This window comes from Candidatus Zixiibacteriota bacterium, from assembly GCA_036397555.1.
GTDB lineage: Bacteria > Zixibacteria > MSB-5A5 > WJJR01 > WJJR01 > DATKYL01.
Genome location: DASWIS010000031.1, coordinates 115,344 through 173,014, shown reverse-complemented (window position 1 = coordinate 173,014; position 57,671 = coordinate 115,344). Strand labels below are relative to the sequence as shown.

General features: G+C 60.7%; 50 protein-coding genes, 6 tRNA genes and 1 other RNA gene (2 of these 57 cut by a window edge). 25 read left to right on the top strand and 32 right to left on the bottom strand.

The features are described 5' to 3' along the window. Positions 1–325: the 5' end (the start) of a sensor domain-containing diguanylate cyclase gene (locus tag VGB22_10180; protein ID HEX9751631.1), read on the bottom strand. The gene continues 1,295 nt to the left of window position 1, outside the view; only the first 325 of its 1,620 coding nucleotides appear in the window; its start codon is at positions 323–325; its stop codon lies off the left edge, out of view. A gap of 260 nt (positions 326–585) precedes the next feature. On the opposite strand from VGB22_10180, the gene VGB22_10175 reads away from it, so the two are divergent. Both VGB22_10175 and VGB22_10170 read left to right on the top strand, forming a co-directional pair. Continuing rightward, entirely contained in the window at positions 586–1,743 is a 1,158-nt protein-coding gene (locus VGB22_10175) for a hypothetical protein (GenBank protein ID HEX9751630.1), read from the top strand. A 234-nt stretch (positions 1,744–1,977) separates the two neighbouring features. Then, positions 1,978–2,475, top strand: coding sequence for a hypothetical protein (locus VGB22_10170; protein HEX9751629.1), 498 nt, complete (start codon positions 1,978–1,980; stop codon positions 2,473–2,475). Positions 2,476–2,706: 231 nt separating this feature from the next. Here the strand turns inward: VGB22_10170 and VGB22_10165 are convergent, their stop codons facing one another. The 8 genes from VGB22_10165 to ffs form a co-directional block, all read right to left on the bottom strand. Then, the gene (locus tag VGB22_10165) at positions 2,707–4,125 is read right to left on the bottom strand and encodes a pitrilysin family protein (protein ID HEX9751628.1); all 1,419 of its coding nucleotides are present in this window, start codon (positions 4,123–4,125) and stop codon (positions 2,707–2,709) included. A 33-nt stretch (positions 4,126–4,158) separates the two neighbouring features. Further along, the gene (locus VGB22_10160) at positions 4,159–5,712 is read right to left on the bottom strand and encodes a pitrilysin family protein (GenBank protein HEX9751627.1); all 1,554 of its coding nucleotides are present in this window, start codon (positions 5,710–5,712) and stop codon (positions 4,159–4,161) included. An 11-nt stretch (positions 5,713–5,723) separates the two neighbouring features. Further along, positions 5,724–8,690: a preprotein translocase subunit SecA gene (gene secA, locus VGB22_10155; GenBank protein ID HEX9751626.1), complete on the bottom strand. Its 2,967-nt coding sequence runs from the start codon at positions 8,688–8,690 to the stop codon at positions 5,724–5,726. 11 nt (positions 8,691–8,701) lie between these two features. Then, positions 8,702–9,232, bottom strand: a complete 531-nt coding sequence (locus VGB22_10150) for a transposase (protein HEX9751625.1) — start codon at positions 9,230–9,232, stop codon at positions 8,702–8,704. A 109-nt stretch (positions 9,233–9,341) separates the two neighbouring features. Further along, entirely contained in the window at positions 9,342–9,941 is a 600-nt protein-coding gene (gene recR, locus VGB22_10145; GenBank protein ID HEX9751624.1) for a recombination mediator RecR, read from the bottom strand. A gap of 34 nt (positions 9,942–9,975) precedes the next feature. Beyond that, the gene (locus VGB22_10140; GenBank protein HEX9751623.1) at positions 9,976–10,287 is read right to left on the bottom strand and encodes a YbaB/EbfC family nucleoid-associated protein; all 312 of its coding nucleotides are present in this window, start codon (positions 10,285–10,287) and stop codon (positions 9,976–9,978) included. 33 nt (positions 10,288–10,320) lie between these two features. After that, entirely contained in the window at positions 10,321–12,015 is a 1,695-nt protein-coding gene (dnaX, locus tag VGB22_10135; protein ID HEX9751622.1) for a DNA polymerase III subunit gamma/tau, read from the bottom strand. 25 nt (positions 12,016–12,040) lie between these two features. Then, positions 12,041–12,307: signal recognition particle sRNA large type (gene ffs / locus VGB22_10130), an RNA gene on the bottom strand. A 129-nt stretch (positions 12,308–12,436) separates the two neighbouring features. Here ffs and VGB22_10125 point away from each other — a divergent pair. Continuing rightward, positions 12,437–12,994, top strand: coding sequence for a hypothetical protein (locus VGB22_10125; protein HEX9751621.1), 558 nt, complete (start codon positions 12,437–12,439; stop codon positions 12,992–12,994). Between the two features lie 98 nt (positions 12,995–13,092). Next, positions 13,093–13,446 carry a hypothetical protein gene (locus VGB22_10120; protein ID HEX9751620.1) on the top strand — a complete coding sequence of 118 codons (354 nt, stop codon included), beginning with the start codon at positions 13,093–13,095 and terminating at the stop codon, positions 13,444–13,446. A 154-nt stretch (positions 13,447–13,600) separates the two neighbouring features. Here the strand turns inward: VGB22_10120 and VGB22_10115 are convergent. The 12 genes from VGB22_10115 to VGB22_10060 all read right to left on the bottom strand — a co-directional run bounded on the left by VGB22_10115 (position 13,601) and on the right by VGB22_10060 (position 25,938). Next, a tRNA-Ala gene (locus tag VGB22_10115) sits at positions 13,601–13,673 on the bottom strand. 103 nt (positions 13,674–13,776) lie between these two features. Continuing rightward, positions 13,777–14,280: a peroxiredoxin gene (locus VGB22_10110; protein ID HEX9751619.1), complete on the bottom strand. Its 504-nt coding sequence runs from the start codon at positions 14,278–14,280 to the stop codon at positions 13,777–13,779. A 134-nt stretch (positions 14,281–14,414) separates the two neighbouring features. Then, complete coding sequence (locus VGB22_10105) at positions 14,415–15,803, bottom strand: NAD(P)(+) transhydrogenase (Re/Si-specific) subunit beta (protein HEX9751618.1); 1,389 nt, start codon at positions 15,801–15,803, stop codon at positions 14,415–14,417. A 3-nt stretch (positions 15,804–15,806) separates the two neighbouring features. Beyond that, positions 15,807–16,088, bottom strand: coding sequence for an NAD(P) transhydrogenase subunit alpha (locus VGB22_10100; protein HEX9751617.1), 282 nt, complete (start codon positions 16,086–16,088; stop codon positions 15,807–15,809). Beyond that, positions 16,088–17,290: a Re/Si-specific NAD(P)(+) transhydrogenase subunit alpha gene (locus tag VGB22_10095; protein ID HEX9751616.1), complete on the bottom strand. Its 1,203-nt coding sequence runs from the start codon at positions 17,288–17,290 to the stop codon at positions 16,088–16,090. The genes VGB22_10100 and VGB22_10095 overlap by 1 nt, the downstream gene beginning before the upstream one ends. A gap of 196 nt (positions 17,291–17,486) precedes the next feature. Beyond that, positions 17,487–18,365 carry a 4-hydroxy-3-methylbut-2-enyl diphosphate reductase gene (locus tag VGB22_10090; GenBank protein HEX9751615.1) on the bottom strand — a complete coding sequence of 293 codons (879 nt, stop codon included), beginning with the start codon at positions 18,363–18,365 and terminating at the stop codon, positions 17,487–17,489. A 39-nt stretch (positions 18,366–18,404) separates the two neighbouring features. After that, the gene (dxs, locus tag VGB22_10085) at positions 18,405–20,381 is read right to left on the bottom strand and encodes a 1-deoxy-D-xylulose-5-phosphate synthase (GenBank protein ID HEX9751614.1); all 1,977 of its coding nucleotides are present in this window, start codon (positions 20,379–20,381) and stop codon (positions 18,405–18,407) included. Positions 20,382–20,417: 36 nt separating this feature from the next. Beyond that, entirely contained in the window at positions 20,418–21,365 is a 948-nt protein-coding gene (locus tag VGB22_10080) for a fructose-bisphosphate aldolase (GenBank protein HEX9751613.1), read from the bottom strand. A 98-nt stretch (positions 21,366–21,463) separates the two neighbouring features. Then, complete coding sequence (gene queG, locus VGB22_10075) at positions 21,464–22,519, bottom strand: tRNA epoxyqueuosine(34) reductase QueG (protein ID HEX9751612.1); 1,056 nt, start codon at positions 22,517–22,519, stop codon at positions 21,464–21,466. After that, positions 22,516–23,541: an EamA family transporter RarD gene (rarD, locus tag VGB22_10070; protein ID HEX9751611.1), complete on the bottom strand. Its 1,026-nt coding sequence runs from the start codon at positions 23,539–23,541 to the stop codon at positions 22,516–22,518. Before rarD ends, queG begins: the two co-directional genes overlap by 4 nt. Before the next feature lie 77 nt (positions 23,542–23,618). After that, the gene (locus VGB22_10065; GenBank protein HEX9751610.1) at positions 23,619–24,719 is read right to left on the bottom strand and encodes a hypothetical protein; all 1,101 of its coding nucleotides are present in this window, start codon (positions 24,717–24,719) and stop codon (positions 23,619–23,621) included. A gap of 52 nt (positions 24,720–24,771) precedes the next feature. Then, positions 24,772–25,938 carry a hypothetical protein gene (locus VGB22_10060; protein ID HEX9751609.1) on the bottom strand — a complete coding sequence of 389 codons (1,167 nt, stop codon included), beginning with the start codon at positions 25,936–25,938 and terminating at the stop codon, positions 24,772–24,774. A 461-nt stretch (positions 25,939–26,399) separates the two neighbouring features. On the opposite strand from VGB22_10060, the gene VGB22_10055 reads away from it, so the two are divergent. From VGB22_10055 to VGB22_10035, 5 genes are all read left to right on the top strand, one after another. Further along, a complete protein-coding gene (locus VGB22_10055; GenBank protein HEX9751608.1) occupies positions 26,400–27,737 on the top strand; it encodes an ATP-binding protein in 1,338 nt (445 codons plus the stop codon). Beyond that, a complete protein-coding gene (locus tag VGB22_10050) occupies positions 27,712–29,049 on the top strand; it encodes a sigma-54 dependent transcriptional regulator (GenBank protein HEX9751607.1) in 1,338 nt (445 codons plus the stop codon). Before VGB22_10055 ends, VGB22_10050 begins: the two co-directional genes overlap by 26 nt. Beyond that, positions 29,050–29,937 (top strand): hypothetical protein, encoded by an 888-nt coding sequence (locus VGB22_10045; GenBank protein ID HEX9751606.1) that lies wholly within the window; start codon positions 29,050–29,052, stop codon positions 29,935–29,937. A 274-nt stretch (positions 29,938–30,211) separates the two neighbouring features. Then, positions 30,212–31,336, top strand: a complete 1,125-nt coding sequence (locus VGB22_10040) for a hypothetical protein (GenBank protein HEX9751605.1) — start codon at positions 30,212–30,214, stop codon at positions 31,334–31,336. 162 nt (positions 31,337–31,498) lie between these two features. Further along, on the top strand, positions 31,499–31,789 hold the full coding sequence (locus tag VGB22_10035) for a hypothetical protein (GenBank protein HEX9751604.1): 291 nt from the start codon (positions 31,499–31,501) through the stop codon (positions 31,787–31,789). Between the two features lie 28 nt (positions 31,790–31,817). Here the strand turns inward: VGB22_10035 and VGB22_10030 are convergent, their stop codons facing one another. Beyond that, positions 31,818–33,245, bottom strand: a complete 1,428-nt coding sequence (locus tag VGB22_10030) for a GWxTD domain-containing protein (GenBank protein HEX9751603.1) — start codon at positions 33,243–33,245, stop codon at positions 31,818–31,820. Positions 33,246–33,479: 234 nt separating this feature from the next. Between VGB22_10030 and VGB22_10025 the strand changes: the two genes are divergently transcribed. Further along, a complete protein-coding gene (locus VGB22_10025; GenBank protein ID HEX9751602.1) occupies positions 33,480–33,890 on the top strand; it encodes a DUF1761 domain-containing protein in 411 nt (136 codons plus the stop codon). Between the two features lie 81 nt (positions 33,891–33,971). Here VGB22_10025 and VGB22_10020 read toward each other — a convergent pair whose 3' ends face one another. Continuing rightward, complete coding sequence (locus VGB22_10020; protein HEX9751601.1) at positions 33,972–34,787, bottom strand: head GIN domain-containing protein; 816 nt, start codon at positions 34,785–34,787, stop codon at positions 33,972–33,974. Between the two features lie 157 nt (positions 34,788–34,944). Then, positions 34,945–35,031: transfer RNA gene (locus tag VGB22_10015), tRNA-Leu, on the bottom strand. A 140-nt stretch (positions 35,032–35,171) separates the two neighbouring features. Here VGB22_10015 and smpB point away from each other — a divergent pair. The 8 genes from smpB to VGB22_09975 all read left to right on the top strand — a co-directional run bounded on the left by smpB (position 35,172) and on the right by VGB22_09975 (position 39,798). Then, on the top strand, positions 35,172–35,642 hold the full coding sequence (gene smpB, locus VGB22_10010) for an SsrA-binding protein SmpB (GenBank protein HEX9751600.1): 471 nt from the start codon (positions 35,172–35,174) through the stop codon (positions 35,640–35,642). 69 nt (positions 35,643–35,711) lie between these two features. Then, positions 35,712–37,157 (top strand): N-acetylmuramoyl-L-alanine amidase, encoded by a 1,446-nt coding sequence (locus tag VGB22_10005; GenBank protein ID HEX9751599.1) that lies wholly within the window; start codon positions 35,712–35,714, stop codon positions 37,155–37,157. After that, on the top strand, positions 37,157–38,002 hold the full coding sequence (murI, locus tag VGB22_10000) for a glutamate racemase (protein ID HEX9751598.1): 846 nt from the start codon (positions 37,157–37,159) through the stop codon (positions 38,000–38,002). Before VGB22_10005 ends, murI begins: the two co-directional genes overlap by 1 nt. Before the next feature lie 29 nt (positions 38,003–38,031). Continuing rightward, complete coding sequence (gene rdgB, locus VGB22_09995) at positions 38,032–38,649, top strand: RdgB/HAM1 family non-canonical purine NTP pyrophosphatase (GenBank protein ID HEX9751597.1); 618 nt, start codon at positions 38,032–38,034, stop codon at positions 38,647–38,649. Positions 38,650–38,726: 77 nt separating this feature from the next. Then, a tRNA-Pro gene (locus tag VGB22_09990) sits at positions 38,727–38,800 on the top strand. A 36-nt stretch (positions 38,801–38,836) separates the two neighbouring features. Continuing rightward, positions 38,837–38,909 (top strand) — tRNA-Arg (locus VGB22_09985). Between the two features lie 166 nt (positions 38,910–39,075). After that, positions 39,076–39,570: a carboxymuconolactone decarboxylase family protein gene (locus tag VGB22_09980; protein HEX9751596.1), complete on the top strand. Its 495-nt coding sequence runs from the start codon at positions 39,076–39,078 to the stop codon at positions 39,568–39,570. A gap of 151 nt (positions 39,571–39,721) precedes the next feature. Next, positions 39,722–39,798, top strand: a tRNA-His gene (locus tag VGB22_09975). A 43-nt stretch (positions 39,799–39,841) separates the two neighbouring features. Here the strand turns inward: VGB22_09975 and VGB22_09970 are convergent. Beyond that, positions 39,842–40,474, bottom strand: a complete 633-nt coding sequence (locus VGB22_09970; GenBank protein HEX9751595.1) for a DUF1579 domain-containing protein — start codon at positions 40,472–40,474, stop codon at positions 39,842–39,844. A 528-nt stretch (positions 40,475–41,002) separates the two neighbouring features. Here VGB22_09970 and VGB22_09965 point away from each other — a divergent pair. Together VGB22_09965 and VGB22_09960 are read left to right on the top strand one after the other, a co-directional pair. Continuing rightward, positions 41,003–41,578: a hypothetical protein gene (locus VGB22_09965; protein ID HEX9751594.1), complete on the top strand. Its 576-nt coding sequence runs from the start codon at positions 41,003–41,005 to the stop codon at positions 41,576–41,578. Between the two features lie 189 nt (positions 41,579–41,767). Then, positions 41,768–42,184 carry a hypothetical protein gene (locus VGB22_09960; protein HEX9751593.1) on the top strand — a complete coding sequence of 139 codons (417 nt, stop codon included), beginning with the start codon at positions 41,768–41,770 and terminating at the stop codon, positions 42,182–42,184. A gap of 151 nt (positions 42,185–42,335) precedes the next feature. On the opposite strand, the gene VGB22_09955 is transcribed toward VGB22_09960, so the two are convergent. The 6 genes from VGB22_09955 to def form a co-directional block, all read right to left on the bottom strand. Continuing rightward, positions 42,336–44,477 carry a DUF4388 domain-containing protein gene (locus tag VGB22_09955; GenBank protein ID HEX9751592.1) on the bottom strand — a complete coding sequence of 714 codons (2,142 nt, stop codon included), beginning with the start codon at positions 44,475–44,477 and terminating at the stop codon, positions 42,336–42,338. Then, the gene (locus VGB22_09950) at positions 44,478–45,563 is read right to left on the bottom strand and encodes a type IV pilus twitching motility protein PilT (protein ID HEX9751591.1); all 1,086 of its coding nucleotides are present in this window, start codon (positions 45,561–45,563) and stop codon (positions 44,478–44,480) included. A 135-nt stretch (positions 45,564–45,698) separates the two neighbouring features. Then, positions 45,699–47,084 (bottom strand): tRNA (N6-isopentenyl adenosine(37)-C2)-methylthiotransferase MiaB, encoded by a 1,386-nt coding sequence (gene miaB, locus VGB22_09945; protein HEX9751590.1) that lies wholly within the window; start codon positions 47,082–47,084, stop codon positions 45,699–45,701. A 17-nt stretch (positions 47,085–47,101) separates the two neighbouring features. Beyond that, on the bottom strand, positions 47,102–48,421 hold the full coding sequence (mtaB, locus tag VGB22_09940; GenBank protein HEX9751589.1) for a tRNA (N(6)-L-threonylcarbamoyladenosine(37)-C(2))-methylthiotransferase MtaB: 1,320 nt from the start codon (positions 48,419–48,421) through the stop codon (positions 47,102–47,104). Beyond that, complete coding sequence (locus tag VGB22_09935) at positions 48,418–51,240, bottom strand: TIGR03960 family B12-binding radical SAM protein (protein ID HEX9751588.1); 2,823 nt, start codon at positions 51,238–51,240, stop codon at positions 48,418–48,420. Before VGB22_09935 ends, mtaB begins: the two co-directional genes overlap by 4 nt. 17 nt (positions 51,241–51,257) lie before the next feature. Continuing rightward, positions 51,258–51,797 carry a peptide deformylase gene (gene def, locus VGB22_09930; protein ID HEX9751587.1) on the bottom strand — a complete coding sequence of 180 codons (540 nt, stop codon included), beginning with the start codon at positions 51,795–51,797 and terminating at the stop codon, positions 51,258–51,260. Positions 51,798–52,020: 223 nt separating this feature from the next. Here def and VGB22_09925 point away from each other — a divergent pair. Then, positions 52,021–52,095 (top strand) — tRNA-Glu (locus VGB22_09925). 46 nt (positions 52,096–52,141) lie between these two features. On the opposite strand, the gene VGB22_09920 is transcribed toward VGB22_09925, so the two are convergent. Further along, positions 52,142–55,060 (bottom strand): FlgO family outer membrane protein, encoded by a 2,919-nt coding sequence (locus VGB22_09920; protein HEX9751586.1) that lies wholly within the window; start codon positions 55,058–55,060, stop codon positions 52,142–52,144. A 217-nt stretch (positions 55,061–55,277) separates the two neighbouring features. Here VGB22_09920 and VGB22_09915 point away from each other — a divergent pair, with 217 nt between their 5' ends. The 4 genes from VGB22_09915 to VGB22_09900 form a co-directional block, all read left to right on the top strand. Then, a complete protein-coding gene (locus tag VGB22_09915) occupies positions 55,278–55,934 on the top strand; it encodes an ABC transporter ATP-binding protein (GenBank protein HEX9751585.1) in 657 nt (218 codons plus the stop codon). Next, entirely contained in the window at positions 55,927–56,586 is a 660-nt protein-coding gene (locus VGB22_09910; GenBank protein HEX9751584.1) for a heme exporter protein CcmB, read from the top strand. Before VGB22_09915 ends, VGB22_09910 begins: the two co-directional genes overlap by 8 nt. 102 nt (positions 56,587–56,688) lie before the next feature. Further along, on the top strand, positions 56,689–57,366 hold the full coding sequence (gene ccsA / locus VGB22_09905; protein HEX9751583.1) for a cytochrome c biogenesis protein CcsA: 678 nt from the start codon (positions 56,689–56,691) through the stop codon (positions 57,364–57,366). 99 nt (positions 57,367–57,465) lie between these two features. Continuing rightward, a protein-coding gene (locus VGB22_09900) for a cytochrome c maturation protein CcmE (protein HEX9751582.1) crosses the window boundary here: on the top strand, positions 57,466–57,671 show its start. The gene runs 211 nt beyond the window's last position; only the first 206 of its 417 coding nucleotides appear in the window; it begins with the start codon at positions 57,466–57,468; its stop codon lies off the right edge, out of view.

The window sequence follows — 57,671 nt, the reverse complement described above, 5'->3', positions numbered from 1 at the left end:
CCAATACGTAATAGAGAACGAATAAATCGTGCGTCCCCGACCCGGCGAAGTGGGACACCGCACTGATCACGGTCACGTCGAATGCGAGCACCGGCCAGAAAATTGCCGCGAAACCGACCGACGGAATCCTCTGGAGTAACGGAGGCAACACCAGAGACAACGCGTATCCGGACGGTATCGCCCACCGATACCACGGTACCGCCAGAGTATCGCTCAGGGGATTGATGTTGAGCGCGACGCCCGCAAAGACAAGGACTCGCAGGAACCAATACAACCGCTCGACGCGCGCGTACGATTCCCAATATGGGATGCTGGCAATGCGCATGGCACAACGCCACGATCCGGATGCACTGATCGCGACCGGACGTGGTGCTCTAAGTCCTTGTATCGGCAGAAGATCGCTTGTGTCGAGTGGGTAAATGTCCCCAGATCGAGTCTGACTGATCGAAACTCGACCACCGTCGGACCACGAACAAAAAGCTTGCGGCAACCCGTAGAGGGCCTTACATGAGCCCGAAACACCGGATGTGAAATCACGTACAAAGACCAGTCGGTAACTCAGGAAACCTGATGAAGGAGAAAAGGTTGAGCCGTTTCTCAAATGCCGTGTCAACCGCGGTGGGGCTGGGAGCCCTGCTGATCCTCTGTCCGGCGAATCTTTTGGCGACCCAGTTCCGCTCGGCCGACGTGGTCGAGATATCCGGCGGCGAGATTCTCGACGACATCTTCACTGCCGGCGGCGACATCCATCTCGATGCCGTGGTCATCGGCGACTTCTTTGCGGCGGGGCGAACGATTACGGTCAGCGACAGCGCCGACATCGACAACTCGGTCATGGCAGTCGGACAGCGCGTGGACATCAACGGTCGCGTGCGCAATTCGGTGCGAGTCGCCGCGCAGACAACCACGGTGCGCGGTCACATCGAACGCAACCTGCTGGCATTTTCTGAAAACATCACCCTCGATTCGCGCGGCTGGGTCGAGAAGGACGCGACGCTGTTCGGAAACGAAATTGTGATTCGCGGACGGGTCGGCGGATTGCTGCATGCGGGCGGAAACACTGTGACGATCGCCGGGCAGATCGACGGCGACGCCAAGATAGAAGGGCACAAAGTTGTGATTCTTCCCACGGCGATCATCGGCGGACGGCTGACAATCGAATCCGAAAACGAACCGACGATCGATGAAGGCGCATCGATTCTCGGCGGCGTGACCGTCGGCAAGCCCGAGGGGAAGGATACCGGTTATTCGACCGGGGATTTTGTGTGGGATGCATGGTGGTTCCTGGCGCGCTTCGTCACCGGCCTGCTGCTGCTTGTGTTGTTCCGCCCCTTCATGCGTGAGTCGATCCATTGCCTAAGCGCCGCATCACTTCGCAGTCTGGGACTGGGCGCATTGTTCCTGATTTGCCTTCCCATTGCCGCAGTCATTCTCGGTTTGACCGTTCTCGGCATCCCGGTGGCGATACTGGTCATGCTGGGGTGGATCGTGCTGATTTATCTGGCGCCGGTATTTGTGGGGTTGGCCATCGGCGATATGATCCTCGGACGTACACGCATGTCGCGCGGGCTGGGGCTGATCGCCGGAATGTTCCTCGGCGTACTGATCGTCGCGCTGGTGACCGGGATTCCCTATGTCGGCTGGCTGGCCGAGCTGATCGTGCTGTGCTCCGGGCTGGGCGGATTTCTGCTGACGGCATATCGTTACCACACGGGGACCTGCGCCGGGGAGACCGCCGTATAGCATGTCCCCGGCCCGGGGTGACCAGATTAGCGGCCATTCCGCAGACAGTTCGATCTGATGCCTCTGTGCACCGATTCTGTGCGCTGCCATCCTCGCATTTTTTGTACCTCATTGACAAGATGTTGTAACCCATGCCGATATGTCGGTCGGTACGCAGGTTGCTTACTTAAGAAGACGTGTCCGTTTAAGCAGACCCTATAGAGTCCGCTTCAAGCTCAGATCCGAGAGGTACTCATGAAGTCAACCCACGTAGCAACTGCATCGCTGGTGGCATCGCTGATTGTAGTTCTCGCTGCGTGCAGCCGCGTCACAGGATCGGAGGGCGACAGTGACCACGTGGTGCAGATCGTCAACACGCCGCCGGCAGAATTGCTGCTCGACGAGTTTACGCTCCACACGGCCGCCGTGATCGGCGATTCACTGGAACTGTTCATCCAGTACGGCGGTGGCTGCAAGGAGCACCACTTCGGGATGTTCATGGCGCCGGACCTGTTCATCCCGACAGATCTGCCGCAGGTGATGTTGTTTCTGCGGCACGACGGCAATGAGGACTACTGCACCGCAAACGTTCCCGCGACATTGCGGTTCGACCTGTCTCCGGTCGCGGAGCGTTACCGGCAGATGTACGGCGAAGACGCTGGGGCGGAAGTATTGCTGCTGCACGTTTTCGACGATGAACTGCGGGAAGTGATTTCGGTGGAGTACGAATTGACGGAATCGCGTTCGGACTGACTAACGCCGCATGTTTCCGACCGGGTTAGCGGCGGTCGGGTCGCAATACACGAGCACCCTCACCCTTCCCTCTCACTCAAAAGGGAGAGGGTTAGTTGCGCGCTCGGACTTCAGGTGAGTGGAAATCTGCGCCAGGCGAGGACGCCTGGCGCACACGTATGGAGGTTTCCGTTTCGGTCGTAACGATGGTCAGCCCAGGGTCTGACCCGCCCAGGATTGCTCTGTTGACGGCTATTCCAGCTCAATCGTGTTCACTTCGCCCGCGCTGCCGAGCGGCGCATCGAATTCGTCGATGGGGCCGACGACCAGCACGACATAGTTGTCGGGATGCAAATACTTGCGGGCGGCGGCTTCGACGTCCGCCCTGGTCACGGCGGCGATGGCTTCGACGTCCTTCTTCATCTGGTCCATCGGGAAGCCGTAATACTCCATCCATGCGTAGCGTTCGACGATCTCGCGCGGGGTCTCGTACTGGAAGACATCGGAGTTGAGGATCGCGTCCTTGGCGACATCGAGTTCGTCCTGTGAGATGCCGCGGTCGATGATGTCGTCGACGATCCAGCGCATCAGTTTGAGTGTCTTCATCGTGGTCTCGGCCTTGGTCTGGCACGACGCGTAGAAGACGCCGGGCTGATTGAGCGCGGTGAAGCGTGTGCCGACCGAATAGGCCCAGCCGGAGTCGGAGCGCACGCTTTCCATCATACGCGAGGTGAATCCGCCGCCGCCGAGGATGTCGTTGAGCACGCGCAGGGCGTAGCGGTCGGGATTGTGCCGTTCGACTCCGAGGTGCCCGAAACGGATGTTGGTCTGGTTGATGTCCTTGGCGATTTGGTAGAGTCCCGGCTGTGGCGCCTGAACGCCGGGAATCTGCGGCCAATCGACCGGGGCGGAAACCCAGTCGCCGAACGTCGATTCCAGACGCTGCTTCAGGGCGGCGCCATCGATGCTTCCTGAGATCGCCAACATGATGTTGTTGGGTTTGAAGAATTGTTTGTGAAAGTCGATCAGACGCGCGCGTGTGACCGCATCGAGCGTCTGCTCGGTCGCCGATCGTCCATACGGATGGCTGCCGTAGACCAACTTCGAGAACTCGCGGGCGATGATGCGTCCGGGCGAATCGTTCTGCCGGCGCAGGTCTTCGCGCGCGTCAGCGAGCGCAAGATTCACGCGCGCGGAGTCGAATCGCGGGAATCGCAGGACTTCGGCAAAGACCGACAGCGCCGTGTCGAAATCCTCGGCGAGACACCGCAGCGAAAACGAGCCGGATTCGTCGCCGATCGATCCGTCCAGACGGATGCCGCGGAACTCGATGAAGGCATCGAGCCGATCGGGATCGAAGGTGCGCGTGCCGCCAGTCACCATCGTCTCGCCGGTGATCGACGCCAATCCAGTTTGTGACTCCGGAGTGTACACGCCTCCGGCCCGCACGAGCGCATTTACTGTGACAACCGGCAACGATTGATCGGGCAGGAAGTAGACGATCATGCCGTTGCCGAGCTGGAAACGCGAGGGTGTCGGCGGTTCGAATTGAATCGGATCGAACGTGCGGTCAAAGTACGGCGATCGCGCATCGGCGGGCGGCGTGAGTGAAGCGGCCATGCCCGCGACTGCGACCGCCATCAACCAAGTCTGTGTGCGAAGTGATTTCATTCTCATCGTTCTCCGTGATGGGTTGATCGCGCCTCAGCCCTCCGGCTCCATCGGCACCAATGTTGCGACCGTGCGGTTTTGCGGGCGGAATGCGATCGATGCCACGCGCATGATGTCGTTCTGGCTCACCTTGGCGAGTTGATCGCGGACGGTCAGCAGATACTGCCAATTACCGGCGCGCGCTTCGTATTCAGCCAGATTCGACGCCAGACCCAGATTCGAATACAGCGACCAGACAAAGTCGGCTTCGATGCGATTCTTCACCTTCTGCAGTTCGTCGCCGCTGATCGGTTCGCGTCCGAGGCGATCGAGCTCGGCATACAGCGCCTGCTCGGCATCCGCCGTCGTGTGGGGCGCCTTGGGTACAACGTCGATGCCGAGCAGATTTGGGTACAAATCGCCCGATTCCGAACCGGGGAAATCATACGTGGAGACGTGAACCGCGATTTGCTGATCGAGCACCAGCGACTTGTACAGGCGCGACGTGCGTCCATCGGAGAGCACGCGATGGATGACGCGGAAGACGATCTCCTCGGGATCGTCGAATGCGGTCTTGTGATAGCCGACGGAGAGATACGGCTCGGCGTCGAACTCCTGACAGACGCGGCGCTCGCCCTCCTGCACCGGCTCAACCGTCGCAATGGGATCGGGATCGGGCTGACGCGGCGTCGGGCCGAAGTGATGGTCGGCCAGGGCGAACACGTCCTCGGCGGACACATCGCCGACGATGGCCAGCACCATGCGGTTGGGCGCATAGTAGCGTTTGAAGAAGTCGACGAGTTTGGGGCGGGTCAATTGCGCGACTTCGGACTTCCACTCCCAAAAAATCTGGTAGGGATGGGCGATGAACGCGGTACCGATCAATTGCTCGAAGAGCTTGGCATCGCCTTCGTTGTCGACCTTGAGACGGCGTTCCTCGATGACCACGTCGCGTTCGGCGTAAAACTCGCGCAAAATCGGATTGGCCATACGGTCGCCCTCGACTTCGAAAAACAACGGCAGGCGATTGGACGGCAGCGCGACATAATAGGTCGTGCCGTCATAGCCGGTGCCCGCATTGAACGAGGTTGCGCCGTTGCGATTGTACAATTCCTCGTACTCGTTCTTTTCGACCAGGTCGGCGAGCGCCGTTTTAACCGCTTCCAATTCCGCGGTTAATTGCGCGATGCGCGGCGCATTGTCTTCGACATCGGCCAAACCCAGCGAGCGCTGGAAGTTCAGCATACGGGAGCGATTCTCCTCGCGCGTGATCTGTGCGCGCAGCGAATCCTCGCGCGCCAGAAGCGGCGCTTCGCGCGCGTAGTCTTTTGTGCCGAGTGTCGTGGTTCCTTTGAAGAGCATGTGCTCCAAAAGATGCGCGGCGCCGATCATCCCCGGCCATTCGTTGGCCGAGCCGACCCGATAGTGGATGTACGCCGAGAAGACCGGAGCGGTGTGCCGTTCGACGACCAGAATGGTCATGCCGTTGTCGAGCACATGCCGTTTAACATCCAGCGCGACATCATCGGCGGACGCCGACGTACACACCGACGCGAGCGCGATCAGGGAACAGGACAGTCCGGATGCGCGCCCAGCCCAATGGCCCATTGGTGACCTCCCTATGTTTTGCCGGCGGGCGCAGCGGCCGCTGCGCCGTGGCATTTCTTGTATTTTTTGCCGGATCCGCAGGGGCACGGGTCGTTGCGGCCGACTTTCGCCTCGGTGCGCTTGACCGGCTGTTGTTTGCCCGCGGTGCGCGATTCCTCCGGCGTGCCGCGGTATCCCATCGCGGTCGCTTCGGCATGCACCGCGCGCAGGCGTCCGGCATCGGCCGGCGCTGTCGCACCGGGAGGCGGCGCGACTTGCAGCCGGTAGATCATCTCGACCGTCTCTCGCTCGATGGTGTCGAGCAGCAGCGTGAACATTTCAAAGGATTCCTTCTTATACTCGATCAACGGATCGCGCTGCCCGTAGGCGCGCAGGCCGATGCCGGTCTTCAGTTGGTCCATCTCATAGAGATGTTCCTTCCAACGCTCGTCGATGACGCGCAACATTGCGAATCGTTCCAACTGCCGCATGATCTCCGGCGTGACCGCGGTCTCCTTGATCTCGTAGATCTTCAGCGCATCGGCGATGATCTTCGCAACCAACCCATTGTAGTTGAGCCCTCGGACACCCTCGCTGTCGAAGTCCAGGTCGACCATGACGGTCTTGAGCAAATCCAGCTTAAGCGCGGACGTGTCCCAGTATTCGGGAGTATCGGAATCGGGACAATGCTTGGCCGCCATTCGTTCACAGACGATAGCAATCAGCTCGATCGCCTCATCGCGCAGACTCTCCTGTTCGAGGCATTGTGCGCGGCGGTTGTAGATGACCGCGCGCTGCTGATTCATCACGTTGTCGTATTCGAGCAGGTGCTTGCGGACGCTGTAGTTTTGCGCTTCGACGCGTTTCTGCGCGCGTTCGATGGCGCGTGTCACCATGCGATGCTCGATGACTTCGCCTTCCTGCACACCGAGCCGGTCCATGATCGATGCGATCCGTTCGGAGCCGAACAGGCGCATGAGATCGTCTTCGAGCGACAGGAAGAACCGCGACGAGCCGGGATCGCCCTGCCGTCCGGCGCGTCCGCGCAACTGGCGGTCGATGCGACGCGCCTCGTGGCGTTCGGTGCCGATGATGTGAAGGCCGCCGGTCACGTCACCGTCGTCGGAGGTGCGGACGACACCGGGGCCGAGTTTGATGTCGGTGCCGCGTCCCGCCATGTTGGTCGCGATCGTAACATGTCCGCCCTGACCGGCGTTGGCGACAATCGCCGCTTCCTGCTGGTGGTACTTGGCGTTGAGCACCGCATGCGGCACGTTGAAGCGTTTGAGCATACGGGAGAGCGTTTCGGACACCTCGACGGACACAGTGCCGACGAGAACCGGACGCCCGTCTTTGTGCTGCTCGACGATCTCGTCGATGATGGCCGCATACTTCTCCCGACGCGTACGGAAGATGACATCCTCATAGTCGAGGCGCCGAATCGGCTTGTGTGACGGGACCGACGTAACGTCGAGCTTGTAAATGTCGAAGAACTCGGCCGCTTCGGTTACCGCGGTGCCGGTCATGCCGGCGAGCTTCGCGTACAGACGGAAATAATTCTGTAACGTGATGGTGGCCAGCGTTTGCGTCTCTTCTTCGATCCTGACGCGCTCTTTCGCCTCGATGGCCTGATGCAGTCCCTCGGAATAACGCCGCCCCGGCATCATGCGGCCGGTAAATTCGTCGACGATGACGACTTTACCCTCGTTGACGACGTACTCGACGTCCTTCTCATAGAGCGAGTACGCCTTCAGAAGCTGCGAAACGATGTGCACCTTTTCGGAGCGCTCGGAGTGGAGCTTGTAGAGTTCGTTTTTGGCTTTGGCCCTGGCGACCTCGTCTAAGTCGGCGCGTTCTTCGATTTCCGCGACACCATCGCCGATATCGGGCAGTTCGAAGAGTGCCTGCTCTTCCGGCTTAAGAGAGTTCAGTCCGGTGTCGGTCAGATCGATGGTGTGTTCACGTTCGTCGATGGCGAACAACAACGGCTCGTCGATCTCCGGCATGCGTTTGTCGCGCGTGAAGTCGGCTTCGACGCGCGCGATGGCGCGTTTGACGCCGGTCTCCTTGAGGTATTTCATGAAACGTTTGTTTTTCGGTGCGCCCCGCTTGACGGCAAGCAGTTTGATTCCGGCGTCGTATTCCTGTTCCTCTTCGAAGAGCTTGACGCCCTCATCGACCAACTGCGCGGTGATTTCAGTCTGGCGGCGCATGAGCCGTTCGACCAAGCTGCGCATCTCGACATATCGCTCCATGTCGGAGCGGCCGGTCGGCCCGGCGATAATGAGCGGCGTGCGCGCTTCATCGATCAACACCGAGTCGACTTCATCGACGATGGCGTAGTGGAAGTTGCGGTGGACGCGATCTTCCGTGCGTACCGACATGTTGTCGCGCAGATAGTCGAAGCCGAACTCGTTGTTGGTGCCGTAGGTGATGTCACAGAGATACTGTTCGCGCCGCACCGGCGGCGGCATGTCGTGCTGGATACAGCCGACGGTCACGCCGAGGAACTTGAAAATCTCCCCCATCCACTGCGAGTCGCGTAGTGCCAGGTAATCGTTGACCGTGACGAGATGGCAGCCCTTGCCTTCGAGAGCATTAAGATATAGCGGCAAAGTGGCGACGAGGGTCTTGCCCTCGCCGGTGGCCATCTCCGCGATCTTGCCGTTGTGGAGTACGACGCCGCCGATGAGTTGGACATCATATGGGACCATGTCCCATGTGTTCTTGATCCCGACGACGTCGAACTGCTTCCCGACGAGTCGTCGACAGGCGTCTTTGACCGCGGCGAACGCTTCGGGCAACAGTTCGTCGAGCATCTCACCGTCGGCGATCCGCTGCTTGAATTCGTCGGTTTTGGCACGTAGCTGGTCGTCGGTGAACGATTGGTAATCGTCGAAGTACTTGTTGATCGTCTCTACGACCGGCGTGATGCGGCGCACTTCGCGCTCGTGCTTGGAGCCGAAGATCTTGGTGAGGATGGTTTCGAAGAAGGGCATGGGATCAGCTATTAGTATTGTGTGCCCGCCAGGCGTCCCCGCCTGGCGCCCCCGGCCGGTTCGTCCTCTCCGAAGGACTTCGATAGTGCATCAGACGGCTCGTCAAGGTACCAGAAGCGCGCGCTGGACCATCGCCAGTCGGTTGCCCTGATGGCCAGTCCGGCGCGAACCGGATTCTCGTGGATGTAATTCAACTTTGCCAGGAATAAACTTTCTGATGCGATGACGACGTCATCAAACCGGGGCGTCCAGACACCGTGCCGCTCACGGAATAGTATATGAGACACGAGTGACTTGTACGACTGCAAGAATCGTGAGATGCCGGAGCCGCCATCGGGGTGGCCAGCGATCAAGTGAATGTGACTTGGCATCATGCAATACGCCATCAGCGTCGTCTGGTTTGCCCGGGCAACACGGAACAGCATGCTCGCGGCTTCGTTTCGGATCGTCGCAGTCGCAAACAACCTCTCGTGCCGCTTCAGCGTCGTCGTGACGAAGAAGAGCTTTGAGTCATTCAGATTGTCGCGGCCGCGGGTCCCCATGTTCGAATCAGTCTGCCCCGGGCGAGGACGCCCGGGGATCACAGTTAATGAGCTATCTTAGCCCTGCTACTGACACCGTGCGCAAAACGAGTGGCTTAACGCCTGCATTTCAAAACTCCGTTCGTCCTTCCAGTGCCCGGATTACTGTGTTGGCGTCGGCATACTCGACATCGCCGCCCATCGGCAGGCCGCGCGCGATGCGCGTGACCGAGACACCCAGCGGCTTGAGCACTTTGGCAAGATAGTTCGCCGTGGTTTCTCCCTCTGACGTGGGGTTGGTCGCGACAATCACCTCGGCGATGCCGTCGCCTTTGATGCGCGCCACGAGTTCGCTGATCTTCAGTTCTTCAGGACCGACGCCGTCTAAGGGAGCGAACACGCCGCCCAGGACATGATACAACCCACGGTATGTTCCCGCACGTTCGAAGGCGAGGACATCGTGCGGCTCCTCAACGACACAAACGACCGCGTGATCACGGTCGGCGGCGCGGCAGATCGGGCAGGGGTCATCATCGGTGACATTGAAACAGACCGAGCAGAAGCGGATTTTCTCTTTGACCGCGACGATCGCCAGCGCCAGCGCCTTCGCCTGATCGGAGGGCACATTCAGCACATGGTAGGCCAAACGGTACGCCGTCTTCTTGCCGATCCCCGGCAGTTTGGCGAACTGGTCGATCAGTTGTTCGAGCGTCGCCGATGTGTTGGCCATGGATTGCCTGCCCCCCTGCGGTGGTACGGATATGCTACATCATGCCCGGCAACGGCAGGCCGCCCGCGAGCTTCGACATGCTCTCGGTCTGCAATGCCACCGCCTTTTGATGCGCCTGATTGACCGCCGCCACGATTAGTTCTTCGAGCATTTCTACGTCGTCGCGGTCGACGACCTCCGGATCGATCTTGACTTCGAGGACTTCGCGTCTGCCGTTCATGGCCACGCGCACCATGTTGCCGCCCGCGGTGCCCTCAACCGTTTCATCCTCCAGATCGGCCTGAATTTTTTCCATCTCGGCCTGCATCTTCTGCACCTGCTTCAACAGCTTGTCCATGCCCTTCATGTCCATTGTCACTCCCCAGGGTCGGCGTGAGCGTTATTCGACGATTTCGCCGTCGAAACGGCGAATGATCTCCTGCAAGAGGTGCTCGTTTTCGGTGTCCCGGCGCAACCGGGCCGGATCGTCCGGCGTCGTCGGTCCCGCGGTCGCAGCGTCGTCCGCGAGTCCGGAATGCGGGGACGGGCCCTCTTTGACGTGGACGACGACTTTGATGCCCTCGCCCAGAGCGCGCGCGATCTCGGTGTGGATCAAGTCACGCACCGGTTTTTGTCCCAACTGACGCTGGTGAAACGTCGAACCGTTGTACACGTTCAATTCGACACCGCCCTCAGTGCGCATCAACTCCGCTGCTCCGAGAATGGCGCGCAGCGTCGGACGGTGACGGCAGATTTCATGCAGGATCGGCTCGAAATCCAGGCGCCCGTTGCTGCCGTGATACGCATCCGAAGGTTCCGGCGCCGGCGTCGGTCGCGTCTCCATGCGTGGCGCGGGCACGGTGGGGCGTTGCATCGGAGCCGGATTCGGTGGCGTCGCCGGCGTCGGACCATTGGGGCGCGGTGTCGACGGCGACGAACCGAACAGATCGGGCGCACCGATTTGTCGCCCAATGCGATCCAACAGCGATTTGATGTCGACCGACCGGTCCATTTGCGAAACGCGCAACGCAAACAATTCCATCTCCAGACGCGGCTGCGGGGAATAGCGGAGCGAACGCCCCGTTTCAACCGACATCAGCAAGGCGCGCAGCCAGTCATTCTCGCTGAGTATCTTCGCTGATTCGGCGTATCGCGTTCGCGTCTCTTCGCCCAGCCCCGGGTCGGCGAAGCGTTCACGCAAGGTGCGCGCAAACAGAAGGCGCTTAAAATGTTCATTGAGTTGGCGCACGAATTGCCCGTAGTCGCGGCCGCCGCGTGAGACACGGCCGACAACGTCGATCGCGCCCGCCGGATCGGACGCGGCGACCGCATCGCTGAAGGCGAAGAGCGCTTCGGTGTCGACCAGCCCGAGCGCCTCGTTGGTGATCGGCGCGGTGATCGCGCCATCGGCATACGAAGCGATCTGATCGAGCAGAGACTGGGAATCGCGCACCGAACCGGCCGCTTCGGCGGCGATGATGTCCAGCGAATCGGCGTCGATCGACAATCCCTCCTGCCCGGCGATCCGTCGCAGTTGATCGCGCAATACATCGTGCGTCACGAGATGGAAATCGAAACGCAGCGCGCGTGAACGGATCGTCGCCGGGACCTCGTGCGGCTCGGTCGTCGCGAAGATGAATTTCACCGACGGCGGTGGCTCTTCGAGCGTCTTGAGCAGCGCATCCTTGGCGTTGGGCGACAGGCGATGGATTTCGTCGATGATGTAGATCTTAAATCGCGACATGGCCGGGACATACTGCGTCGAATCGCGCAACTCGCGGATGTCATCGACACCGGTGTGCGAGGCGGCATCGATCTCGCGCACGTCGATGTGCGACCCATTGGTGATACCGACACACGACGGACATGCGTTGCACGGTGTCGCAGTCGGCCCCTGTTCGCAGTTGAGCGCCTTGGCGAGAATGCGCGCGGTGGTGGTCTTGCCGGTCCCGCGCGGACCGCAGAACAGATACGCATGATGGATGCGTCCCATCCCGATCGCGTTTTTCAGCGTCTGGGTGACCTGCGGCTGTGATAAGACGTCGTCGAAGGTCTGCGGACGATACCGTCGGGCTAATGCCTCATACTCGGACATGGTGATGCTCGCAATAAAAATGGGTTCGTGCACCCGCTGTCGACCCCGGCGACCGGGAGCGGTCGAACGGCCGACTCCGGCCGGGCAACCTTGCGGCACACGAACGAATACGCTTACCGCTGCTACCTTCCGGTCCTGACGGGGTTCGGCGCCCGGCCGTTGCGCAAGACCCGACCCTCAACATCGACTCATCCGACCGGTTTCCACGGCAACCTCGAGGCCTCAAGCGGTCTTCGGTCCCGGTATAGCGGATTCCGGGTACAGGGCACCGCTGGCTCCCCACCTAGCACGAACCCGTTTGGGAGTATACACTTGGCCCAAATCAGGAACAAGCCACGATCCGGATACGTTTCCTAATAGTTGACAGTTGCTCGCATCATTTTCTTGACACATGGGTATCCCGAAGACGTATAAGCAGATCATGCGACTCATTCGTGCGGCGCTGGCGGCAACGGTCGGGCTGATCGTGATTGCCTTTCAGACCGCGCCGGGTCCGTTTGTGCTGTGCCGTGCGCGATGCCCCATGCCCGGAAGCGGCGACATGGTGGAAATGATGTGCGTCTGCGGCCCGTCGCTGGGCGGTGTCGTTGAGTGCGTGGTCGAGGAGATCGGATGTTGTGCGACAGCCGCTGAGCGCACCCCGGAACCTCAGGGCGGCTGCAGTCTTGCGGATGTCGCGTGTTTGCCTGCTGATGCCTGTAATACCGATACGGACGGTTGCCCTCTCGACGAAAACGGGTGCCCGTTTGGGTGGGATGAATGCTGGATCTGCCTGCCGGGACGTGTGCTGGCCGAGCGAATCCCCAGCATTGCCGAACGACCGGACAGGGATCCAACCACTCCGAACTCGAGCAGCAGCGAGCAATTGCAGTTTGCCAACGCGCTGCGACGAAGTAGTCATGACCATCGGCCGACCGAGCCGATTCTTTCGGAATCGGGACGAGACATCTGCATTCGTGTCTGCTCTTTCCTGATTTGAGATTCAGTTTCTCCCGACAAACTGGTTGTACAGAGCTGTCGTCTGTGGACGCACTTCAGATGACTACGATCGACACGTGGATCAAAAGGAGAAACAACATGCGGAAGAATCTGACTTTCATCGCGACCGGAATCGCGCTGGTCGCGCTCTTGTTCATCGCAACGGCGGTGGTCGCGGCCGGCAATCCAGCGTCCTGCAAGATGGTCAAGTCCAGCGAGGCATGCGCGCAAACGTGCCTGATGGAATGCCCCGTGCCTTGTCCCGACCCTTGCCCTTTACCCTGTCCGGACGATTGCAGGGAAAAGTGTGCGGTGACGAAGACAGCGGCTGCCGTTGCACCGAGCACTGAAGCCAAGACGCAGACCTGTGCGGTGGTCTGCTGCGAGAAGACCAAAGCGGGATCATCTGCGGATGCCGTGCAGGTCGCAGTCTCACAGCCCGCGGCGAAGTAGCTGAGTCGTCGAGCAGGAACTCCCCCAAAGCGGGGGGATCTGCGGCAAGGGCCGGAGGTTCATTCTCCGGCCCTTGTTTTGTTCGATGGAGGCAAAAAAACGGGACCATCGGATGATGGCCTCGTATGTCCCACCTGAGGCGGGCAAGTCAAAATGGAGCAGAGCGGGATCGAACCGCCGACCTGTACGTTGCGAACGTACCGCTCTCCCAGCTGAGCTACTGCCCCATCTGTCGCCGAGTCAGAGTCGCGTTCCCTGGTGAATATACCGACGTGGGACACAGACGATCAAGCGCCGCGACACAGACTGTGATTGTAGGCCGAGCACACCCTACTTGAGCGCGGCGAGTGCCTTCTTCAGTTCCTCATAGTCATCGGGAGTCCGGACACTGTAGACGGGCTTGGCGAAGGCGATCTTGCCATCGGAGCCGATGACGTAGACTGCGCGCCGGTTCTGGCCGTACTCGGGATTGTAGGAGTTGTAGAGCTTGCCGACCGTGTGGTCGTGATCGGCGAGCAATTCAAACGGCAGATTGTGGTGCTTGGCCCACTCGTGATGCGAGTAAACATAGTCGCCGGAAATTCCCCAAATGCGGACGCCGAGTTCGGCGAACTGCCCGAAGTCATCGCGGAACGAACAGAGTTCCCTGGTGCAGCCGCCGCTCCAGTCGGCAGGATAGAACGCTAAGAGGATTGGCCCCTTCTTCGCCTCCAACGAGAGCGTCAACGGCTCCTGCGCGATGGTGTCTTTGGTCGCGTAGGGGAGCGTGAAGTCGGGCGCGGCGGCGCCGACTTTCAGAGTGTCGGCAGCGTGGGCAGTTACGGCAGTGGCCATCAGCATTCCTCCGATTAACGTGCTTGCGACGCGCATGGAATTGATACGGGGTCGTGCCCAGTGAGTTTGTATCGACCCGTCGCTTGGGGTACGCGGAGCGCCAGGAGTGATGGTGCGCTGTTCCTGTTCTGAAACTAACTTTCCTTCACCGCTGCGATCGTCTCTAAGAGCGCCTTCTTGGCGTCGGCGAAGAACATCAGGCAGTTGTCGGCGGCGAAGAGCGGGTTGGGGATGCCCGCGAATCCGGGCGCGAGACTGCGTTTGATGACAACGACAGTGTGCGCCTTGTCGACATCGAGGATCGGCATGCCGGCAATCGGCGATTTGGGATCGGTGCGGGCGACGGGGTTGACCACGTCATTGGCGCCGATGACTAATGCGACGTCGGTCTGGGCGAAGGTGGGATTGATCTCGTCCATTTCCTTGAGCTTGTCATAGGGAATGTCGGCTTCGGCCAACAACACATTCATGTGCCCCGGCATGCGGCCGGCGACCGGATGGATTGCGTATTCGACCGTCGTGCCCTTCGCTTCCAGCAAATTCGCCAAGTCGCGGACCGCGTGCTGCGCCTGCGACACGGCGAGGCCGTATCCCGGTACAACCACGACCCGTTGGGCGCCATCGAAGAGCATCGCCAGTTCTTCGGCCGAGGTCGCCTTGATTTTGCCCTCGTAGATTTCAGCGGACTTCGCGACCGGTCCCGATGCGGTGCCGCCGCCGACCATGACATTGACCAGCGAACGGTTCATCGCCTTGCACATGATCTGCGTGAGAATGATGCCCGATGCGCCGACCAGCGAGCCGGAGATGATGAGCACGTTGTTGTTGATGACAAACCCGGTGGCCGAGGCGGCGATCCCCGAATACGAGTTCAACAGAGCGATCACGACCGGCATATCTGCACCGCCGACGGGCAGCACGAGCGTCAGGCCGAAGATCGAGGCGACTCCCACCAATGCCCAGTAGTAGTACTGGTTCCCTGGATCCACGGCGATCAGCACGCCGACCGCAATGCACACGACAAACAGGAGCGCGTTGACAACCTGGTGTCCGGGGAGCGTGATCGACTTCTCGGACACGATCCCTTGCAGCTTGCCGAAGGCGATCATGCTGCCCCAGAATGTTACGGCGCCGATCAGCCCGGAGGCGGCGGTGGCGATGGTGGTCTGCATCGACGGCGGGCCGGGCGTGATCACCGCCTCAATCAGCGCCGCGCCCGCGACCAGTACCGATGCCGCGCCGCCGAAGCCGTTGAGCAGCCCAACCATCTGCGGCATGGCGGTCATCTGAATCCGGGTCGCCAGCAGTGCGCCGATCCCGGAACCGACCACGATGCCGATGAAGATCAATTCGAAGCCGATGATGTTGCGGTCGGCGAGCGTCACCAGGACCGCGAGAAACATTCCGAGCGCACCCAGGACATTCCCGCGCACCGCCGTTCGCGGATGTGTCAGCCCCTTCAGTCCCAGAATGAACAGGACCGACGCGACGACATACGCCAGATTGATGATGAAGCCCGGCACCGGTCAGCCCCTCTTGCGAAACATGCGCAGCATGCGATGGGTCACCATGAACCCGCCGACCACGTTGATAGTGGCAAAAATGACCGCGGCCAGACCGAGCACGGCAGTGAGTGTGGAATGTTTGGTCCCGGCCGACAGCAACGCCCCGATCAGCGTGATCCCGGAAATCGCATTGGAGCCCGACATCAACGGCGTGTGCAATGTCGGCGGCACTTTGGTGATGACCTCGAAGCCGACAAAAATCGCCAGCACAAAGATTGTCAATGCGACCACGAAGATTTCCATCAGGCCCCTCCCCCGCTGAGGATCGCCGTGCTGTGTCCAAGTTTTTCTTTGACCTTGGGATGGACGATCTGACCGTCGCGCGCGACCAACGTCCCGGCGACAATCTCATCGCCGGAATCGAAATTGAGTCTGCCGTCTTTGAGCAAGTGCAGCAGGAATGTCTGAATGTTGCGCGAGTACATCTGGCTGGCATGATACGGCACGGTTGATGCGAGATTCATCGCGCCGATGATCGTGGTGTTGTGTACGTGGATGGTCTCGTCGGGTTTGGTGAGCGCGCAGTTTCCGCCCGATTCGGCGGCCAGATCGACGATGACCGAGCCGGCGGGCGTCGCCTGTACCATTTCCTCGGTGATCAGGACCGGCGCCTTTTTACCGGGGATCGCAGCGGTCGTGATGACGACATCGGCGGTCGTCACCGCCTTGAGCATCATCTCCCGTTGACGACGGTAGAAGTCTTCACCCATTTCTCTGGCGTAGCCGCCACGGTCTTCGGCGTCCCCGGCGTCCAGCTCCATCTCGACGAACTTCGCGCCCAGACTCTCGACTTGTTCCTTGACGGCCGAACGGACGTCGTAGGCGGATACGACCGCGCCTAGCCGTCGCGCGGTGGCGATCGCCTGCAATCCGGCGACGCCGGCGCCGACCACAAACACGCGCGCTGGCGCTACGGTACCGGCGGCGGTCATCAGCATCGGGAACATGCGCGGCAGCTTTCCGGCGGCCAACAGGACGGCTTTGTATCCGGCCACGGTCGCCATCGAGGAAATGGCGTCCATGCTCTGGGCGCGCGTGATGCGCGGCATCAGTTCCATCGAAAGGATCGTGACGCCTTTGGCCGCCAACTCCTGTGCGGATTTCGGTTCGGCCAGCGCCTCGTGAAAGCCGACCAACACTTGCCCCTTGCGGACCAGGTCGAGATCGACGCGCGCGCCGGTGGGATTGGCACCCAATCCATGCAACTGGCAGACGATATCGGCCCCGGCGAATACCGCCTTGCGGTCGGACACGATCTCGGCTTTGGCTGCCCGATAGTCCGCGTCCGGGTATCCGGCCGCGATGCCTGCTCCTTGTTCGACGATTGCGCCGACACCGGCTTTGGCAAATGCCGCCAGCGACACGGGCACGACCGCCACCCGATTCTCGTGCGCCGCCAGCTCGCGTGCGATTCCGATGGTCAACGTCTGTGGTGTCTCAGCCATGAAGGGATCCGGGCCCGACACGCCGCTTGCGCGGCGCCCGATTGCGTGCCGTTACGGCTCCGGCAGGGCGCGGAAGATATGTGGGACTCTATCGGCTGTCAACAACTGTGCTGGCGGATTTGACACCGCGCATCCGTATGGGGGACAAAGAAAACGGCGACCCGGGGCCGCCGTTGAGATCAGCCGTCCGCGATACTCAGGCCGATGCCAACCGTTCGGCGAAGCGTCTGGCCAGTACCTCGGCGACCTTTTCCAAGAGCCACTGCGGAGTCGAGGCGGAGCCGGAGACACCGACAGTCTCAGCGTCGTCGAGCCACTCCTCTTCGATTTCGTCAGCGGTCTCGACCCAGTACGATCGGGGATTGACGCCACAGCAGACATCGTGGAGGACTTTCGTATTCGAAGAATTGCGCCCGCCGACAAAGATGACGACGTCGCAGGTCGTTGCAAACTCCCGCACCTCGTTTTCGCGGTCGGCCACGAAGGAGCAGATCGTATTGCGCGAGGTCACATCGGCGACTCGCTGTTGAATCTTCTCCAACAGAGTGCACCACATTTCGTGCGAGATCGTCGTCTGGGCGATGACATAGGTCGGACGTTTGGGATCGAGCGCGTCGATGTCGTCTTCATCGTGGATGACGACGACTTCGTTGTTGCAGTACCCCTGAATCCCTATGACCTCGGCATGCCGGGGCTTGCCGATGATGGCCACCTGGTATCCCGCCATGTGGTACTTTTGCGCATAACGTTGTGAGCGGGTGACAACCGGGCAGGTGCCGTCGACGACCTCGACCCCGAGCTGTTCGGCGCGTTTGAAGACCGCTTCCGGCTCGCCATGCGCGCGGACAATCACCTTGCGGCGGGTCCCGCCATCGGCCACGCGGTCGAACTCACGGTGATCGACCTCGGAGAGCCCGAGCGCTTCGAGCCGGTCGATCTCCACCTGGTTGTGGATGACCTTGCCCAATGAAACTGTGTCCCATCCCTCAGACATCGACTTCTCGGTCAGCCGGATGACGCGTTTGACGCCGCCGCACGGCCCGGCGTTCTCGTCGATGATGATCTTAAGAGGCATTGTGGTCGCTTTCCGGACTGGATCGATTTGTAATCCCATCTACTCTACTTGTCGGTCGCCCGTATCGTTCATTAAGACAGCGTGGTTTCGCAGACGACTCGTCTCGATCCGCGCATGCGCCGATGCATCACCCAGCAGCGCGCGAATGCGCTTTTCAATGCGGGCGACGGAAAGTCCCGCCCAATCCAGAAGAATGGCACGGGCGCCGTGCGGGACGAATTTGTCCTCGACCGCCATGGCCTCGACGATGGCATCGCAGCGGCGGCGCATCAGGGCCAGTGTCACCGCCTGTCCGAAACCGCCACGGAGGACCCCTTCCTCGAGCGTGACCACGAGCCGGTGCCGAGACGCAATCCTGTCGAGTGCTTCGTCGTCGAGCGGTTTGACGAATCGCGCATTGATGATTTCACAGGAGATGCCATCGGCGGCGAGCCGTGCGGCCACATCGAGCGCCGTGCGGACCATCGTGCCGACTGCAAGAATGCACAGTTCGCTGCCTTCTGAGAGCCGTTCCCATTGTCCGATCGGGATCGGATGATATCTCTCATCGGGATCATACCGCCACGCGTTGTCTTTCGGATAACGAATCGCGAAGGGGCCGTGCTCATACGCCAGCGCCGTGAACATCAAATCGCGCAACTCATTCCCATCTTTCGGCGCCGCAACAACCAACTCTGGAATGCAGCAGAGGTAGGCCAAATCGCCCAGCCCGTGATGGGTCGGCCCATCCTCGCCGGCGACACCGGCGCGGTCCAGGCAGAAGATGACCGGCAATTGCTGGATGGCCACGTCGTGGAACAGATTGTCGTAGGCACGCTGCAGAAACGTCGAGTAGATCGCGCATACGGGACGGAACCCTTCGGTGGCCAGCCCGGCCGCGAACGTGACCGCATGTCCTTCGGCAATACCGACATCGAATAACCGTTTCGGGTACTTCTCCGCGAACGGGATCAGCCCGGTGCCGATCGACATCGCCGCCGTAACCGCCATGACACGGTCGTCGCGTTCGGCCAATTGCAGCATCGATGCGCCGAAGACTTCGGTATAGGCCGGGGGGGTCGAGACTCTTCTGGCAGAAGCCGCGGGCGATTTCGGAGCCGCCGGTTTGACGCTGTACCACTTGACCGGATCCTGTTCGGCGGGTTCGTAGCCGCACCCCTTGCGCGTCACGACATGGATCAAGAGCGGCTTTTTGAACGATTTCGCCTTGCGCAAGATCGGCAACAGATCGCGCACGTTGTTTCCGTCGATCGGGCCGACGTATTTGAACCCCAAATCTTCAAACAGCATCCCCGGCGAGACGAATGTCTTGAGCGACTCGTCGAGGCGCTTGGCCAGCGATTGCAGCGTCTCATGGAACGGCGCTTTGCCGAGCGCCTTCCAGATGTCCTCGCGCAGTCGGTTGTAACGTGGGTCGGTGATGATCTCCGCCAGGTAGCGGGACATGGCGCCGACATTCGGCGAGATCGAGTGGCGATTGTCATTGAGGATGACGGTGATATCGGTGCCGGTGGCCCCCGCGTTATTCAGTCCCTCATACGCCAAGCCGCCGGTCATGCCGCCATCGCCGACAATAGCGACCACTTCGTGGTCCTCCCCTTTGCGGTCGCGGGCGACCGCCATTCCCAGAGCCGCCGATATCGCCGTCGAGGAGTGCCCGGCGCCGAAGGTGTCATACTCGGACTCCTTGCGCTGAAGAAACCCGGACATGCCTTCGTAGCGCCGGATGGTCGGCAGCAGGTCGCAGCGTCCGGTGAGCATCTTGTGCACGTACGCCTGATGCCCGATGTCCCAGACGATGCGGTCCTGCGGCGTGTCGTAAATGTAGTGCAGCGCCACGGTCAGTTCGACCGCGCCCAAAGAGGAGGCGAAGTGTCCGCCCACTTCGCGGATGACCGAGACGAGGTATTCGCGAATCTCAGAACAGAGTTGTGGAAGTTCAGCTTCGGGAATCCGGCGCAGATCGGCGGGCGACTTGATCGTTGCTAATAGCTGCGGGATCTGAGTATCGCTCACTGTGCCGTCCGTGGCCGGGGTTGCAGGGTTTACCCGTCAGGACCGCTCGGGGATCCCGTAGCGTCCGAGAATGTCGTGCACCCGCGTACCGATGGACAAGGCGTCATCCCACGGCCGCTGCCACATATTGCGCCCGAAAATCAAGCCGGTGCCGCCTGCTTTCAGGCAGACGTCGACTTTGTGGATCAGATCATCATCGCTGACCCTGGAGCCGCCGGAAAACAGCACCAGGCACTTACCGGCCGAGCGCACAACGCGGCGCGCCATCGAGAATTCATCGGCTTCAAGCGCAGGATAGGGCGCGGGCGAATCGGGCGATGTGCCCTTCGGCAGGTTTATCTTCACCACGTCGGCGCCGAGTTCTTCGGCCACGCGGGCGGCGTAGTCGACGGCATAGAGCGAGTCGCGTCCGCCTTTCTTCTCGATCGCTTCGCCGCGTGGGTATGACCAGACAATCAGCGGCATGCCCGCCGCGTCGGCATCGAAGCGCACTTCGTTCAGTTGGGCGATGTCTTCGTCCTGACGCGGCGACCCGAGATACAGCGTGTAGCCGACCGCATCGGCCCCCAGACGGATCGCATCCTGCACTGTGCCGGTCAGTGTCGAAATCGCCTGGGCGGACGAGGGTACATTCGTCCGTCCATTGAGTTTTAACACCAGCGGGACACGTCCGGCATACTTCGGATAGTACTTCTCGGCCAGCCCGACATGGCAGGCGACACCGGAGTAGTTTCCTGCAATGGCCAGGCGGAAGATGTAATCGGTATCGAGCGCATCGGGATTGTCGAAGAAGTCGACCGGGCCGTGTTCGAGCCCCTGATCGAGCGGCAGAAACAAGAAGGTGCCGTTGCGCGGGCCGAACTGATACAGCATGCGGTACAGCCGCGCTTTCTTCCCGGCTGAGATGTCGAGGTCCCACAGCGACGGGCGCGCGATGCGCTCGGTCGCCGGTGCGGATTTGCGAGGAATGGTCACAGTAACCATGGTCGTGGATCTCCACCGATTGAGTCGGAATGAAAAGTCAAAATGTCCCTGCCCCAATCCGATAAACCGCTTTGAGATAGGGCGCAGGCGAGGGAAGGTCAAGAGCTTTTCGGACCAAGCGAGTCGGACAGAGGGTCGATTGGCAGTCCGATGCCCGACGACGCCGATTCGGGTTTAGTGTCAACGCCTTGCAACACTTTCGAGAGTGGGTCGTTGCAACCGGCTTGAATGTTTCTCTTCAGTCCTTCGGGTTTGCAGCGACGGATCGCGGAATTGGCGAACTCCTCGCGGAACTCTTCCGCCGACAACCGGCTCCATCGCCCAACCGGCGGATTGACGCAATCAACGCGCGGCGAGAACGCCTCCTCGCGTGTGGGGGTGCTGAACCGATTCCAGGGGCAGACATCCTGGCAAACGTCGCAGCCGAAGAGCCATCCGTCGAGTTCGCCGGCGATGCCATCGGGGAAATCCCCCCGGTGTTCGATAGTCCAGTACGAGATGCAGCGGTTGGAGTCGACCACGTACGGTTCGACAATGGCATCGGTAGGGCACGCCTCAATGCAACGTGTGCAGGAGCCGCAAAAGTCGAAATGCGGCTCGTCCGGCGGCAGCTCGACGGTCGTGATGATCTCGCCCAAGAAGACCCACGAGCCGTGGGATCGTGTTATCAGATTCCCATTCTTGCCGATCCATCCCAGTCCGGCGCGCTCGGCCCATGCCTTCTCCATGATCGGACCGGTGTCCACATAGGTGACCGACTGGGAGCCGGGCGCCAGTTCATCGAGAGTCCGCTTCAGCTCGCGCAGTTTCCCCCCCAGCACACGATGGTAGTCTTCCCCCCGGGCATAACGCGACACCTTGCAGCCCCCGACAGTTTCGTCGCCATTGCACGGATGGTAGTAGTTTACGGCAACGGAGACGACCGACCGCGCACCGGGCATGACGTTTTGGACATCGCTGCGCCGTTGGGGATCATGCGCCATCCACCCCATGCCGGCCTGAAAGCCCTGCATAAGCCATGCCAGCAGGCGGCTGCGGTCTTGGGCGACGGGCCGCGCATCGGCAACCCCGAAAAGATCGAATCCCAACTCAACGGCAGCCGAGGAAAGATGCGTGCGCCGTTGCAATGGCGACAATTGGCCCGGAACACTCACACGTTACTTACGGATTGAGCGGCGGGATCGTGGGATTGCGTTTGATCGGAAAAGGGCGTGACGGCATGTCCGAGGTTCGCGCGCGACCGCAGCATGCCCTCAATCACGTAAATCGACACGGCGACCCAGACGGCGGCAAAGGCGATCCAGTGGTACGTGGTGAAGGTTTCGCGATACACAAACTTGCCGAGAAGAAAATGCGCTGATGGCGTGATGTATTGGAGGATGCCGATCGTGGTGAGACTCGCGCGACGCGCGCCGTGTGCGAACAGCAGCAAGGGGAGCGATGTGACGACACCGGTCGATACCAACAACGAGCTGATCCAAACCCCTTGAGTGACGAAAGATCCCGATCCCCGGCTGTGGATGAGCATGAGAGCGACCAGCGCCGGAACAAACATAAAGACTGTCTCGGTCCAAAGCCCTTCCAGTGATTCCAGAGCGCTGATCTTGCGCAGGAGACCGTACAGAGCAAAAGTTGTCGCCAGGATTAGTGCGATCGTCGGCACCTCTCGAAGAGAAATAGAGAGGAAGCCGACGGCCAGCAACGCGATGGCAACGGCCACTCCCTGCCACCAGCGCAGACGCTCCCTGAGGACAGCGGCGGCGAGCATCACACTGACGAGGGGGCAGATGAAGTATCCCAGACTCGATTGCAGCACAAAGCCATGGTTCATCGCCCAGATGAAGACATACCAGTTAATCGACAACAGGGCGGCTCCGGCCAACGACGCGAGAAGTGTTCGGGGACGACTCAGATGCCGGGCGATCCAACGCCATCGAACCTGCATCGCCAGCAATACCGACAAGAACACCAGCGACCAAACCATTCGATGCACGAGCGTTTCGGAGGCCGGCACGCTCCCAAGCAGCTTCCAGAATGCGGGCATACTGCCCCACACGATGTAGGCAGCCAGCGCGCACAGAACTCCGGGACGGGTATCGAGTCGATTCATGGGCTTGGCGACCGTGCAGATGCGGACGGTCACGGGATTATAGCACCACAATGGCCGCCGCTTCACGGGCTTTCAAACAATGAAAACCCGGTGAGCGGTCGTGCTCACCGGGATGGATTATGGTTGATGCAGTAAGGCCGAGACTACGGGCTGTCGGGTTTGTCGGGCGGGTCTTCGGGACAGAACTTGACCCACCACCCGGCGAAGAAACCATGCATCTGCCGGTCGTTATCGGAATCAGCGTCATCGCTGTTGCGTCCCGCGTGCCATCGCCCGCGAATGATGCCGAAGGGATGCCCGTCAGCGGCGATCCACTCTCCTTCGAATCCGCCGTGGGGGCGATCGGTATCGCCCCGCCACCAGTGACCGCGGAGGTAGCCACGGAACTCGCCATCAAGTCCGATGATCTTGCCATAAAACAACTGCGCGTCACCGTGCACGCCGAAATGTCCGCGTACGTGACCGGCGACCGCACCGTCGGCGGACATCCAGGCGCCGAGAAAGTGGCCGGAGACATGATCGTCGTCAAACGCCCAGACGCCGCTGGTCGGTCCGCCGCCGCAGCGATGCACCGCGCCGGAACGTGACTCGATGGAGACCTGATTACCGAGATTGTCGACATCGACCAGCAAGTCGAGTTCGGCAAGCTCTGAAAACAGAAATGTCTGAGAGTATTCTCCGGCCGAGATGCTCAATGTGCCTTCGTCGTCGGCGACGTCGGCATTGGTCGCGGGCGGATCAACAATTGTCAGGAGCAGGCCGTCGTAGTGAACAGTCGTCTGCGACGCCCACTCGACCAACTGCCGGCTGGTGCGTGGACCAAGAAGATGGTCCTGCGCGCGTTCGAATCGGATCAATCGGCGGACGCCGATGATGCCGTGCGATACGGCGGCCGAGCCGGACCAGTCAGTCGCCATCGTGACGGTGGAGTCTCCATCCAGCATGCCCCAACGCACGGCGACCAGATAAACCGTCGCGCCCGCGGCGGAACTCAGGCGGTCCCACTCATCCGACTCGACCAGTCCATCGAATGCCGGTTCCGACTCTTCAAATGCTGATGGGGAGAGCATCTCGCCGAATTGCGGCGATTCGTTCGTTGCCGTGTATCCGCCGTACGGCGCCTCGAGCGACAGCGCGCCGTCGTCGATGGCTGTTCCCGATGATGGGCGCTGTGAACAGCCACCGAAGAGCACGGCTCCGAACAGCAACGGAGCCACGAGCGTCTGAACTGTCCATCGTTTCATTTTTATCTCCCGAAATGGATCATCAGTTCGACCGGTGTGACGGCTTTGACACTCAGCCGACCATGCCGGTCTGTCGGCCATTCCCCCCGGATGGTGCGGCCTGCGGTGCGCCCTGAAAGCGCGGCCCGCGGCCTTCCGGTTCGAGGTTTCTCAATGCCTGATACACCACCTCCTGCTCGGCTGAGAGGACGTCGCGAATCTGTTCATTGGCACGGTCGCGGACGGCGTCGAATGCCTCGCGCCTGACCGCCCGATCGTCAACTTTCCCACGACCGGGCTGCCAGAGGCCGGTGCGTTCGGCATCGGCCCGCGTGAGAATGGAACGCACCTGCTGCAATTGATCCGTGTTCAGATCCAGAATTTCGGTGAGAAACTCAAGGCGGTCACTGAGACGGTCCCGACGGAAGGATTCGATTTGTTGCCGTCGCTCGTCCCGGCGTTGTGATCGTGATTCCTCCAATTGCCGATACTGCTCATCGGTGAGGATTTCGCGGATGCGCGCATCGAGCGCCTCGCGGGTCGTACGGGACTCTTCGCGCGTATCGCGCCAGTCGGACCGGCGGGCTTCACGCAGCGCGCGCATCTGCTCGCGCATCGCCGCGAACGCCTGTTCAATGTCGTTTTGCTGCATCTCGCTCAAATTCAGGGTCTCGGAGAACTCACCGAGAATCCGTTCGCCGCGCGGTCGAGAATCCTCCTGCGATCGTTGGATGCGATCCCGCTTTTTGTCGAGTGCGCTGCGGCGCGTTTGCGCTCGATCTTCCTTTTGCGCCGCCAACAGTTCGGTCAACGCGACGAACTGTTCGACGGTGAGAACATCGGACGCCGCCAACAGGAATTGCGGCATCGGCTGCCGGGAGAAGCTGCGATCACCAGGCCATGCGCGACCACGCTGGTCCTCCGCGCGTGAGGCCCGCCTTTCTTCCTGACGGCGCGCAATTGCCTCATCCCAGTCGCCGAGCGCCACGGCCATCCTCGCGGTCTGGTCTTCGGTGAGCGCGACGGCCGACTTCACTTGCTCCAGAGATGGAGGCGCCATCCGGAATCCGCCGAAGCGGGCCGCGGATTCGGCGTTCGGTTGCAGCGATCCCGTGGCCCCATCGCCATCCGATCCCTGACATCCCAGCAATACTCCCGCCGCCACGATTCCGAGGGCGATCAGCAGCAACATACTCCAGGGAGTCCGTTCACAGGATACTGCCCTTGCGCGTCTGTTCATGAGAGATCCTCCGTTCATCCGAATTATACCAGTTGATCGCCAAATCCAACCCGGTCCTCGCTCACTGGTTGCCGTCCGCTGGCCGGTTCACTCAACGTCACAATAGACGAGAAGATCAACGCGTACCGGAGCAGGCAGTGGTCGTCGTGGCAGAGCATCGGGCAGAACAATTGCAATGGCCTTGCCAGAGATTGTGATTCGGTCGCGAGACATGGACGATGAATGTCTAACACGCGGTACGCCAACAGCTTGGCGACGGCGGAGGGATGTACACTTAACACGGTGCCGCCAGACTGCTGGCCCACTATTGTACCGTACGGTTCATTTTAGTTCCGATTAGGTAATACAGCGGGGCACATTGGCATGATCCGGGAGTCGTAGAGCCGGCTGAATACAGAATGAAGTCTCCTTCCAACAGACGTTCGCGGAGAAGATGGCTCATCGCCTCCGCTGTGATCGTCATGCTGCTTGGCGTCAACATCGCCTACCGCATGATCTTCTCGGAGCTTCGTCGTTCGCTCGATGACAGTATGAGTGAGCAGTTGGCCGGATTGGCGGAATCGTTTGCCGAGGGGATCGATGCACTCCTGTTGTCCGGTGCGACATCCGAGGGACGCGACTTTGCGCCGGAGGCGTTTCTGCGCCTCTGGGATGCCGCGCGCGCCTATGCGTTGGCGAACCGCCTTGTCGACGTGACCATTCTCGACACGGCGTGGAACGATCTGTTGGCAGCGGACAGTGACTCATTGTCTCGCGCCATCGGTGCGTTGCTCGATCAAGATGCACGTCGCCCGCTGCTGGCCGGATTGACATGGGTTTCGGAGAGCTACAGTTGGGGTGAGAGTTTCTATCGCAGCGCGTTTGCGCCGATCTTCGACCCAGCCGACGGAGTCGTTGTCGCTGTCGTGAGAATCGAGGCGGATGCGGAATACTTTTCCCCATTGGCCCGACTCAGTCAGGTCGGCTGGCTGATCCACGTTTTGTCGCTGGTGCTGGCCGTCGCGCTGGCGGGGGTATTCTGGTGGTACAACGCCCGTGAACGCGCGTGGGAGCACAATCTGTTGCACTCGGAAAAACTGATCGGACTGGGACGACTGGCGGCGACCATCGCCCACGAGATCCGAAACCCGCTGGGGATCATCAAGGCGACCGCGCAGCGACTGGAACGCCTCGAATCGCGGGGAGCGATCTCGTCGGAGGAGCGGCGAGAGCTGCTGCACTTCATTCCCGAGGAGACCGACCGTCTCAACCGCATCCTGACCGGCTACCTGGGGATCGCCGATCCGGTCGCCCCGCGCCCGGTGGCCATCGATGTCCACGACCACCTGCGTGACTGGATCGCCATCGCCTACGATGGAAGCGATCCGGGCGCGCACGCGCCCGATGTGCGCATCGAGGAGACCGGCCCGATCCTCGCCGATGCCGAGGCACCGCGTCAGGTCATCATCAATCTCGTCCGCAATGCCATCGATGCATCGCCGCAGGGATCATCGGTGACCATCGAGTGGAAGCGGACGCATGATGATCGCCTCAGTCTCGAAGTCGCCGATGCGGGCGCCGGTATTCCGGACAAAATGCGGGAACGCGTATTCGAGCCGTTTTATACGACCAAGGTCAGGGGCAGCGGGTTGGGATTGTATGCCGTCAAGACGCTGGTCGAACGAGACGGCGGCAGCGTGGCGGTCATCGACAATCCCGGCGGCGGCGCCCGGTTTATCGTGACATGGCCGAAGGCGCCGTCGGATCCATCACTCCAAAAGGCAGGAGCACAGGTTGTCCCGAATACTGATCGTCGATGACGAAGAACGCATCGGGCTGCTGTTGTCCGACACGCTGGTCGATCTGGGCCACCGGGCGGAGTATGTCACCGACGGCTCGTCGGCGATCGACCGCATCCGCAAGGGCTCCTTTGATCTGGTCATCACCGATCTGCGGATGGAGCCGGTTGACGGCATGGCCTTGTTGACATCGGTCCGTCGGATGGACACCCGGCCCGATGTCGTGGTGTTGACGGCGCACGGGTCGACATCGTCGGCCGTCGCGGCGATGAAGGCAGGGGCGCTCGACTATCTGTCGAAGCCGCTGGATTTGGATGAGCTGTCGCTCTGGGTGCAACGTTGGGAGGAGCAGCGACGGACGCGCGAGCGGGTCGAATCGCTACAGCGCGATCTCGCATCGCTCGTGGATGACGATTTGGTCGGCGATTCGCCGCCGATGCGCCGTTTGCGACTGCTGATCGATCGCGTCGCCCCGACGGAGACGACGGTGTTGATTACGGGGGAATCAGGGACGGGCAAGGAATTGGTGGCGCGCGCCATCCACCGGGCGTCGGGGCGGGCACAGCGACCGTTTGTCGCCACCAATTGCGCGGCGCTCAGCGAGACCTTGGCCGAGAGCGAGTTTTTCGGTCACGAACGTGGCGCGTTCACCGGAGCGATTCGTCAGCGCGCAGGACGCTTCGAGCTGGCCGACAGCGGCACACTCTTTCTCGATGAAATCAGTGAAGTCTCCGACGCGTTCCAGGCCAAGCTCTTGCGGGCGTTGGAGGAGCGCGAAATCGTCCGGGTCGGCTCGGCCGATCCGATCAAAGTCGATGTGCGTGTCGTGACTGCGACGAATCGCGACCTGGCTGTGCGGGTCGCCGATGGAAAGTTTCGGGAAGATTTGTTTTTCCGTCTCAATGTCTTTCCGATCCATGTCCCGCCGCTGCGGGAGCGGACGGCGGACATACCGGCGATCGCGGCGTATTTCCTGCGAAAGTTTCGCTATCCCCAGACGGCACTGGCCGAGGGTGTTGTCGACCGACTGTGCACCTACAGTTGGCCGGGGAATGTGCGGGAACTGCGCAATGTCCTGGAGCGGGCGACCATTCTCGCGTCGGGTGGGCCGATCACAGCGGATGATCTGAATCTCAGCGAACGCCAGCCATCGGCGGTGCGGCATCCTGAGCCGCCGGCGGCGGAACTTTCCGACGGATTAGATGGGGCCGAGCGGCAGATGATCGAGCGGGCGCTGCGGGAGGCGGGCGGAAACAAGAGCAGGGCGGCACGCGCATTGAAAATCACCCGGCGCGTGCTGTATGCGCGCCTGAGAAAGCATGGGCTGGAGTAGATGCGATCCCACCCGGCAGCATTCACACCGCCAGGCAGGACACGGCCGCTCACCCACGCCGCCGGCCGATTCATAATCCCGTCTTGTGCCATCGCCGTGCTGACCGGACTCTTGTGGGCAGCAGTCGCTGTCGCGCAGGACAGTCTCCGCTCCGCCGATCTTACCGACAGCGAGCATCTGGCCACAGTCCGCGATGAACTGGTCGCGACAGACCAGTTGATCCGGCAATGGACCGACCGAGTGACGCGGCGGCCGGTCCCCTTCCTGCAGAATCGTGTGCGCGAGGCGCAGCGGATGCAGGGCGACGCATGGCACGATTACCGCGGCAACAGTCCACTGCGCGCGTTGCGTCGAACCCTCGCGGCCAGGGACCTGCTGAGTTTGCCCGCACGGGGAATGGAGCGACGCCGCCCCGATCGCGGACAAGAGCCGTTGCGGATTGATCGGCAGGCGGATCGTATCGGCGCGGCGATTACGCGTTCGGAATCCCTGATCGACCGGACCGATGCCGGAGCGATGGAAACGCTGAAGCGGGCGGGCGACGCCCACGCGGCGGCGCGTCGTGCCATGGAAAGCGGCGATTGGCGTTCTGCGTCCGATCATCTCCGGCATGCGCGCGCTGCGTTGCGTGAACTGCTGTTGTCCGGCGATGAATCCATCAATGCCGACGCGGTGGCCGCACTCATCGGGGAATCCCGGGAGCGCTGGCTGGCGATTGCCGCCCGTGTCGGCCCTCCCGGCTCAGCGGACATCGAAGTCGGGCTGGACCAAGCCGGGAACAACCTCGACACGGCAGCCGATGCCCTGGGTTCGGGCCGATTCCTGCGGGCGTTGCTTCATGTGCGGCGCGCCAACGCCTTGTTAGACGAGATTGAAGACGGCCTGTAACTGTCGGGGGCCAGCCAGCGGCTTCAAAAAAGCTATTGCGCATCCGAGCAGACCCTTTAGTTTGCAGTCAGTCAGAGACACAAGGAGACGGGTCGGGGCCATGTGCCCTGTCCGACCGGAGCCAGCAATATGTAGACCGAACTTCGCTTCTACGCCCTCAGGGCAAGCCGCATACAATCCCTCCTTTAAACCTGGGTGATGAAATCCTCCGCTCTGCGGAGGATTTCATTTTTCTGTCATTGCGAAACCGGCCGTCGGAGCGGTTAATCCATCCATGCGCCGGTTGTTGACGCCCACGGTTCTCTCGGCATTCCTCAGTATCGGTATATCGGCCCACGCCACCCCGCGTTTGTCCGCCTCTTACGGTCAGGATTGTCATCTCTGCCACGTCAATCCGACAGGCGGCGGACTGCGGAACGACTACGTGAACAAGTATGTCGGTCCGACCGAACTGACGCTGAAACCGCTGGCAGCGCACGAGCGGACACGATGGCCGGAGCCCAAGCTCAACGAGCAGATTCGAATCGGCACCGACATCCGCTTTTTGTATCTGGCGACCGACGATGTCGCGACGCAGTCTCGCGGTGCGCTCAAGAATACTTTTTTTCAGATGCAGGGCGATGTCTACCTTGCGTTTGAGCCGAGCCGGGAGTTTGTGCTGTATCTGGATCGCGGGATTCAGGGCGGATATGAAGTCTTCATGCTGGGTCGTTTCCTTCCGGAACATGGCTATCTGAAGGTCGGACACTTTGCCCCCGACATCGGCTGGCGTTGGGATGACCACAACCACTACACGCGCGAGAAGCTGGGATTGGATTTTCCCGGGGCGGCGCAAGCGGGGATCGAGGTGGGGGTCCGGCCGGGACCGTTGGTCTTCTCGGCCGGGGTGTTCAACGGCTCCAGCGGCGGGTTCGGCAGTCTCGACGACAATTCGCAAAAGGAGTTCGTCGGCCGTGGGCTTTATCGGATGGCACTGGGACAGTCGGCGCAAGCCGCATTGGGCGCAAGCGCGCGGGTCAATCGCGGCAGCACATTCCGCGAAAAGCTATGGGGCATCCTTGCCCAGGGGCGGTGGGGCCCCTTGACATATGTGGGAGATTTCTACAAGCGTCGCATGGAAGATGTCCGCGATGAGAACGCCGTGTTCCGGTCGTGGCTGTTCACGCAGGAGCTGGATTTGCTTGTACGCGATGGCGTCGACGTGTATGTGGCATGGGATTACTTAGACCCCGATCTTGACTTTGCAACCGGTACACAGACTCAAATCACGCTCGGCACACGTGTTTACCTGCGCCACTATCTGAAGCTTGAACCGCTGGTACGTTACGAGGAAGGTGAAACCGTACCGGGGCGTAGGACCAACAGCCGCGTCGAGATCATTCTGCACGGATACTACTAACCGTCACCCTGGCTGCGCCGCGCACTGAGCGTTGTGACCGTTCCGTACTCCAGACCTCAACTGAGGCGACGTGCCGGCTGTCGGGTATTGGCTCTTGTAACCCTCGCGACGATATCCGCTTGTACCGACCTGGGAACCGGCACCCGTCCGCAGAGGGAGTTCGTGTCTTTCAGCGCCCAAGTCTTACCGATCTTCCAATCCAATTGTTCCGGTGCAGGGTGTCATATCGGCAGTGCGGCAAATGGGCTGAGTCTGGCCAGCTACGAGTCGCTGATGTCGGGCGCCTCGGTGAGCGGTCCGGTCGTGATTCCCGGCAGCGCCGACGATAGCTACATCATCCTGATTCTCGAAGGAACGGTCACGCCGCGCATGCCGTTCGGCCGCGCACCGCTGGCGGATACGTTGATTCAGATTATCCGCACATGGATCGATGAGGGCGCCCTGGACAACTGAACGCGCGGATGGCCCGAACCCTGTCTCTTCAGCCCGATTTCTTGAATTGTACCGCTGTCGTCTTTTCGTGCTTTCCGAGGAGATCGTTGACACGGACGGTCAGGACGTATTCTCCCGCAGCCAGATCGTCGATGTCAAATGAATCGACATGGCTGACGTGGCGTGAATTCCCCGTGCGCGGCCCGCTGTGGGCCGCATCGTAGGATTTCTTCTCGCGGCGTTCGATTCCCGAAATCTCGTAGGAGATCGAGAAGTGGGATTGGCCGTCGTCGTTTAAGAGAAGATTGTAAACCTCAAAATAGAATGACAGCGGTTGCCCCGGCAGATAGACACGTGACGGCAACGGCACCACCACGCGGTCACTTTTGACGAACGAGGCGCCCGGCTCGAAGATGGACCAGACATACGACGCCAGCTCGATGTCCGAGATTTCCTGCACTTCCGGGACGATGAACTCGGGCAGTCTGAAGTTTTTGATGTACGTTCCCGACTTCCCGGAGATCAAATCGTCGACACGCACAATGAGCGCGTATGCTCCCGGCGCCAGGTCGAGCACCTTCTGCTCGACCATCAGGCGATTGTCGGACTGGTTGCCGACAATCCGTTGGATGCGCCCTCCCTCTGCGTAGACATCGCGTTGCTCGTCGTCTCGGACGATGACGGTGCGTTGGATGGTGATGGATACGGAGTCTTCGGCACGCTCGAGCTCGGAGAGCGGGTAGCCAAGATTGATATCGACCCGCCAATTGCCGTCCTCGCCACGGAAGCGCACCACGTCGAGGGAGTAATCGATCAGGTTGCGGCCGTACTCGTGGTAGTAGATCGCCGGCTGCAGATCGACCGCACGCAGACGATTCTGATAGAACTCGGCGAGGTCCTGACGCTCCGAAAACGGGTCGGTCACCGGGACCATCTCGAAGCTGTCCCAGCCACGTTTGTCCTCGAATTGAAATGTCTGGTTCCAGCGGTAATAGGTCCAGACTTCCGTAGCCGTGTTGACGTTGTCTAATGGGTCGTCGAATCTGTCGTCCTGTTCGCGCCGGAAAGCCGAAGTTGGATCGTCATCGACCCCGCGGCGGATCAGGCGCTCGTCGGGCTGGCCATAGCGGATGTATACCTCTCCCCGTTCATCCCACGGCGGCCCGCCGGAATGGCTGCCGAACAGATAGATCGCGTGGTAGACGCGCCGTTCGTGCTCGTCCCTGAATTCGTTTTCGGTTGAAGCGGGTGTCGGGTCGTGGCTGACCCAAAACTTGCGCAGCCACTCGGCCGATTCGAGTGTGTCGGCAATCAAGACATACTCGGCATAGTCGTCCTGTCCCAGCAGCGCCTTGAGGGCAGCATCCCTCTGGCGATCGGTCAACGGGGGGCGCTCGCCGGGGAGGGGCAATGTCGAGCCGCATCCGGACAGGAAGAGGACGGCCAGAATCGGCAGATTCACGCGTCGTAGATTCATGGGTGTTATCGCCAGAGATTAAGGAGCAATCCCGACACCGGTAATAATTACACGGGATCGGCAGGTTGTCTGCAACTAATACGTCCCGCAAACACACCTGGTAGCGCAAGTCACCGACCCTGAAGGGATTACTAACTCTTGCGCGGTCTCGGATCGCAGTCGATTATTCGACGATGCGATCTGATACGCTCGAGAGAACTCGGGTGGTTGAATCCTCACGCAGGAGGTCGGGACATGCTGGAAACCGGTATGAACTACTGGGCGATCCTCATTGCGGGTGCGGCCGCATGGATTCTGGGAGCACTCTGGTATACGCCGCTGCTGTTCGGCAAGACGTGGATGGCGGGTATCGGGAAGACCAAAGAGCAAGTCGAGAAGGACTATTCCCCGGTCAACCTCGTCTGGGCGCTGCTGGGATACCTGATCGCAGCTTATGGTCTGGGCAGGATCCTCAGTTGGGTGGCCGCCGACTCGCTGGCAGACGGGCTGATGATCGGTGTGCTGGCGGCGGTCTGTCTGGTCGCCGCACCGGCGGCGGTTGATGATGTCATGGAGGGACGCCCCCGAAGTTTGTACTTCGTGAACGCGGGCTACAAGCTGGTGACATTCGCCGTGATGGGTGTCATCCTCGGATTGTGGCGCTGATCGGGAGATTCCAGACAACTCCGATCGGCCATTTAGTCAGGAATAGCCGTTGTCTCCCGGCTTGAAATCCTTACGTCGCAGTCAGCCGCCGGCCCGATAGATGTCGCCGGAACTGGACTCGCGGCTGTTGACATCGGGGTTGCCGTAATAGATGACATCACCGCTGCTGGAGCAGCGGGCATCGAGCCGTCCTGTGACCCGGACATGCGCATCGCCGCTGCTTGAAGTCCGAACGACCGCCTGATCGCATGTGAGCCCGTCTCCGACGAAATCGCCCGAACTGCTGATCGCAACGTGGAGTGCGGGAACCGCGCCGCCGTCGATTTCCAGATCGCCGGAACTGCTGAGCCGCGCATCGAGGCGCTCCGCTGCGACCCGGCGAATATAGACGTCGCCGGAACTCTCCAGTTCGACATGCACGTCGCCTTCGCAATGCAGCGCTTCCATTTCCAGGTCACCGGAGCTGATCGAAAAGATTTCAAAATCAATGGCGTTCAGATCGGAGACGACGAGAACGTCGCCGCTGGATGTGATGGCGATTGCCTCCAGCCGCTTGATGACAACCGTGAACCGCACCGGGCGGCGCGTACGGAGACTGACGCCGTCGGAGGTGGTGATCCGCAGTCGTCCACGGGTGACATCGGTGATAAAGTGTTCCAGGAGGTTGTCATCCGCCTCGATGGTCAGTTCCTCGCGATCGCCGATTTCGATGGTCAGCTCGCCGATGGTGGCCAGCTCGATTTCAGTGGCGCCGGAGATATTGCGCGTTTCGCTGCCCTCAATGCCGGAGCCCCTGATAGTCTCGCGGCGGTCCCAGATGCCGCCGAAGGCGTCGATCACAAGCACCCCCACGAGCATCAGGGTCAGACTGCCGATCCGTCCGAAATTCTTTGCCATACGGTCCCTTTCGCTGTGCGACCCCTGGCGAGTCACCGGCCGCGCCTGACTCTCTGGGATACGGGAGGGCGTCCGTCGGGTTTCAACTGTTCAGTTGTCCGAGCAGATCAAAGAGCGTGGGGCGGTTACGACGAACAGCCGTGGCCGGGACAATTTTTGGTGCCGAAGGAGGGATTCGAACCCTCACGCCCGTAAGAGCACTGCGCCCTGAACACAGCGTGTCTGCCAGTTCCACCACTTCGGCACCCTGTCTGCGTGACACACATCAGGGCCGCAAGGGGCGATTATGGCGATTGGCCCGACTCAGGGCAAGGCGGTTTTGGTTGGTGAGAGTCCGCGGACAGGGTTTAATTCATGATGGCCCATACGGTGGGAGCATGTGAAATGAATCAAAATAAGGACAAGGCCGTCCATCCGGTGACGACCAACCGGCAGGCGCGATTCCGTTATGAAATCCTCGAAACCGTCGAGGCGGGACTGGTATTGACCGGGACCGAGGTCAAATCGCTGCGCACCGGCAAGTGCAGTCTCGGAGAGGGATACGCCACGGTCGAGAACGAAGAGGCCTGGCTCGTTAACATACACATTCCCGAGTACACCGAGGGCAACCGTTTCAACCATGATCCCCGACGCCGGCGTAAGCTGTTACTCACCAAACGTCAATTGCGCTACTTCAACGGGCAGCTTCACCAGAAAGGGCTGACGCTGGTTCCGATGCGCCTGTACTTTAGCGGACGGGTCGCCAAGGTCGAATTGGGGCTGGCACGGGGCAAGAAGCTCTACGACAAACGCCAGACGATCCTGCGACGCGAGAGCGACCGTCAGGTTGAACGCGAAACCTTCCGACGCCGTTGAGACTACAAGCTTGTGGACATTGTGACTGCAGAAAATGCCAGGGGATTTATCGCACGGTGGACGCTCGTTGTGAGCGCGCTATTCATTCTGCTGGCTTCCGATGCCACGGGGCGTTCGATCGACATCGAACTGGACGGCAACCCTGTGCGGATCGAGGCGTATCGCGTTGATGGACGGGATTATGTCTCCCTGCAGGGACTCTTCGCCGCTCTGGCCGCCCCGATGCGCTGGGACGGCACCACCGGGCATTTGCGTGTCGAGCTCGACGGCCAGATCTGGTCATTCTGGTGCAACTCGGCGATTGTGGGCCGCGACGACGACGCCATCATGCTCGCCGGTCCGGTGCGCCTGATCGACCACTCAGCGGCCGCCTCGGTCGACGCCATCGTCACCCTGCTGAACAACCACTCCCATCGCCGCCTGTACTGGGAGGGCGACCGCCTCGATATCCGCGGCGGGCAGTACAACGTGACCGGATTTGCCGTGCAGAATCGAGAGAACGGGACATTGATCGAGATCGATCTCGCCGAACCCTTGCCCGTCGAGTGGAGCCGTTCGGAAGGCAACTGGATCAACATTTCGCTCTACGATGCCCGTGTCGATGTCGACGCGATGAAGCTGTCGGGGCGCGATCCGGTCTTGCGCGAAGTGCGCACGCATCAGTTCGACGGGTCCGCGCAGTTGTCGTTTCGCCTGCGACAGTCCTATTCGACCTGCTTTGTGAACACGGAGGAGCACCCACCCCGTTTGACGATCATGATCCGGGATGGAAACGCAGAGGTCGAAGGGCTCGACGACCCCGTGGAGCCGATCGGCGGCCGTCGCTCTCGCGACCCGTTGAATGTGATCGTCATCGATCCCGGCCACGGCGGCATCGACAGCGGGGCGACCGTGCACGGGAGCCGTTGGACGGAAAAGGATGTCGCGCTGTCGGTGGCCCTATTCCTGCGGGAGCGTTTGGAGAATGATGATCGTTTCCGGGTCGTTATGACCCGCTGGGACGACGCGAGCGTACCGATGCAGCAGCGGATGGCCGGCGCCAATGACGATCGCGGCGATTTGTTCGTTTCGATTCACGTTGATCGATCTTCGGACCCCAATACTTCGGGAACGCAGACAATGTTCTGGGGTCGGGCGGGGAATGTCGATGCCGTGGCGACCGCCGAGCGGGAAAACTACGACCCGGCGGATGCGGCACAACTGGCCGGTAACGGGGCAAGTGCTTCCCTGCCCGCACTGACCGCACCGACATATCAGCAGGCGTCGGCCGACCTGGCGCAGTCGATCCAGAATGCGCTGGAACGAGAGTTGAAGCTGCCGGGACGCGGCGTCGATCAAGCGGATTTGACGATGCTTTCGGGATTGCAGATGCCGTCGGTGGCCGTCTTTCTGGGGTTCTTGGGCAACCGTCAGGATGAGAATCAACTGCGGCGCGAGTCGTACCATCGCGATGCGGCCGAGGCGATCTGTCGCGGGATTCTCGACTATATCGCCCACACCGAGTTGGAGCCCTGATGCCGGCGGAATTCCGCGACAATCCCATCGGCATCTTCGATTCCGGCGTCGGCGGACTGACAGTGCTTGCGTCGATCGCACGCACGGCGCCCGACGAGTCATTGGTGTATTTCGGCGACACGGGGCGCTATCCCTACGGGGTTCGTTCCAACGCCGTCATTGCCGGATTCGCGCGGCAGATTACCGCCTTTCTCGAAGAACAGCGCTGCAAGTTGATTGTCGTCGCCTGTAACTCGGCGTCGGCGGCGGCCATGGAGGACATCGTGGCAATCGCCTCGATTCCGGCCATCGGTGTCATCGAACCGGGAGCAAAACAAGCGGTGGCGCAGACGCGCAATGGGCATGTGGGTGTGATCGGCACCGAGGCGACGATTAACTCAGGGGCGTATCAGGCAGCGATTCGTAAGCTGAACCCAAATGTCGCCGTGACGGCACGGGCCTGTCCCCTGTTTGTGGCCTTGGCGGAGGAAGGCTACGCCGGGCATCGTGTGACCAGGACAGTCGCCGAGGAATACCTGCGGCCGATGGTGAACGAAGTTCAGATCGATACGCTGGTCCTTGGCTGCACTCACTACCCGCTGCTGAGAGACGACATTGCGGCCGTGTGCGGAGACGCGATCGGTCTGGTCGATTCCGCCGATGCCGTGGCACGGAGTGTCGGGGCATTGCTGGACGAGCACGATCTTCGAAGCAACAGTCGATCTGCGCCGCTGCGACACTTCTATGTCTCCGACACTCCGGATCGTTTTCGACGTGTCGGCGCCCGTTTCCTCGGTCACGAACTAGGCATTGTTCATGTTGTCGAACTGGAATCCCTCGGCCACAAGGCCGATGTTGCCGTTTGACGAGCCCTCCGACTCTACCGGATTCCGGGTTGAACCCTGCAAACCCCAGACTGGTGCTGGCAACGGCCAATGGGCACAAGATCGCCGAAATCCGCGCGATTATGGGCCACATGCCAATCGACATCACCGACATACTGCAAATCGGCGGGATCGCATCTCCCGAGGAGACGGGGGCGACGCTGGAAGAGAATGCGTTGATCAAGGCCCGTGCCGTTCACCACGCGACCGGCTTGTGGACTTTGGCCGATGATTCGGGGCTGGAAATCGATGCCCTCGACGGCGCGCCGGGTGTGTTCTCGGCGCGTTACGCCGGCCCGGCGTGTTCATTCGCCGACAACAACGCCAAGGTGCTGCAATTGCTGGACGATGTTGCCGATGTGAAGCGCACGGCCCGGTTTGTTTGTGCCGCGGCGCTGATCGGACACCAACGGGACGCCGATGTGTTTGTCGGGATAATTGAAGGCAGGATCACGAGGGAACCACGCGGGCCAGGCGGCTTCGGGTATGATCCGATATTTTTTGTTCCCGAACTGGGCAGGACGTTCGCCCAAGCCACGCCCGCCGAGAAGAATGGGCTGTCGCACCGAGGCGTGGCCTTTCGCAAGGCCGCGCAACGACTGCGAGAACTAGCGGTCAAAAGTTCGTGACGGCCGGGCGGGCGGGCGCCTTATTTTGTCATGTTGTTGCGTCCGTCTGGTACCATCAATGGACTGATTGCCGCAAACGGGGTGTAGCGCAGCCTGGTAGCGCGCTTGCTTTGGGAGCAAGATGCCGGAGGTTCAAATCCTCTCACCCCGATTGTTGCACACAGACTTGAACGGCAAAGCCGCCATTGCCCCCGTAGCTCAATAGGAAGAGCAACAGCCTTCTAAGCTGTGGGTCGCAGGTTCGAATCCTGCCGGGGGTACGGTTCATTCTACTCCAAAGATATACGGAATCGATCGCACATTAAACTTGACGTCGAACTGACCGCATGGCTGATTCGCGACTGTTATTTAGGTGCGAACTCTGACACACCCGGTCGGGGTGGGGTCAGGCAGCACAACCAACATCTATCACAGCAGGAGGAAGCAATGAGTAGGCGCGTTTTATGGGCTGCGGTCGTTGCGATCGGGGTCTTAGCGCTGCTGGGCCTCAGCCAGTCCGATGCACAGACGGGCGCCGAACCGATGTCCCGCGAGGAAATCTACAAAGACATGGAAGCGACGCTCGGTCTGGTTCCGACATTCATGAAGACCGTCCCCGACAACTCACTTGAGCTCGAATGGAACCTGCTCAAACAGGTCCAGATGGCGCCGGGCGCGATCCCCAACAAGTATCGCGAGCTGATCGGCGTCGCGATCTCCGGGATCACCAAGTGCCGCTATTGCGCGTACTTTCATACCCAGTTCGCCAAGCTCAATGGCGCAACGGATGCCGAAATCGAAGATGCCCTGCATTACGCCAAATCGAGCGCGGGATGGAGCGCCTATATCAACGGGATGCAACTCGACTACGACCAGTTCTGCAAGGAAGTGGATATGATCTGTGGTCACGTCCGGTCAGCGTCGGCCGCACAAGGAAAATAGACAGCGGCTCAGTTCAACACGAACGGCCCCCGAATTCGGGGGCCGTTTTTTTTCTCGGTGATGGTGACCGCTGCAATGCGGTGGGGTGCGAACGCCAATTGCTGTAGACACGGCGGTCGCGTCAATCGTAGTTTATGCCGCTGCCGCGATGGTGGGTGTAGCTCAGTTGGTTAGAGCACCAGGTTGTGGCCCTGGGGGCCAAGGGTTCAAATCCCTTCACCCACCCCATCTTGCCGGAATCACCTTCGGCGCTGCGTCAGCCGCCATTTCGTCATGACTTCACACGTTTGTAGACAATCTCCATGTTGCGGAATTCTTTTCCGCTGGGTCCCGGGCTGAACATCTCGATTACGTGCGTGTCGTCGCCATCAAAGCGGGTGATGGAGCGCATCGGGACATCCTTCTGACCTACGGTGGGACGGTCCGCCAACGCCTTAAAATTGACCGCTCCGGTGGATGACTCTTCGCGCCCCCGACTGATGGTGAATGCCGTGCTCATCGAATCGGTCCAGATGTCGACATACTCCTTGCGAAAGTTGTCGAAGCCGGTCAGGCCCAGGCCCTCGAACGGCATCTGAGGCGATGTGCTTTTGTAGTCCTGGCGCATGAATCGTCCGCCATGAAACAACGTAAACTCCGCCTCGCCGGTACTCTCCTGTGCCGGCGCGGTCGGGTCCATCCAGAATCTGACGGTCGCGTTCCAACGTCCCTGCAGCTTCTTGAACCGGGCATGCGGCTGACCCGGTGCAGCAAGCTTCATCCACTGCTCCATCATCGTTTGCGGATCCACGGGCTTGTAGGCGAACTTTGCCCTGGCCGACGGACCGGCTTGCGCTGTCATCTTCGGCTTCGCCTTGGCCACGCGCCTGGCGGCTTTCGCCTTCGGTTTCGCCGTCTTTCTCATCGGTTTCTTCGTCGACGGTTTCGACTTCGGTCTTGTCTTCGCTCTGGACTTTGACGCGGTCTTCTTCACGACTTCCTCCCTCTGCGAAACTCTGCGGCATGTGTGGTACGTGTTCGTGGTACGTCAAACACAGTGACTTGGATTCCGCCGTTCATTGCTTCCGTCGTCGTGCATCATACAGCGACACGACGTCACAAATGAATCAACTTTTTCGCGGATACACAAACCGGCCTGGGCTGTCGTCGTTCTCTCCAAGGCAGCCATCGTCAGCCACATCGATTCCCGTCCGAAGCCGGCCAACCGCATGGCCCGCCTCCCCCACTGTTGGGCGCCCCCCCACAGTTTGTCGTCCCCAAATCAGGAGGACAGTGTGTGGGCTTTGAACAGCGGGCCGTGCCGTGTCGCCGCATCCCGCTGGACAACAACATGTTATATCACTGTGTCAGATCTGCGCTGTCTGGGCACGGCACGTGCGGCAGGAAGAGGCGGCTAAAGTGCCGATGGCGACCAGAACGAGAGGGTTCCGCAATGTTAAATCGTAAATCAGCGTTGCAGCGCGGCTGGCTGAAAGGGCTGGTGCTGATCGGGATTTTCGGCATCGGGCTGTTTTTAGTCGGCTGCGGAGAGCGGGTGGTTTCGCCCAACGCAGACGACGGGCTGCAAGATTTGATTTGGGCGCAGGCCCAGCTCGACAGTGCGGCGGAGTCGCCGGAACAGGTTATCGGCTGGCTGATTACCACGACCGAACAAGTGCTGATCGGCCTGCTCGGCGGGACCCTGAACTTCGACTTCGGCGAAGAAAGCGCGACCTTGACTATCCCGGCTGGCGCGCTGAGACTACTGACGATGGTCACCGGGACTGCGACTCACGTCGATTTGAGAATCCTCGATGTCTACATCTTCGACTTCGGCCCTGACGGGCTGACGTTCCAGAAACCGGCAACTTTGACGTTAGAAACCGGTCAGGCGGAAGGCACATTACGACGGCTTTGGTGGCTCAATCCGGCAACCGGATCGTGGGAATATCAGCAAACCGCGTTCGTTGACGCGCACGGCAAAATCTCATTCGAAATCCACCACTTCTCGAAGTACGGCATTAACTGAGCCGAATCCGGAGAACCGACATCGTGCATTCCTGGAGCCCCGGCCGTCGGCCGGGGCCTTTGTCTTTACCCTGAGTCCAGCAGCCGATTTTGTCTTGCGGGTCACAGCAGGCCAAGCTTTGTTCGATGCGTTGCTCGCACCGAAACCGTTTGACCGGAAAACCGCGTCACAGTCGACAGGGAGGGTCGCATGAATGTGAAACGTTACGTGATCGGGAGTCTGGCGGTCTGGGTCATGATCTTCTTGTTCGAGTTCGTATTTCACGGGATGCTGCTGAAAGGCATGTACGAAGGCGTAAGGCATTTGCTGCGCCCGGAGGAAAGCTTTGTCCGGTTCTTTTTCTGGGTCGTTCTCGGTGAGTTGATGCTGGCGTTTGGCTTTTGCTACATCTTCATCAAGGGTTATGAAGGACGAGGAGTCGCCGAGGGAGTCCGCTTCGGCCTCTACGCCGGCATCGCATTCATGGCTTCTACCATGATCATCAACTATGCCGTCCAGCCATGGCCCGGCAGTCTGACGGCGGCATGGATCATCGGGTACTTGATCGAACTGATGCTGGCCGGTGTGGTGATCGCGGCGATCTACAAACCGGCGACCACCTCGTAGCGATCGTTACCATCGAAGCCGGAACGCTCTGGTCGGTAACCACGTGGGCACTCTCATCAGAGTCGCTTTTATAAGTTTGCCTGGTGCATCCGGGGGCGGGTGAGACCGCATATCCCGGAACGAGACGGCGTCTCGCGCGTGAGTTGATCGCCTACAGCAGTTGTCCGGAGCGGACACGTTCATCGAGCAGTCGGCAACCCTCCATGAGGATCGACTCGTTGGAGAGTTGGTTATTGGGCGGCGGCAATACGTCGGTATCGACCGGCTCGACCGTCCAGGTGCCGTCGGTCCACGTCAGTCCTTCGTAGACAGCATCCGGTCCCTCGGTTTCGGCGGATTTGGCAAACGTGAGCACACCGGCATTCAGGTAGATGCGCAGTTTGGACTTGTCGGGACCGTTCGGTTCGACCGTCACGCGCACCGTCTTGCGTCCCGGACCGAGAACCTGAAGCAAATCCATCAGATTCATGTCGGCGAGGCGTCCACGCGCGCCGACTGCGTCGGCGAGATTGCCGGATTGCTGCTTGCGGGCGGCCAGGATTTTGCCTTCCAGCTTGCGCAGTTTGCTCACCAACAGGTCCAGGTTGTCTTCGAGAGCGATGATGTCTTCGAGTCCGCGCTCCAACAGCCCGGTCATCGCGGTCAGGGACGATGCGTCGGTCAGCAGCAGGGTGGGGATTCGACCGAAGTCGATCCCGGAAGATTCCAACTGTGAGACCATGATGTTGATGGCCTCGACATCACCGGGAATCGCGAGAATCAGCACGTCGGGTTCGCGGCGGCTGATCAGCTCGACGACGGCATTGATCGAGTTCTGTGATACGGTCGGATACCCTTCGTTGCGCAATCGCATCTCCAGCGATTGCTGGCGCGCGAGATCCTCGGCGAAGATCATGACCTGCCTGAGACTGCGCGTCGTCCGCTGGTCGAGCAATTCCTCCTGGATCATCTCGATGAATGCCTCGACCACTTCCAGCAAGAACATCGATCCAACCTGGTCGCGGAGCTTTTTTTTGACCGCATCGAAGCGGTCCAGCGACAGGCGGTCATTGGGGGTAACGCTGTCGCAGAAGACATCGACGATGGTCAGAATGTTGCCGCCCAAAACCTCGATGGGAAGGCGCGCGGTGTACTTGCCCGCGACGTCGGCGTACATCCGCCGCAGCATTTCCAGCACGACCGCCGAATAGTTCAGCGAGGTGAGCAGCTTGACGGTCATCCGCACAACGCTGCGGTTGTCCTGCACCTGATCGCTGCTGTAGTAGTAGCGCGCCAGATCGTGGACATACGCCGCGTTGCTGATCATCACGCGGTCCTTGTCGGGGATTTCCAGTTTGCGGCACAAACGGTCGGCGTATTGGCCGACGCGGGCGCCGTGATTGACGGGCAGCCGTGCCTTCGACGACAGAAGCGAGGTGAACAACTCGAGATTGGAAATGAGCAGTTCCGCCGGCGTCGAGAGCACGCCCTTGCTCAGCATCAGGTCGGAGGCCGAGGAATAAAACCGGATCACGGTGCGCGCCGAGATGCGGCGGGCGCGATCGATGAGATGAATGTAGTCCCCCGAAACCGAACTGCGGATAAACAGCGCCTGGAATCGCCGGTTACCGACGAGCTCCAGCGCGTCATCGGCCGATTCGCAGATTTCGACATGGTAGCCGTCGCGTTCGAAGAGCGACTGGATCAACGGCGCGGTATAGATCTCATCGGTGACCAACAGCAGCGCCGGGCGCACATCGGCGACCGAGTCGGGCAACTGCCCCTTCTCGCCGATGGCGATCTTGCCAGTGTCGGTGGCGCCATCGGGAATATCCAATAGCTGCTGGTCGGCCAGCGAGATGTCGCGTCCGAGATAATAGCGAGCGATGGCGGTGCTCAGCGCGATTTCGGCGGCGACAAAGAGGCGAATCTGCTTTCCGCCGACGACAAAGTTCAGCTCCTTGATCAGATTCTCATCGCCGGGGTTTTCGCAGGCGATCTTGAGCACGTTCTGCCTGCGGTCGAAGTCGAACGGCATCACCCGTCTGGCGGTCGCGACTTTGGCGGGGACCATGGCGACGACCGACGGCAGGATGGCGCGGTCGGAGAGCACGACGCCCTCGCAGCCGAACTGAATCGCCAGCGCCTTGACGAGCGTCGCTTCGTCGATGGTGCGATGATACAGAAGCTGCGACCCGAATTTGCCGCCCTCCGCTTTTTGACGCAGCAGGGCATCCCGGATCTCCTGCTCGGAGACCAGCCCCTCGCTGACGAGGATTTCGTCGAGACGACGTTTGGCTTGGCGCGAGGCCATTTACGCGGTCACCTCGGCGACCGGCTCTTCGACGACGGAGCGATCGACAAACCGTCCCGGGTCGCTGGCGCAGCGTATCGCTTCGGCAACCGTGATGACGCCGGCGTCGAGCAGTTCGCGCAGGTGGTTGTCGAGCAGTTGCATGCCGTATTTGCGTCCGGTTTGGATGGCCGTCGGGATTTGGTATGACTTTCCCTCGCGGATCAGGGTACTGACCGACGTGGTCCGGCGGAGCAGCTCGAACGCCACGACCCGGTCGCGGCTTTCGGCGCGCCGCAAGAGCTGCTGCGAGACGATGCCGGTCAGCGAATCCGCGAGCATAATGCGCACCTGCGCCTGCTGCGACGGCGGAAAGACGTCCACGATGCGGTCCACCGTCGCGGCGGCGGTGACCGTGTGCAGCGTTCCCATCACGAGCAGTCCGACTTCCGCGGCGGTGACGGCCAGCGAGATCGTTTCGGTATCACGCATCTCGCCGACCAAGACAACATCGGGGTCTTCGCGCAGCGCGGCCCGCAGCGCCGACGGAAACGATTCGGCGTGCAGTCCAACCTGGCGCTGCGATATCAGCGAATTCTTATTGTTGTGAACATACTCGATCGGGTCTTCGATCGTCACGATATGTCGCGCGAAGCGGGTGTTGATGTGATCGAGCATCGCCGCCAGCGTGGTCGATTTGCCCGAATTGGTCGGGCCGGTCACCAGCACGAGGCCCGACTTGCTTTCGGCCAGTTGCGCGACCGCCTCGGAGAACCCCAGGGAGACCAGATCGGGGATGTCATCGGGGATCAGACGAAACGCCGCCGAGACGCCCGACTGCGACCGATAAATGTTGATCCGAAAGCGCGCGACACCGGGCAGACCATAGGCCAAATCGATATCGCCGCCCTTTTCGAATCGGCGAATCTGTTCGTCGCTGAGCAACTCGAAGGCGAGCTGCCGCACTTCCTCTTCGGTGAGATGGCGATGACGCGTCTTTTGCAGTTGCCCGGCGACGCGAATGATCGGCACCGAACCGGGCGACAGGTGCAGATCGGTGGCTCCCGCGGAGCGTACGATTGTCAACAGTTGGTCGATCTTGGCCATGACGCACATTCCCCTGCGTGAGGCGGCTTATGCAGTGTATCGGCAAGAACCGGAACCTGATGCATGCCCGGTCGGGGGATACAGGTGTTCAGGAATTGAACAGTGAGATACCGAGGGGGACGTGCCGGTCGCCGTCTAACTGCGATCGACGCAACGGCCCAACAGCGTGTTGGGCGTGGCATCGGTGATGAGGACGTCGCGGAAATCGCCGACTGCCGCCGACGGATCGGCGAAAACGACGATCGTGTTGCCGTCGGTTCGGGCTTTCCACTCGCTGGAGCGCTTGCGGCTCTCACCTTCGATCAGGACACGGACGGTGCGGCCGATCATCGCGCGATGGCGCTCCAGTGAGATTGCGCGCTGCAATGCGACCAGACGGCTCACGCGTTCTGCTTTATCCTCGTCGGGGACATCATCGTTCCAGAGCTTCTGCGCGATGGTGCCCTGGCGTTCGGAGTATTTGAAGATGAAGGCCGAGTCGAATTCGACGGCGCGCATCACGCGCTCGGTCTCGAGGTATTCCTCACGCGTTTCGGTCGGGAAGCCGCAGATGATGTCGGTCGTCAGGGTCACATCGGGAATGATCGCGCGAATCTGATCGACAAGTTTCAGGAAGGCGGCCCGTGTGTAGTCGCGATTCATCTTGCGCAGCACGCGATCGGACCCCGCTTGCAGCGGCAGGTGAATGTGTTTGCAGAGATGCGGGTGATCGGCGATTACGTGGAGCAGCTTTGCCGGAAAGTCTTTCGGATGCGGCGATGTGAAGCGGACCCGTTGGATACCGGTCACTTCGGCGACACGCAGCATCAAATCAGCGAAATCGGCGCCGTCGAACCTGTATGAGTTGACATTCTGCCCCAGCAAAGTCACCTGCTTGTAGCCGTCGGCGGCCAGACGGCGCGTCTCCTCGACAACGCCGTGGGGATCGCGCGAGCGTTCGCGTCCGCGCGTGTACGGCACGACACAGAACGTACAGAAATTGTCGCAGCCGCGCATGATTGCGATCCAGGCGTTGACGCCGTCGACGCGGGTCGGCGCGATGTCGTCGTAGGTTTCGTACTCGGAAAGATCGATCGACACGCCGCGTTCGCGCAAGCCGCGAGCGCGGTCAATCAGGTCGGGCAGGGTCCGGTAGGCATCCGGCCCGCAGATGAAATCGACTGCGGGAAAACGCAGGAGGATGTCTTCTTTGAGATTCTGCGCCATACAACCCAGCACGCCGACGACCAAACCATCGCGTGATTTCTTTTCGTTGGCCAAGTCCCCGAGACGAGCATAGATGCGCGTGTGGGCTGTCTCGCGAATCGCACAGGTGTTGAACAAGACGATGTCGGCGCCGTCTTCGTCGTCTGTGAACGAGTAGCCGCGTTTTTGCAGAATCGAGCGCGCCAGTTCCGAGTCGTACTCGTTCATCTGGCAGCCGAAGGTCTGGAGGTTGATGGTTGCGCGCGATGATCGAATCGGTCCCACGGGGAACGTCTCAGCAGGATCGATGCGGGCCCGAAGTATTGTCGATGTCATGGTCAGTCCGCTATTCTTCACGCTGCCTTCAGCACTCCCAAGCAATACTCATCCGTACGCCCCTGAACTTCCACCGCACGGATCTCATTGGTCGGCGCCTCGGAGCCGAGTATCCCGACGCGGACATACGAGCCGGTAAATCCCTTGCACCAACCGTCATCGTCGACTGATTCGAACAGGACATCGACGGTGCGGCCGATATGGCGTTCGAAGAACTGCTGCCGCTTACGCCGCCCGATCTCGTGCATGATTTCGGAGCGCTCTTTGATCACCCGAGGGTCAATCTTGTCATCATAAAATGCGGCCGCCGTTTTGGGCCGCTCGGAGTATGAGAAGACGTGCAGGTATGAATACGGCATTGCCTCGACGAAACGGACTGACTCGGTGAACTCCGCATCCCCCTCACCGGGATGCCCGACGATGATGTCGGTTCCCAATCCGAGATCGGGAATCATCCGCATCGCTTTCTCAATAAAGCGGACGTAGTCGCTCACGGTGTACACGCGTTTCATTTTCGACAGAACCGAATCGGATCCGGCCTGCAACGGCAGGTGCAGGTGACGACATGCCCTGGGGTCGTTCGCCATCCAGTCGAGCAGGTCATCGCTGACGGTCGTGGGTTCGACCGACGAAATGCGTACGCGTTGCACATCGGGAATCGCCGAGAGCGCGCGTGCGACATCGGCAATCGTGTAGCGGTCATGCGTATAAGTGCCGATGTTCACGCCGGTGATCACCAGCTCTTTGTGGCCGCGTCGGGCCAGTTCGTGGCCTTCGGCTATGATGTCCCCTAACCGTCGCGATTGGGCGCGTCCGCGAATGCGCGGCAGGATGCAAAACGCGCAGCAGAAATTACAACCGTCCTGAATCTTGATGTTGGCGCGGGTTTCACGGGCATAGTATCCCGATACAGGATACTCGACATACGTCAAGTCGACGCGGCGCGACACGTCGATCCGCGGTGTGTCCCTCGGTGAGACGTCGCCGATCAGATTGACCAGATCGTATTTGCGGTCATTGCCCACGACAAAATCGACTCCGCCCAGTGCCGCGACCGTCGCCGGTTCGGCCTGCGCATAGCAGCCGACCGCACAGACGACCGCATCGGGGGAGCCGCGTCGGACTTTGCGGATCTCCTGACGGCACCGCGCATCGGCGCGTTCGGTCACCGAGCAGGTGTGGATGACCGCGACATCGACCGGCTCACCGTGTTCGGCGATGGCGTATCCCGCCTGAACGAAGCGTTGGGCGATCAGCGCGGTCTCGGCGTGATTCAGACGGCAGCCGAGCGTGTAGAATGATGCCCGCCGTTGGGGAGCAGTCGCGGCACGGATCACGCGGTCGCGGCCTCCATCGGCGTGACCCAGCGGCCGTCGATAAGCAGCCCCATGCGCAATCGGGTGATCTGCGTGCCCTCTGGCCAGCCCGCAAACAACGACTCGACCAGTTCGCGTGGTCGCACGGAGCGTCCTTCGTCGTTGGAGACGAGCGTCAGTTGCCAGTCTGTCGTGCCGTTGTCGCAGACAAACTTCGAGTCGGCGACAAACTCCGCCGCGTTGATCGAGCGGCGCCTGTTTTTGACCGTGCGCTCGATCAGCCAGCCGCCGTTGGAAAGGCGCTCCGACAGTCGGTGTGCGATGCCATCGGCTCCGCCTGAACCGGCGAGTTGGCCGGTGTCAAAGCGAACAAGGTACTCGAAGCGATTGACGACCGAATCGATGGAGCCCGCCTCGGGCGGCAAGCGGCGCACGTCATGGAGCCGGAATCCCTCGTGCAGATTCGTGCGCAACCGTTCGGCCAACTCCTCGCACGTCCAGTCTTCGTACAGCTCGATATCGAAAACTTCTCTCTCGCCGGCGACACCGACCGGCAGGGCCGGTCCGAACGAAATCTTGGGATGCGGATGGAAACCGCCGGTGTAGGCCACCGGGCATTTGGCGCGACGCGACGCGCGGTCGATCACGCGCGCGACATCGAGATGAGACAGGTAGCGTGACATCCCGGACTTGGCGTAGCAGACGCGATGGCGATACAACGGCCCCGCGGTCGGCTCAAAGGGCTGCGATGCGGAGCCGGCCGTGTCGCGCTCGCGCACGCCCGTGGAGCCCTCGTGGAATTCGCCCGAATCGGTCACGACGGGAATCGGGATGTTGCGCGCGCCGGAGCGCTCCAGTAATGCGAGTTTTTCGCTTACCAGTCGTCCGGCCTCCTCGGCGGCGACATCGCGTTCGATGGCGATGCTCTTTAAGTCGCAATCGACGCCGCAGTCGTAGCAGACCAGCTTGGTGATGCCGTCTTTGGACTTCGGCGGATTGTGCCGTTTGGGCAGATACGGCTTTTCGCACGGATGCCAGAAACGCGACGCGAGCCCCTTTTTCAAATCCTTCAGCAGAAACTCTTTGGTCACGCGCGAATCGATGTGGTCCCAAACCAGAGGCGCGTCGGTCGGCAGCGCGGGCAGGAATTGATCGGGATCGATGGCGCATGCGGCGAATGATTCAAGCCAGATTTCCTCCTTAAACCAGTCGCTCCATTCATCGAAACGCGCGCCTTTACGCCACGCGGTTTCGATGACACGGCCAAGTCGCCGGTCGCCGCGCGAGAATACCGCTTCCAATCGCGACAATCGGACCTCGTGCATCTTCAAATCGATGCCCTTAAACGGACGCAGACGCTCGGCGAGCATTCGCTGCTTGCGTAGGAGTTCGGCGGGATCGTTGAACGGCACCCACTGGAACGTCGAGTGCGCCTTGGGCACCAGCGACGAGACGGAGACGACAATCTTGATACCGCGTCCGGCATGTTTCTGGCCGATCTTCAAAACCCGAAGGGCGGTCTCGGCAATGCCGATTACATCTTCGTCGGTTTCGGTCGGGAGTCCGATCATGAAATAAAGCTTGAGCCGTTTCCAACCGTTGGCAAAGGCGATCTCGGTCGCGGTATCGATGTTCTCGTCGGTGATGCCCTTGTTGATCGCGTCGCGCATGCGCTGCGTGCCCGCCTCCGGCGCAATGGTGAACCCGGTCTTGCGGACCTTGGCGATCTCGCGCGCGAGCTCTTCGGTGACGCCGTAAACGCGCAGCGACGATACCGACATGGCCGCGCGTCGCATCTGCAGTTCGGCCATGACCGCCTTGGCCAACGGGGTGATGCAGGAATAATCGGCTGTGGACAGCGCGGTCAGCGACGCTTCTTCAAAACCGGTCTTGTCGATCCCGTCGATGATCGTGTTAACGATCGACTCCGGCGTGCGTTCGCGCACCGGACGATAGATGATCCCCGCCTGACAGAACCGGCACCCCTCGGTGCAGCCGCGCGCAATTTCGACGGCCACACGGTCGTGCACGATTTCGCTTTGCGGGACGAGGATATCCGACGGAAACGGAAAGCGATTGACATCGTCGAGCAACGCCTTGCGCACCGGATAGGGCGCGCCAGCGGTGGGACGAACGTGAAGGAACCCCGTGCCGCGATCGACTTCGACATCGTACAGCGCCGGGATGTAAATGCCGTCGATTTGATCGGCGAGAAGGCGCAGGCGTTCGGAGCGAACGATGCCGTCGCGTTTGAGCGCATCGTTGCGCAGGAGGAACTGCGCGAACGCTTCTTCGCCGTCTCCGATCAGGAACGCATCGATGAAATCGCTCATCGGCTCGGGATTGAAGACGACCGGTCCGCCCGCCATGATGATCGGATCGCCCTCGCGACGGTCCTCTCGCCGGAGCGGGATGCACGACAGATCGAGCATGGTCAGCACATTGGAATTGCTCATCTCCGACTGCAGCGAGAAACCGACGACGCCGAAATCGCCCAGCGCAGTGCGGGTCTCGATGGAAAACAGCGGCAACTGGTGTGTGCGCAACTGCGCCTCCATGTCGGGGAACGGGCAGTAGGCGCGTTCGGCGTAAATGCGTTCGTCTTTGTTCAGGTGCGCATAGAGAATGCGCAGCCCCAAATGCGACATGCCGATTTCATACGAATCGGGAAACGCCAGGCAGACACGCACCGGGACCGTCGCCGGGTCTTTGCGCACGCAATGCAGCTCGCCGCCGATATACCGCGCCGGTTTCTCGACGGAATCGAGGAGACGCGCGAACGCGGTGTCGTCAACGACGGGCGTGTGACTGCGCTGGGCCGCTACCAACTGAGTGGTCATCTCACTCCTGCCTGTGACTACAAATCCTGTGATGCAAAGTAACGGTCATATTCCGTCAGATAGGTCAATGTCGACAAATCGGTCATCCGATCAAGAAAAACGACTCCATTGAGATGGTCGACCTCGTGCTGGACCACCACCGCCGGAAATCCTTCGACTTCGCGATCGAAGGGCTGACCCTCGCGATCCAAGCCACGCAGACGGATGTGCCGGATGCGCGGCACGCGGCCGCGCAGATCGGGAATCGACAGGCAACCCTCGAAGTAGGCGATCTGCTCGTCGGTCAGAAATGTGATCTCCGGATTGATGACCGCGCTGCGAACCGCGAGAAGTTTCCCTTCACGCTCTGGGTCGGGAATATCTTCGGTCACCAACAGGCGAATCGAATGGTGCACCTGGGGCGCAGCCAGTCCGACGCCGGAGTATTCGGCCATTGTCTCGAACATGTCCTCGATCAGGCGCTGGAGGCCGGCGTCGCCGATGTCGCCGGACTTGATCGGTTCGGCGACACGTCGCAGCACCGGGTGTCCGAGTTTGGCGACTTTGAGGATGGCCATAGGTATGCCGTGAACGTGACCTGTTTGATCGGATCACGTCCGCCGGATAATCTATTATGCGATAATGTGTTGTTCAAACGCTGTTTTGGCGGAGGCGCAAGACGGTCTCACACTGACGGGCACGTTTGGGAACCGGCTCCGTGGCGGCATTCCGCTTGACAGACAAGCGGTTGGGCGGTTATCTGGCGGGTCTCAGAACGCCCAAGGCGGGCTGAAGCGGCGCGTCCCCATCGTCTAGCCCGGTCTAGGACACCGCCCTTTCACGGCGGTAACACGAGTTCGAATCTCGTTGGGGACGCTGATTCTGCGAACAATGCGGGATGGTGACCCAACATGAGGTTGCCTCACTGCGCGGTCAGACTGCCATATAGCCGCTTGGCGTTTAGCATCCACGGCACATTCCAGTCAGCTTCGCCCCAGAATGCGAGGAGCCGTTCGAGCGTGGTGACTGCATCCTGCTGGCGCCCGTCGGCTTGATAGGCCTGGGCTAACAGATACAATCCGCGCAGGTATTCGCCGGAAATCCACTCGATTTCGGCCTCGCGGCGGTTGGCTTCCAGTTCGCGGACGGCATCGTCGATTTGTCCGGCCAGCAGATACGCTTCGCCGAGGTAGATGCGGGCATCGGTCGAGTCTCGCCGCAGCCGTCGCCCTTCGAGGAACTCCTGGATCGCGACTTGATAGCGTCCGGACAAGACGGCCTCGTGTGCGGCGATCGTGTGAGTGGCCGATTGCAGGAAGAAGTCTTCGAACCGGCCGGTCCATTTGGCGTTGAGCGAATCGACCAGGAACTGCGCACGCTCCTTGTTACCGCGAATCGCCTGCATGTATGCCTCAAAATAGAGCCCGGACGGATTGATGGTGTCGAACTCGGCGGTCGCCTGCGCATAGCGAACCGCCTCGTCAAGGTGGTCGGCGTCAAAGTACAGACTGGCGATGCTGTTGTGCGTGACCGCACGCTGATTCCTCAACTCGGCGGAGTCACAAAGGGCGTCGGACCATTTGTAGTACTTCAGCGCTTCGTCAAAGCGTCCCCAGGCCTTGTGGATCGAAGCGATGTTGCGCAGCGCGACGACGCGCGTGAATGGATTGTCCTGCTTCAGCATCCGCTCACTCCAGGCGATGGCCGAATCAGGGCGTCCCTGAAGCATGTGAATGCGCGCCATTTCACGGTATCCGTCGCGGCTGTCGGGCGCGACCGTCACCGTCTGCATGTAGTAGACACGCGCTGAGTCGAGGTTGCCTTTTTTTCGCCAGATGTCGCCGAGCAACTCATACGGCAATGCGTCCTCCGGACGCACCTGGCGAAAGTGTTCCGCCACACGACGCGCCTCGGAATAACGCTGCTGTTCGATCAGGGCCACGGTTTCCGTCAACAGCGCGAAGGGATAGTCGGGGTCCAGGGCGAGCGCCTTTTGCGAGTAGTGGATGGCCGAGTCGAACTGGTTTTCTCCCAGTGAGAAATTGGCCACCCAGAAGGGCGCCTCTTTCTGGGTCGGAAACTCGACGGTCGCCTGCTTCAACGTTTTCATCGCCGCTTTCATGTCCAGATTGCCGCACCATTCGACGACCATCGCCTTAAAAATAAGCCGGTCACACCCGGTGGTCCGCTCCATGTGGTGCCGGGCCTGCGCCATCGTCTGAAATCCCCTTGCCTGCTGCCCATCGGAGAAGTAGGCGACCCCCTTGCGCAGGTAGGCGAGCGCGAATCCCGAGTCGCGTGCCAGCGCGCGATCGAACTCCTCGTGCGCCTCCTGCCACTCCAGGGCGTGGTAGTGATCCATGCCGCTGACATAGGCGCGGTACGCCTCAGGGTCGCTCGTGGTCGCCTCGGCGACGGGCATGTCACCCGCTGCCGCTTCAACGTCGGTGAGACCCAGTCGACGTTTGATGCGGATCGAGAGGTTGTCGATCATCGCAAAGACATCGTCGCCGTCGACTCTTTCCGACCCGAGCACGTCTCCGGACTCGCAATCGACGATCTGGGCCGTGATGATCGTGCGTCCTCCCAGCCGTGACAGCGAACCGGTCAGCATGCGATCGGCACCGGCGCGGCGCGCCACACGCAGGTCGGTCGCGCGATCGGCGGCGGCGCGCTCGGGCGATTCTTTGCGCATCAGATCAAAGAGCAATTGGCTGGAAACGACGGTGACGTAGGATGAACCGGACAGATCGGTCGTCAGCAGTTCGGCGATGATATCGCCCAGGCGATCGGGATCATCGGCTTCGCTTAAGTTCTCGAATCGCATGACGGCGACGGTGCTCAGACTCGCCTGCGCCGTCTCGGTCTGCGGCGAGATGACTGCCGGTATCAGCCCCAGAGCGGCCCCGGCCAATCCAATGAGGATGGCGGTCACACCCGCGACCGCCCAGCCGATCCGTGTACGACGCGCCGCTTTGAAGGCGGCAATGTTGCCCGATGACAATCGGGAAATCTCCAGCGACTGCGCGGACAGACGCAATGCGGACTCGATTTCCGACCCGTCCGCGAACCGTCCGCGAGGATCCTTCACCAATGCTCGTTCGACGATGGCGGCCAGTTCGGGTGGGACATCAGGATTACGATCCCGTAGCGGCTGGGGATTCTCGTGTACGATGGAATACAGTGCCGCGGCGGCATGTTCCGCCGCAAACGGCCGCTCCCTGGCCAACATCTCGTAGAGGATGACTCCGAGTGAGAAAACATCGGAACGGCTGTCGACGGCCATTCCCTGCGCCTGCTCCGGGGACATGTAGCCCACCGTGCCGACTGTGCTCCCCTCGGTGGTGATCCCCGAGGACTCCTTCAGGCGCGCGAGCCCAAAGTCGGCCAGCCGCAGACGGCGGTCGTTGCCGATGATGACGTTGGCGGGTTTGACATCGCGGTGGACGATGCCCTGTGCGTGGGCCGCGGCCAATGCGGCGGCCAACTGCACACCGTAGCGCACCGCGTCTTCGAGCGTGACGCCCGCGTCGATTGTCTCGCGCAGCGTCATGCCTTCGACATACGACATCGCGATGAACGGCCGACCGTCGCACTCGTCGATCTCGTAAATCGTCATGATGTTCGGGTGATCCAGCGACGACGCCGATGTGGCTTCGATCTCCAAACGACGACGGCGTTCGGGATCGTCGGCGAATTCACGTGGCAGGAATTTCAGCGCAACTTTGCGTCTCAGCTTGGCATCGGTGGCCAGATAGACCTCGCCCATCCCGCCAGCGCCGAGCCGTTCGGTAATCTCGTAGTGCTTAATTGTCTGTCCGACGAGGCTTTTCTCTGGCATCGATCGCCTTGTTCTGATGGCCCCCGACTATCGCTTGCCGGCCCAATCACCTTACCGACGTCCGGTTTGTCAAGAACCCGGTCGCCAGCGTGCAATGGCTGTCCCATGATACGAGGAACAACCGCGTGGGTGTTCCCTTTTCATCGCGAGCGGCTCACAGTACATTGGGTGACCTTCAGGTCCGCGTAGGTCTGCCGGGGCCGAATCGGAGGTGGCGATGGGAACGGGACCGGTGACCAACTACAATCTCGAAGTCGAGAATCTCTCAAAATCCTATGGCCGCCGGGTCATCTGCCACGACATCAATCTGACCGCGGCGCCGGGCGAGCTGGTTGCGGTCGTCGGGCCAAACGGATCGGGAAAATCGACATTCCTGAGAATAATTGCGGGATTGACGCGTCCCGACAGCGGCTCAGTATCGCACCGTTACGCGGGGCAGGTTTTGTCGTCGAATCGTCTCCACAAATCGGTCGGCATGGTCTCCGCGGATCTGGCTCTCTACGATGAACTCACCGCGTTGGAAAACCTGAGGTTGGCGGCTCGACTCAGTCGAATGCACCAGGATTACAAGCAGTTGGGCGATGCACTCGCTGAGTTCGGATTGGCGGGGCGAGGCGACGAACGTGTCGCCACCTACTCATCGGGAATGAAGCAACGTCTCAAGTTGTGCGTGGCACTCCTGAAGCGACCCTCCCTGTTGCTCCTCGATGAGCCGACCACTGGTCTCGATCCGGAGGGAGTCGAGCTCGTGTGGCGCCAGGCGCTGGCGAGCGGGGCTGCGATCCTGTTTGCCACCAACGACGTCGCGGAGGCCCGCCGTGCCTCACGGCGTGTGCGCATGGGTCCGGTTGGCGGCTGGGAAACCGATGATTGAGTTTTTGGCGATCTTCCAGAAGGATCTGCGGTCGGAGTGCAGGACCCGCTATGCGCTCAACGGGCTATTGCTTTTTGCGCTGGCGACGATGGCGGCTTTGTCGTTTGCGTCGGGCGGCATCGGACTGACTCCGATGTGGGCGGCTGTGTTTGTGTGGATTATCACGATGTTTTCGGCGCTGTCATCGTTGGCCCATGCGTTTGTCAAAGAATCGGAGACTAAGACAGAGACGTTTTTGAAGCTGACCGCCTCGGCCGATGCCGTTTTCTTCGGCAAGTGGGCATTTAACATGGTTCTGGTGATCGGTCTGCAGGTGATTTTGTCGCTGCTCTCGCCCCTCCTGCTTGGGCTGACGGTTGACGATTGGATAGTCTGGTCGGTCACAATGGCTCTCGGTGGCGTCGGCCTGGTCTCAATCGTGACACTGCTGGGCGCCGTGGTTGCCGCCGCAAACGTTCGTGGGGCGCTCTTTTCAGTTCTGGCGCTGCCGCTGCTTCTCCCCTTGTTGATTGTAGCGATCCGTGCGACCGAATTTGCGCTCGGCGGTGACCCCGGCTCGTCGGTCGGCGACTCGTTGATGGTGCTGGGGGCTTACGCGGTCGTGACCACGACGGCTGGATGGCTGTTGTTTCCGTTCGTATGGCGAGGATGAAGCTGTCAAATCCGGCATATGTTGACAGAGATCATCCGGTTTTTAGAGTATAATTGTGACACCGGGCGACCGGGCGTCGTGACATGACGGGATAATGACCTCATGATGGATTTGATTCGCGCAGGCGCGATCGTGCTGATCACGGCGGTGGTCGTGCTGGCGTTTACGATGCCGCCGCCGCTGGCTTCCATGCAATCGGGCAAGGAGGCTTCACGTATCTTCTTCTTCCACGTCCCGATGGCACAAATGTCGTTTGTCGCGTTCATCGTGGCCGCCGTTTACGGAGTCTCATACCTGCGTACGCGTCGGGTGTCTCACGACCATCGGGCGGCGACCTCGGCAGAACTGGGACTGACCTTCTCCATCGTCGCCAGTATCACCGGTGCCTTGTGGGCGCGGCAGGCATGGGGCGCCTATTGGAACTGGGATCCGCGTCAGTTGTTTCTCTTTGTGATGATCCTCATCTACGGGGCGTTTTTTGCCCTCAGACAGGCCACGGGTGATGTCGAAGTCCGACGCCGTCTGTCCGCAGTCTATCTGATCATGGCCGGAGCCATCTCACCGTTCTTGTATTTCGTGCTCCCCCGGCTTTATACCTCTTTGCACGGTGATGCCAATCAAGTGGTCCTCTCGGCCGGCAGTTCCAACATGTCCGGAGCCGTGGGAGCGGTTTTTGCCAGTTCAATAATCGGATTTGCATTACTCTACGTATGGCTGCTTGATCTTGGAACAGCCGCGGCGAGGGTGGGCGATACAGTTGGAGCGGCAACCGATGAATGACACAATGTCCGCGATGGTGGCAGTCCTGGTGACATGGACAGGCGTCGTTTGGTATCTTCTGCGCGTCGACCGTCGTATCAACAGACGAAAGGACTCGGAATGAACAAGCGTTACGTTGTCGGTCTCTCCATCATCGCGGTTTGCGGCGCAGTTGCCGCGGTGGCCTTTCGCGGGTCGGTGACGCCGTACGTCAGCATCGCCCAAGCCAAGGGGTTGGATCGATCGTGCCAGGTCATGGGAGAGATCGACAAGGACCAAGTGCGGTACGACCACGCCAACGGGACATTGCACTTTTCCATCGTCGA

Excerpts from the sequence above, each read along its gene's own strand:
- VGB22_10120 (HEX9751620.1), top strand. The coding sequence starts at position 13,093 with ATGCGGAAGAATCTGACTTTCATCGCGACCGGAATCGCGCTGGTCGCG.
- VGB22_10110 (HEX9751619.1), bottom strand. The coding sequence starts at position 14,280 with ATGGCCACTGCCGTAACTGCCCACGCTGCCGACACTCTGAAAGTCGGC.
- VGB22_10020 (HEX9751601.1), bottom strand. The coding sequence starts at position 34,787 with ATGGCAAAGAATTTCGGACGGATCGGCAGTCTGACCCTGATGCTCGTG.
- VGB22_09935 (HEX9751588.1), bottom strand. The coding sequence starts at position 51,240 with ATGACCACTCAGTTGGTAGCGGCCCAGCGCAGTCACACGCCCGTCGTT.
- dnaX (HEX9751622.1), bottom strand. The coding sequence starts at position 12,015 with ATGTCCGAGTATGAGGCATTAGCCCGACGGTATCGTCCGCAGACCTTC.
- VGB22_09960 (HEX9751593.1), top strand. The coding sequence starts at position 41,768 with ATGAATGTGAAACGTTACGTGATCGGGAGTCTGGCGGTCTGGGTCATG.
- VGB22_10065 (HEX9751610.1), bottom strand. The coding sequence starts at position 24,719 with ATGAAACGATGGACAGTTCAGACGCTCGTGGCTCCGTTGCTGTTCGGA.
- VGB22_09965 (HEX9751594.1), top strand. The coding sequence starts at position 41,003 with ATGTTAAATCGTAAATCAGCGTTGCAGCGCGGCTGGCTGAAAGGGCTG.
- VGB22_10140 (HEX9751623.1), bottom strand. The coding sequence starts at position 10,287 with ATGAAGGGCATGGACAAGCTGTTGAAGCAGGTGCAGAAGATGCAGGCC.
- VGB22_10030 (HEX9751603.1), bottom strand. The coding sequence starts at position 33,245 with ATGAATCTACGACGCGTGAATCTGCCGATTCTGGCCGTCCTCTTCCTG.
- VGB22_10080 (HEX9751613.1), bottom strand. The coding sequence starts at position 21,365 with ATGGTTACTGTGACCATTCCTCGCAAATCCGCACCGGCGACCGAGCGC.
- VGB22_09910 (HEX9751584.1), top strand. The coding sequence starts at position 55,927 with ATGATTGAGTTTTTGGCGATCTTCCAGAAGGATCTGCGGTCGGAGTGC.
- recR (HEX9751624.1), bottom strand. The coding sequence starts at position 9,941 with ATGGCCAACACATCGGCGACGCTCGAACAACTGATCGACCAGTTCGCC.
- VGB22_10165 (HEX9751628.1), bottom strand. The coding sequence starts at position 4,125 with ATGAAATCACTTCGCACACAGACTTGGTTGATGGCGGTCGCAGTCGCG.
- secA (HEX9751626.1), bottom strand. The coding sequence starts at position 8,690 with ATGCCCTTCTTCGAAACCATCCTCACCAAGATCTTCGGCTCCAAGCAC.
- VGB22_10090 (HEX9751615.1), bottom strand. The coding sequence starts at position 18,365 with ATGCCTCTTAAGATCATCATCGACGAGAACGCCGGGCCGTGCGGCGGC.
- VGB22_10060 (HEX9751609.1), bottom strand. The coding sequence starts at position 25,938 with ATGAACAGACGCGCAAGGGCAGTATCCTGTGAACGGACTCCCTGGAGT.
- VGB22_09955 (HEX9751592.1), bottom strand. The coding sequence starts at position 44,477 with ATGGCCTCGCGCCAAGCCAAACGTCGTCTCGACGAAATCCTCGTCAGC.
- VGB22_10055 (HEX9751608.1), top strand. The coding sequence starts at position 26,400 with ATGCTGCTTGGCGTCAACATCGCCTACCGCATGATCTTCTCGGAGCTT.
- VGB22_09920 (HEX9751586.1), bottom strand. The coding sequence starts at position 55,060 with ATGCCAGAGAAAAGCCTCGTCGGACAGACAATTAAGCACTACGAGATT.
- VGB22_10045 (HEX9751606.1), top strand. The coding sequence starts at position 29,050 with ATGCGATCCCACCCGGCAGCATTCACACCGCCAGGCAGGACACGGCCG.
- VGB22_09970 (HEX9751595.1), bottom strand. The coding sequence starts at position 40,474 with ATGAGAAAGACGGCGAAACCGAAGGCGAAAGCCGCCAGGCGCGTGGCC.
- VGB22_09980 (HEX9751596.1), top strand. The coding sequence starts at position 39,076 with ATGAGTAGGCGCGTTTTATGGGCTGCGGTCGTTGCGATCGGGGTCTTA.
- VGB22_10160 (HEX9751627.1), bottom strand. The coding sequence starts at position 5,712 with ATGGGCCATTGGGCTGGGCGCGCATCCGGACTGTCCTGTTCCCTGATC.
- VGB22_10040 (HEX9751605.1), top strand. The coding sequence starts at position 30,212 with ATGCGCCGGTTGTTGACGCCCACGGTTCTCTCGGCATTCCTCAGTATC.
- murI (HEX9751598.1), top strand. The coding sequence starts at position 37,157 with ATGCCGGCGGAATTCCGCGACAATCCCATCGGCATCTTCGATTCCGGC.
- VGB22_10095 (HEX9751616.1), bottom strand. The coding sequence starts at position 17,290 with ATGGCTGAGACACCACAGACGTTGACCATCGGAATCGCACGCGAGCTG.
- ccsA (HEX9751583.1), top strand. The coding sequence starts at position 56,689 with ATGATGGATTTGATTCGCGCAGGCGCGATCGTGCTGATCACGGCGGTG.
- VGB22_09915 (HEX9751585.1), top strand. The coding sequence starts at position 55,278 with ATGGGAACGGGACCGGTGACCAACTACAATCTCGAAGTCGAGAATCTC.
- VGB22_10170 (HEX9751629.1), top strand. The coding sequence starts at position 1,978 with ATGAAGTCAACCCACGTAGCAACTGCATCGCTGGTGGCATCGCTGATT.
- VGB22_10125 (HEX9751621.1), top strand. The coding sequence starts at position 12,437 with ATGCGACTCATTCGTGCGGCGCTGGCGGCAACGGTCGGGCTGATCGTG.
- VGB22_10025 (HEX9751602.1), top strand. The coding sequence starts at position 33,480 with ATGCTGGAAACCGGTATGAACTACTGGGCGATCCTCATTGCGGGTGCG.
- smpB (HEX9751600.1), top strand. The coding sequence starts at position 35,172 with ATGAATCAAAATAAGGACAAGGCCGTCCATCCGGTGACGACCAACCGG.
- VGB22_09950 (HEX9751591.1), bottom strand. The coding sequence starts at position 45,563 with ATGGCCAAGATCGACCAACTGTTGACAATCGTACGCTCCGCGGGAGCC.
- VGB22_10100 (HEX9751617.1), bottom strand. The coding sequence starts at position 16,088 with ATGGAAATCTTCGTGGTCGCATTGACAATCTTTGTGCTGGCGATTTTT.
- def (HEX9751587.1), bottom strand. The coding sequence starts at position 51,797 with ATGGCCATCCTCAAAGTCGCCAAACTCGGACACCCGGTGCTGCGACGT.
- miaB (HEX9751590.1), bottom strand. The coding sequence starts at position 47,084 with ATGACATCGACAATACTTCGGGCCCGCATCGATCCTGCTGAGACGTTC.
- VGB22_10150 (HEX9751625.1), bottom strand. The coding sequence starts at position 9,232 with ATGGGGACCCGCGGCCGCGACAATCTGAATGACTCAAAGCTCTTCTTC.